Origin of the sequence: Marinilabilia rubra (genome assembly GCF_003121985.1) — a bacterium.
GTDB classification, from domain to species: domain Bacteria; phylum Bacteroidota; class Bacteroidia; order Bacteroidales; family Marinilabiliaceae; genus Marinilabilia; species Marinilabilia rubra.
This window is the reverse complement of the sequence record NZ_QEWP01000004.1, coordinates 1-57,671: the sequence shown is the minus strand read 5'-3', so window position 1 is coordinate 57,671 and position 57,671 is coordinate 1. Positions and strand designations below refer to the sequence as shown.

Annotated in this window: 45 protein-coding genes (1 of these 45 running past the window's edge); 16 read left to right on the top strand and 29 right to left on the bottom strand. The window is 38.0% G+C overall.

Annotated features, from left to right (window positions below):
• The 10 genes from DDZ16_RS06525 to DDZ16_RS06480 form a co-directional block, all read right to left on the bottom strand.
• On the bottom strand, window positions 1-133 hold the 5' end (the start) of the coding sequence (locus DDZ16_RS06525; protein WP_146192202.1) for a hypothetical protein. The gene continues 626 nt to the left of window position 1, outside the view; 133 of the gene's 759 nt are visible here — the first part of the coding sequence; its start codon is at window positions 131-133; the stop codon falls past the left edge of the window.
• A 79-nt stretch (window positions 134-212) separates the two neighbouring features.
• Entirely contained in the window at window positions 213-1,571 is a 1,359-nt protein-coding gene (locus DDZ16_RS06520) for an SIR2 family protein (RefSeq protein ID WP_109263639.1), read from the bottom strand.
• Between the two features lie 12 nt (window positions 1,572-1,583).
• Complete coding sequence (locus tag DDZ16_RS06515) at window positions 1,584-4,796, bottom strand: type I restriction endonuclease subunit R (RefSeq protein WP_109263638.1); 3,213 nt, start codon at window positions 4,794-4,796, stop codon at window positions 1,584-1,586.
• Between the two features lie 16 nt (window positions 4,797-4,812).
• Window positions 4,813-5,163, bottom strand: coding sequence for a hypothetical protein (locus DDZ16_RS06510; RefSeq protein WP_109263637.1), 351 nt, complete (start codon window positions 5,161-5,163; stop codon window positions 4,813-4,815).
• A gap of 2 nt (window positions 5,164-5,165) precedes the next feature.
• Window positions 5,166-7,574 (bottom strand): hypothetical protein, encoded by a 2,409-nt coding sequence (locus tag DDZ16_RS06505; RefSeq protein ID WP_109263636.1) that lies wholly within the window; start codon window positions 7,572-7,574, stop codon window positions 5,166-5,168.
• A gap of 4 nt (window positions 7,575-7,578) precedes the next feature.
• Complete coding sequence (locus DDZ16_RS06500) at window positions 7,579-8,700, bottom strand: restriction endonuclease subunit S (RefSeq protein WP_158275619.1); 1,122 nt, start codon at window positions 8,698-8,700, stop codon at window positions 7,579-7,581.
• 100 nt (window positions 8,701-8,800) lie between these two features.
• Window positions 8,801-10,369, bottom strand: coding sequence for a type I restriction-modification system subunit M (locus DDZ16_RS06495; protein WP_109263634.1), 1,569 nt, complete (start codon window positions 10,367-10,369; stop codon window positions 8,801-8,803).
• Window positions 10,370-10,579: 210 nt separating this feature from the next.
• Window positions 10,580-11,845, bottom strand: coding sequence for a 5-methylcytosine restriction system specificity protein McrC (locus DDZ16_RS06490; protein WP_109263633.1), 1,266 nt, complete (start codon window positions 11,843-11,845; stop codon window positions 10,580-10,582).
• Window positions 11,838-13,562 (bottom strand): AAA family ATPase, encoded by a 1,725-nt coding sequence (locus tag DDZ16_RS06485; protein ID WP_198416682.1) that lies wholly within the window; start codon window positions 13,560-13,562, stop codon window positions 11,838-11,840. Before DDZ16_RS06485 ends, DDZ16_RS06490 begins: the two co-directional genes overlap by 8 nt.
• 89 nt (window positions 13,563-13,651) lie before the next feature.
• Window positions 13,652-14,803 (bottom strand): HEPN-associated N-terminal domain-containing protein, encoded by a 1,152-nt coding sequence (locus DDZ16_RS06480; RefSeq protein ID WP_109263632.1) that lies wholly within the window; start codon window positions 14,801-14,803, stop codon window positions 13,652-13,654.
• A gap of 631 nt (window positions 14,804-15,434) precedes the next feature.
• Here DDZ16_RS06480 and DDZ16_RS06475 point away from each other — a divergent pair.
• From DDZ16_RS06475 to DDZ16_RS06440, 8 genes are all read left to right on the top strand, one after another.
• Window positions 15,435-15,656, top strand: a complete 222-nt coding sequence (locus DDZ16_RS06475; protein ID WP_109263631.1) for a DUF2188 domain-containing protein — start codon at window positions 15,435-15,437, stop codon at window positions 15,654-15,656.
• A gap of 6 nt (window positions 15,657-15,662) precedes the next feature.
• Window positions 15,663-16,334, top strand: a complete 672-nt coding sequence (locus tag DDZ16_RS06470; RefSeq protein WP_109263630.1) for a hypothetical protein — start codon at window positions 15,663-15,665, stop codon at window positions 16,332-16,334.
• Window positions 16,335-16,444: 110 nt separating this feature from the next.
• The gene (locus DDZ16_RS06465; RefSeq protein ID WP_109263629.1) at window positions 16,445-16,651 is read left to right on the top strand and encodes a hypothetical protein; all 207 of its coding nucleotides are present in this window, start codon (window positions 16,445-16,447) and stop codon (window positions 16,649-16,651) included.
• Window positions 16,652-16,751: 100 nt separating this feature from the next.
• Entirely contained in the window at window positions 16,752-17,429 is a 678-nt protein-coding gene (locus DDZ16_RS06460) for a hypothetical protein (RefSeq protein WP_109263628.1), read from the top strand.
• Window positions 17,426-17,965 carry a hypothetical protein gene (locus DDZ16_RS06455; RefSeq protein ID WP_109263627.1) on the top strand — a complete coding sequence of 180 codons (540 nt, stop codon included), beginning with the start codon at window positions 17,426-17,428 and terminating at the stop codon, window positions 17,963-17,965. Before DDZ16_RS06460 ends, DDZ16_RS06455 begins: the two co-directional genes overlap by 4 nt.
• 254 nt (window positions 17,966-18,219) lie before the next feature.
• Window positions 18,220-18,441, top strand: coding sequence for a type II toxin-antitoxin system Y4mF family antitoxin (locus DDZ16_RS06450; RefSeq protein ID WP_109263626.1), 222 nt, complete (start codon window positions 18,220-18,222; stop codon window positions 18,439-18,441).
• Window positions 18,438-18,767, top strand: coding sequence for a HipA N-terminal domain-containing protein (locus tag DDZ16_RS06445; RefSeq protein WP_109263625.1), 330 nt, complete (start codon window positions 18,438-18,440; stop codon window positions 18,765-18,767). The genes DDZ16_RS06450 and DDZ16_RS06445 overlap by 4 nt, the downstream gene beginning before the upstream one ends.
• Window positions 18,764-19,705 (top strand): HipA domain-containing protein, encoded by a 942-nt coding sequence (locus tag DDZ16_RS06440; RefSeq protein WP_109263624.1) that lies wholly within the window; start codon window positions 18,764-18,766, stop codon window positions 19,703-19,705. The genes DDZ16_RS06445 and DDZ16_RS06440 overlap by 4 nt, the downstream gene beginning before the upstream one ends.
• Before the next feature lie 179 nt (window positions 19,706-19,884).
• Here the strand turns inward: DDZ16_RS06440 and DDZ16_RS06435 are convergent, their stop codons facing one another.
• Complete coding sequence (locus DDZ16_RS06435; protein WP_109263623.1) at window positions 19,885-20,844, bottom strand: tRNA dihydrouridine synthase; 960 nt, start codon at window positions 20,842-20,844, stop codon at window positions 19,885-19,887.
• A 292-nt stretch (window positions 20,845-21,136) separates the two neighbouring features.
• On the opposite strand from DDZ16_RS06435, the gene DDZ16_RS06430 reads away from it, so the two are divergent.
• Entirely contained in the window at window positions 21,137-21,589 is a 453-nt protein-coding gene (locus tag DDZ16_RS06430; RefSeq protein ID WP_109263622.1) for a hypothetical protein, read from the top strand.
• A 268-nt stretch (window positions 21,590-21,857) separates the two neighbouring features.
• Here the strand turns inward: DDZ16_RS06430 and DDZ16_RS06425 are convergent, their stop codons facing one another.
• Window positions 21,858-24,257: a glycoside hydrolase family 3 C-terminal domain-containing protein gene (locus DDZ16_RS06425; RefSeq protein ID WP_109263621.1), complete on the bottom strand. Its 2,400-nt coding sequence runs from the start codon at window positions 24,255-24,257 to the stop codon at window positions 21,858-21,860.
• 595 nt (window positions 24,258-24,852) lie between these two features.
• Here DDZ16_RS06425 and DDZ16_RS06420 point away from each other — a divergent pair.
• Both DDZ16_RS06420 and DDZ16_RS06415 read left to right on the top strand, forming a co-directional pair.
• Window positions 24,853-25,542 carry a DUF2293 domain-containing protein gene (locus DDZ16_RS06420; protein ID WP_109263620.1) on the top strand — a complete coding sequence of 230 codons (690 nt, stop codon included), beginning with the start codon at window positions 24,853-24,855 and terminating at the stop codon, window positions 25,540-25,542.
• Between the two features lie 168 nt (window positions 25,543-25,710).
• Entirely contained in the window at window positions 25,711-28,698 is a 2,988-nt protein-coding gene (locus DDZ16_RS06415; RefSeq protein ID WP_109263619.1) for an insulinase family protein, read from the top strand.
• Between the two features lie 203 nt (window positions 28,699-28,901).
• Here the strand turns inward: DDZ16_RS06415 and DDZ16_RS06410 are convergent, their stop codons facing one another.
• Both DDZ16_RS06410 and DDZ16_RS06405 read right to left on the bottom strand, forming a co-directional pair.
• Window positions 28,902-30,365 (bottom strand): DUF1080 domain-containing protein, encoded by a 1,464-nt coding sequence (locus DDZ16_RS06410; RefSeq protein ID WP_109263618.1) that lies wholly within the window; start codon window positions 30,363-30,365, stop codon window positions 28,902-28,904.
• Between the two features lie 123 nt (window positions 30,366-30,488).
• A complete protein-coding gene (locus tag DDZ16_RS06405; RefSeq protein ID WP_109263846.1) occupies window positions 30,489-31,178 on the bottom strand; it encodes a TonB-dependent receptor plug domain-containing protein in 690 nt (229 codons plus the stop codon).
• Window positions 31,179-31,861: 683 nt separating this feature from the next.
• Between DDZ16_RS06405 and DDZ16_RS06400 the strand changes: the two genes are divergently transcribed.
• The gene (locus tag DDZ16_RS06400; RefSeq protein ID WP_109263617.1) at window positions 31,862-32,368 is read left to right on the top strand and encodes a holin family protein; all 507 of its coding nucleotides are present in this window, start codon (window positions 31,862-31,864) and stop codon (window positions 32,366-32,368) included.
• A complete protein-coding gene (locus DDZ16_RS06395) occupies window positions 32,368-33,207 on the top strand; it encodes an N-acetylmuramoyl-L-alanine amidase (protein WP_109263616.1) in 840 nt (279 codons plus the stop codon). Before DDZ16_RS06400 ends, DDZ16_RS06395 begins: the two co-directional genes overlap by 1 nt.
• 112 nt (window positions 33,208-33,319) lie before the next feature.
• Here DDZ16_RS06395 and DDZ16_RS06390 read toward each other — a convergent pair whose 3' ends face one another.
• Both DDZ16_RS06390 and DDZ16_RS06385 read right to left on the bottom strand, forming a co-directional pair.
• Complete coding sequence (locus tag DDZ16_RS06390; protein WP_109263615.1) at window positions 33,320-34,087, bottom strand: type 1 glutamine amidotransferase domain-containing protein; 768 nt, start codon at window positions 34,085-34,087, stop codon at window positions 33,320-33,322.
• Window positions 34,084-35,067 carry an aldo/keto reductase gene (locus DDZ16_RS06385; protein ID WP_109263614.1) on the bottom strand — a complete coding sequence of 328 codons (984 nt, stop codon included), beginning with the start codon at window positions 35,065-35,067 and terminating at the stop codon, window positions 34,084-34,086. The genes DDZ16_RS06390 and DDZ16_RS06385 overlap by 4 nt, the downstream gene beginning before the upstream one ends.
• Window positions 35,068-35,316: 249 nt before the next feature.
• Between DDZ16_RS06385 and DDZ16_RS06380 the strand changes: the two genes are divergently transcribed.
• Window positions 35,317-36,906, top strand: coding sequence for a dipeptidase (locus tag DDZ16_RS06380; RefSeq protein ID WP_109263613.1), 1,590 nt, complete (start codon window positions 35,317-35,319; stop codon window positions 36,904-36,906).
• A 194-nt stretch (window positions 36,907-37,100) separates the two neighbouring features.
• On the opposite strand, the gene DDZ16_RS06375 is transcribed toward DDZ16_RS06380, so the two are convergent.
• Together DDZ16_RS06375 and DDZ16_RS06370 are read right to left on the bottom strand one after the other, a co-directional pair.
• On the bottom strand, window positions 37,101-37,841 hold the full coding sequence (locus DDZ16_RS06375; protein ID WP_109263612.1) for an SDR family NAD(P)-dependent oxidoreductase: 741 nt from the start codon (window positions 37,839-37,841) through the stop codon (window positions 37,101-37,103).
• Window positions 37,842-38,036: 195 nt separating this feature from the next.
• A complete protein-coding gene (locus DDZ16_RS06370) occupies window positions 38,037-38,543 on the bottom strand; it encodes a hypothetical protein (protein WP_146192201.1) in 507 nt (168 codons plus the stop codon).
• A gap of 570 nt (window positions 38,544-39,113) precedes the next feature.
• Here DDZ16_RS06370 and DDZ16_RS06360 point away from each other — a divergent pair.
• Window positions 39,114-39,383 carry a hypothetical protein gene (locus DDZ16_RS06360; RefSeq protein WP_109263609.1) on the top strand — a complete coding sequence of 90 codons (270 nt, stop codon included), beginning with the start codon at window positions 39,114-39,116 and terminating at the stop codon, window positions 39,381-39,383.
• Window positions 39,384-39,797: 414 nt separating this feature from the next.
• Here DDZ16_RS06360 and DDZ16_RS06350 read toward each other — a convergent pair whose 3' ends face one another.
• The 9 genes from DDZ16_RS06350 to DDZ16_RS06310 all read right to left on the bottom strand — a co-directional run bounded on the left by DDZ16_RS06350 (window position 39,798) and on the right by DDZ16_RS06310 (window position 52,605).
• Complete coding sequence (locus DDZ16_RS06350; RefSeq protein WP_109263607.1) at window positions 39,798-41,027, bottom strand: isocitrate dehydrogenase (NADP(+)); 1,230 nt, start codon at window positions 41,025-41,027, stop codon at window positions 39,798-39,800.
• A 73-nt stretch (window positions 41,028-41,100) separates the two neighbouring features.
• The gene (locus DDZ16_RS06345) at window positions 41,101-41,445 is read right to left on the bottom strand and encodes a hypothetical protein (RefSeq protein ID WP_232526572.1); all 345 of its coding nucleotides are present in this window, start codon (window positions 41,443-41,445) and stop codon (window positions 41,101-41,103) included.
• Between the two features lie 284 nt (window positions 41,446-41,729).
• Window positions 41,730-42,833, bottom strand: a complete 1,104-nt coding sequence (locus DDZ16_RS06340) for a DNA polymerase III subunit gamma/tau (protein ID WP_109263606.1) — start codon at window positions 42,831-42,833, stop codon at window positions 41,730-41,732.
• A 60-nt stretch (window positions 42,834-42,893) separates the two neighbouring features.
• Window positions 42,894-43,625, bottom strand: a complete 732-nt coding sequence (rlmB, locus tag DDZ16_RS06335; protein ID WP_109263605.1) for a 23S rRNA (guanosine(2251)-2'-O)-methyltransferase RlmB — start codon at window positions 43,623-43,625, stop codon at window positions 42,894-42,896.
• 63 nt (window positions 43,626-43,688) lie between these two features.
• Window positions 43,689-45,656: an ABC-F family ATP-binding cassette domain-containing protein gene (locus tag DDZ16_RS06330; RefSeq protein ID WP_109263604.1), complete on the bottom strand. Its 1,968-nt coding sequence runs from the start codon at window positions 45,654-45,656 to the stop codon at window positions 43,689-43,691.
• A gap of 27 nt (window positions 45,657-45,683) precedes the next feature.
• A complete protein-coding gene (locus DDZ16_RS06325) occupies window positions 45,684-48,116 on the bottom strand; it encodes a PBP1 and LysM peptidoglycan-binding domain-containing protein (protein WP_109263603.1) in 2,433 nt (810 codons plus the stop codon).
• 272 nt (window positions 48,117-48,388) lie between these two features.
• On the bottom strand, window positions 48,389-49,840 hold the full coding sequence (dnaA, locus tag DDZ16_RS06320) for a chromosomal replication initiator protein DnaA (RefSeq protein ID WP_109263602.1): 1,452 nt from the start codon (window positions 49,838-49,840) through the stop codon (window positions 48,389-48,391).
• Between the two features lie 291 nt (window positions 49,841-50,131).
• The gene (locus tag DDZ16_RS06315; protein WP_109263601.1) at window positions 50,132-51,397 is read right to left on the bottom strand and encodes an MlaD family protein; all 1,266 of its coding nucleotides are present in this window, start codon (window positions 51,395-51,397) and stop codon (window positions 50,132-50,134) included.
• Window positions 51,398-51,561: 164 nt separating this feature from the next.
• Window positions 51,562-52,605, bottom strand: coding sequence for an N-acetylmuramoyl-L-alanine amidase family protein (locus tag DDZ16_RS06310; protein WP_232526571.1), 1,044 nt, complete (start codon window positions 52,603-52,605; stop codon window positions 51,562-51,564).
• Between the two features lie 285 nt (window positions 52,606-52,890).
• Between DDZ16_RS06310 and DDZ16_RS06305 the strand changes: the two genes are divergently transcribed.
• A complete protein-coding gene (locus tag DDZ16_RS06305) occupies window positions 52,891-55,605 on the top strand; it encodes a putative LPS assembly protein LptD (RefSeq protein ID WP_232526570.1) in 2,715 nt (904 codons plus the stop codon).
• Between the two features lie 436 nt (window positions 55,606-56,041).
• Here the strand turns inward: DDZ16_RS06305 and DDZ16_RS06300 are convergent, their stop codons facing one another.
• On the bottom strand, window positions 56,042-56,932 hold the full coding sequence (locus DDZ16_RS06300) for an IS3 family transposase (protein ID WP_232526569.1): 891 nt from the start codon (window positions 56,930-56,932) through the stop codon (window positions 56,042-56,044).
• Window positions 56,929-57,345, bottom strand: coding sequence for a transposase (locus DDZ16_RS06295; RefSeq protein WP_109263599.1), 417 nt, complete (start codon window positions 57,343-57,345; stop codon window positions 56,929-56,931). Before DDZ16_RS06295 ends, DDZ16_RS06300 begins: the two co-directional genes overlap by 4 nt.
• Window positions 57,346-57,671 lie beyond the last annotated feature (326 nt).

Sequence of the window (57,671 nt, the reverse complement as noted above, 5' to 3'; positions counted from 1 at the left end):
CTTCACTTTTATTGCTTGCTTTCCATGCATTTAGCCTTGCTTCAATATCTTTTTGGGATTCTCCTCCAGCTTCTTCTTTCCCGATAAACCAAAAATCACTGCCAAGATTACCATATCCATAGAATTTTTTCAAATACTCTTCGAGGGTATCCTTTTGTATCTTTGTCATAAATAAAGATTTAGATTCTAAACCATTACCGAAGGATTTCTTATTATAAGTCCATTTTTAACCATTCTTCATTTTCCAAAAAGCCATCAAAGCCATCCAAATAAAATCCTCGAATAATTTGCTCGCCTTTAGATAAATGCCAATAAGGATTGTCTTCATTGTTTTGAAAATCAGGTAAGCCCGCCACCGTTACTTCTTTTAAATCGTCTATATTAGAATACTCTCGGCTGCTGAAGAAATCATCCGGGTTTGCATTTTTTGTAATATGATAAAAACTGAATTTTGGTTTATTCAAAATCGTCTTAAGTACCCTATTTATATGTATATCATTGAATGAATAGCCGATGGAAATTAGTAATTCAGAGTCCAGGCAATCCCTCATAAATGCATAATTAAAATAATTAATAGGCTCTAGAGAAACCCTTTGAACTTTATTGTAGCCAGTTATTATATTAGACGAAATAAGTGTCTGACCAGGATTCACTTGTTCAAGCGTAGGCCAACTTATTCCAGGAAAAGTTTGATTTGGATAGCAATAAAAATTATTTCCTCTATTCGGAAGAATCATATCTTTATCCCAACATAATGAGCCATGAAGATTATAATAGGTAATATTATCCGAATCTTCATAAATTCTTTGCGGCTGATAAGAATAATATTCATAATAATCATCTCCTGAATTATCAGAAAAACCGTCAAAAACTTTACATTGGTTTCCTAATGTTTTTTGTAATAATCGATCATAGTTTGTTGTGTAGATTCTTATTTTAGTGTTTTTGCTATTCAAAAAACGAATAAACTGTATTAGTGAATTGTTCAGATTTGAGTTTTCATGAATAGTATAGGAATATTCTTCTATTCTCCTAGCAATTAAACTAAGGAAGTGGTTATATAACTTAAAAAAGAAAATTCTTTGAATGTTGCTTCTTTCTTCTACATCTCCAAATGGAGCTTCTGCTGGAATACGCAATATTACGCGCCCATTTTCTAGTTCCTGAGAAACTTGGAAGTCCATAATCTCTGATATCCATTCTTTTACTTCAAAGCCAGAAGGCATGAAAGAAGTATTGCTGGGACTTCTATATCCTTCATTTGTTTCAGAAAAAACATATTCAACTAATGTTTCTAAAAAACCGAGAAACGTTTCAAAATTAACTTCCTCATTAGAAGTATAAAACTCTCGAAGCTTATCAAAAATAAACCTGCCTACTGGAATATGATCTGTAGTTGTTTTATACTTATTATTCTCTATTATTACAGATTCTAAATCATTAGCCAATGGGCCACCCCATGGTTTAGCCCCTCCTGCACCAAGCAATATTACAATAGTTTTCCTTTTGCGGTCGCGATGGATTCTTTTGATTATCCTTTTTGCTAGCTTCCCATTTCTTGATAATTTCATATTGGTTAATCTTCACTTCTGCCACTTCTTAAAATTCTCAGCCTGTTCAAAAATCTCCTTATAAACCTCGTCCCGGTCAACCGGTGGATAATCATTTTCGGCCAGGAGAATGATTAAACCGACTTTCAGTTCGGCTTTTATGTCATCTCTTTTGCTCCAATCGGTGTATTTGGCTTTGTCGTCAACAACTTTTTTTACCTCCGCAGCTAAATGAATAAGTTTTTCTTCGGGATAGGTAAAATCGTACTTGACGGTCAGAGATTTTAGAATGTCGTAGAAGGCTTTTTCTTCGAAGTCTATTCCCAGTTCATAAAATGACTCCTTTTCCTTTTTAAGGGCATGGAACAGGTCGATTATTTCGTCTGTAAAGTCTTCCAGAACTTCACTCCTCAAAACGTCACTTTCTTTGCGTTCGTTGTATTTTTCAACGAGACGTTGCATCTTTTGGGAAAAATCAATTCCCTGAATCCGGTTAACCTTCTTAAACTCCTCAATAGCCTTGGCCAACAGTTGCTGTAGTAATTTTATTTTGGTATTTGGGAGCTTTATTTTCTCAATTTTTGCCAGATAGTCCTCGTCAAAGATGTCCGTTTCTGCATTTTTGTCTTCATTCAACTTGAATATCTCCTCCACCCCGTCACTGGCAAGCGCATCTTTTATCATTTCACGCACTTTGGTATTCATCTGTGCGGTATCAGGAGCCGTTCCTTTGGTAAGTTTGAAAACTATGGAGCGAACGGCCAGATAAAAATGGACGTAGTCTTTCTCTTCTTGGCTCAGTTTTTCGCTGGCTGAACAAATGTCATAAGCTGCTTTTAAGCGCTTCACCAGGAACATAAACCGCTTTTCCAGCTCATTGGTCATCTGGACAAATTCGGCTGCCATATTCAGCGTATTGAGTTGTTCAACCGGACTGCCGGAAAAGTATTTCGTGCTGTCAAATTTATGGAAAATTCTTCCCAGCAAATCCAGATGGTCTTTGACCACTACGACAGATTGCTCTATATCCTCAAAGTTATGGGTATCGGCCTTGTTGTAATGTGCCAGGGCCAGATTCATCTGTTTTTTAATGCCGATGTAATCTACCACCAGACCTTTTTCCTTGCCTTCAACCTTTCGGTTTACTCTCGATATGGTTTGAATCAGGTTATGGCGTTGAATTGGCTTGTCAATATAAATGGTATCCAGGAATGGCACATCAAAACCGGTCAGCCACATATCCACAACGATGGCAATTTTAAAATTTGACTTTTCATTCTTAAACTGCCTGTCCAGTTCTTTGCGATATTCTTTAGTGCCAAGTATATTGTACAATTCTTCCGGGTCGTCTTTACCACGAGTCATCACCATTTTGATGCGCTCCATGGGTTTAATCTCTCTTTGCTCCTTTTCCGAAAGTTCAACTCCGGGTTCAGCAACCATCACTTCAGCCCATTCGGGACGCAGTTTAATGATGTTTTTATAGAATTCATAAGCAATCGGACGGCTGCTGCAGACAAATATGGCTTTACCCTTAATGGTTGCTCCTTCGGCCACTCTGGTCTCATAGTGCGTAACGAAATCTTCTGCCAATGCTTTCAGCCGGTCGGGATCTCCCAATATCACATTCATATTGGTGACTGCCTTCTTGCTTTCCTCTATCTGATACTCATTGGTTCCCTCCTCCGCACATCTATTGTAATAATCCTCTATCTTTTGGAGTTCACTGTTATTCAACAGAACCTTGGCAGCTCTGCCTTCATAAACAATCCGGACGGTTATTTCATCTTTTACCGATTCGGTCATGGTATAGGCATCCACCACCTCACCAAAAACATCCAGAGTAGCATCAATTGGGGTTCCTGTGAAACCTACATAAGTTGCATTGGGCAATGAATCGTGAAGATATTTTGCAAACCCATAGCTTTTGGTGACTCCGTTTGATGTTACTCTTACTTTTTGATCAAGATTGGTCTGGCTTCGGTGTGCTTCATCCGATATACAGATTACATTGCAGCGATTACTTAGTAAGTCGGTATCCTCGGTAAATTTATGGATGGTCGTCAGGAAAACACCCCCGCTCTGAATGTTTTGTAACCGCTCCTTTAATTCAGCCCTGCTTTCCACACTAATTACGTTATTGTCGCCAATGTATTCTTTAGCATTGGTAAATTGTTCCGACAGCTGATCATCCAGGTCGGTACGGTCGGTAATCAGCACAATAGTGGGACTACTCAGCAGTTCGCTGCGCATCAACAAGCGGGTAAGAAAAAGCATGGTGTAACTCTTGCCACATCCGGTAGCTCCAAAGTAAGTACCTCCTTTCCCATCTCCTTCGGGTTTTTGGTGGCTGATGATATTCTGAAACAACTTTTTAGCACCGTAATATTGTGGGTAGCGACAAAGTATTTTGTCTTCTTTCTTGGAGGAATCCGGCAGAAAAATAAAATTCCGGATAATGTCTCGTAAAGTGGTTGTGTTAAGCATACCACCTATAAGCGTATAAAGCGAACTGATTCCATCCTGCTCCATCTTTTGTCGGTCAGGCTCCGACCGCCAGGCATAGAAAAACTCATAAGGGGCAAAGAACGAACCGGCTTTGTTGTTTACACCATCCGATATAACACAAAAAGCATTGTATTTAAATAGCTCCGGGATGTCTCTTTTGTAACGTGTCGTCAGTTGAACATAGGCATCATGAATGGTGCATTCTTCGCGAATAGCAGTTTTAAATTCAAAAACCACCAGCGGCAAACCATTTATGTAAATGATTCCGTCAGGGATGCGTTTTTCAAAACCAACAATCTCAAACTGATTTGCAAATTTATAAATGTTTTGATCACTATAAGGGTCAGGTGTGGTCTCGGAAATTTGGGGAAGACTCTCAGGCTTCGGTTCACGTAAAGCGGCAAGTCCATTGAAATCAATCAACTGGATATACAGATCTTTTTGTGAGCGGTCTTCACGCTTGAGGATAAAACCTTCCGAAACCAACTTCATGATGGCCTTGTTGCTCTCGTAAAGGTCGGAAGCAGCATAGCTTTTGAGTTGCTGAATGATGCGGGTTACTTCCTGGCCAGTCAGCTTTTCGTTTTCGTATTTAGAAAGAAGAAAATTTCGTAAGTCAGTCTCTATGATTACTTCATCCGGAGATCGTTGAATATCGCCACCAGGTACATATTCAAAACCCTGTTTATAGATGAGTTCTATAAAGGCTTGTTCTAATTTTTCTTCGGTGAATTTCATATCTAAATTGGGTTACTTAAAACGGCAAATCGTCATTATCAGATAAATCTTCCTCATTCTCAAATTCAATGTCAATTTGTTCTTCTTCATCAGGTTCCTCCATGGATTTAACTGTATTGTTGTATTCTTCGACAATGGAATCAATTGTTGCCAATATTAGCTGGGTGGTATTGTCTTCACCTTTATCATTATCCTCTTTAGGACTTAACAAAGATCTACTGTCCATTAATTTCGTCAATGCTGTAACAAGTCTTGTAAAATCAACATCTCCTGAGAAATCAATAGTAACGGGACTGGAGGTTATTCCGGTAATATTAATTAATTTACTTTCACTGTCAATTTTTAGACTATACTCGATTGTATTCATACCTATTGAGTTAAAATGCTTTTAATACCATATTTATCAGAACGTTTCTTGAAAATATATTCACCCCCATCTAGAGTGTCACAAATCTCTTTCTGGGCTGTTTTATCTTCTAATTTAAATTGCTTATAACAAATCTTATTATTGGAGTTCTGAGCCAGGATAATAGTTTCTGCGTCTCCATAAACAACTATTGATGGATTATGTGTTACTAAAAATATTTGCTTCTCATGCTTAATTTGCCTCAAAAGATTAACCAAATCATTTGAAATAAACCTGTTTCCTAGATTATCTTCTGGTTGGTCAATTATGATAATTTTGGTGCTGGCTTGTTTTAAAATAATTTCCAAGTATTTTTCCGAATTAAAACCGGGGCTTTTTTCCTTAGAAGTTTCGTTATCTGGATACTTCAAAAAATCATTAGGAGAAAGCATTAACTTTTTAATTCTATTTAATTGGGATTCAACCTTCTTCCCAAAAGAATCTGGTTTTATATTCTGATAGCTTTTAACTGTTGTTTCTCTATTTAAAAGCCGTAATATATTCTGATAGATACTTATTTCACTGTAGGAATTAAGAATTGAATCAATCAATTCTTCCTTTAGAGCTGCATCTTCACTTACTTCTAGAACCAATTTTATATCCTCATATAGTTCTAATTCTTTGCAAAGAGCATAATCGAAGTTTTCAATTTCATCCGATAAAGATTTTAATTGAGCATATCTTTCAAACTTCGATTTGACAGTTTCTTTCAATTTATTCAATTCTTGTTTCCCTATATGCTTAGCAATGGATTTTATATTTAATTTTTCATTGGCTTTATCAATTAATAGGTTTACTGATTCAATGAATTTAATCTTACTGTTCGTTATTTTTTTCAATTCAGTTATCTCTGAATTTTTCCATTCCAATAATTCTTTAAAATCATCTTTTATTTTATTTTGCTCATCATTAAGGGTTATTAATGTATGGTTTTCAAATTGTGAAATATTTGTTTTAAGTGTTTCTATAATACCTTGTATCTGATTAATCTTTTCTGAAACGTCAATAGCTGATATTAATTCCTGATAATTAAGATTAAATGTAACTTGACGACCAAGTATGCTTTCGATGGTTTTTGCATGTAAAACATGTGTTTTGTTTAATGTTTCGTCATAAGCATTACTATAAGCAGCTACGAGGTTATTCTGTATTTCGTTCAATCTATTATTATGGTGCTTAAATTCATCAAGAACAGATTGATATTCTTCCTTTTTGCCCACTTTGAAAGCTAATTCTTTAAGTACTTTTCTTTCAAAATATCTAACTATTTCACCTTGACTGATCCTAATTATATCTTCCTTGTTAATTGAAGTAATATCTTTAAACCCTCCGTCGTTTATAGTTTTGATTATTGTCCTATAATGAGGCAAATCATAAGCGGCATCAACCTCAAGAGAATCTATGCTCTTACACAGAAGCCATAATAATAAGCTCTTACCGCTTGAACGACCACCGATAATTACATTAAGTGACGGACTAAATTCAATTTCAACTTCGTCAATCAATTCACAATTATCTATCCTGAATCTTTCTATTCTTGAGCCATTTAAACGTATCGATTCATGCTGTTGGCTTGACATTATTCTGGACTCCGGGTCAATAAAAGCAAGCCTTAGAGTTTCATAATTTTTACTCCCTTTAACATAGTAGAAATCATGATTTCCAGAATTACCCTTGTTTTTACATGGATAATTATTGATATTATGATTATCGGAGAAATTAATATAGGCAATATCTTTTTTTGCCCTGTGCTGTGTGGGCTTCTTTCTATCAAATCCTGCTGAATATATTTGTCGCGTTTCTTCCTTTGATACTTTTTCTAATGCACTTTGCATTAGTATCACCATTTTTTGAGCATCTTCTATTTCATTTCTTCCATGAGCGGCAACAATACTCTGTGTGTTTCCTGCATGTGGAATAAAAAAGAAATCTTCACCAAAAAAAATATCAGATATTTCATCAAAAGTAAGTTTTCTTTCAAGAGCACATAATCCTTTCCCGGCATATTTTTCTTCAAGGGCTTTATTTATTTTCCTTACACCTTCAACATCTGAATATTTAAAAATTAAGAGTGAATGATAATTTGTTGTTTCTCCAGTCTCTCTTAACTTTTCTATATCCAATTCAACACCAACAAGCAATAAAGGATCTGTTTCGGAATTATATTTGGAATAATATTCTTCATATGCCTCAACATTGATTATATTGTGGTCGGTCAAGGAAAATACATCAACCTTATTATCAATTAATTTGGAATACAAGACATCTACAGAGAACAAACCTGAGTAATCACCAGATTTGGTTTCTTTGCTTTTATCTGTATGAATGTGTAAATCAATTTTATGCCAATCGGAATAAGGTTTGTTTATCATTGGGTTAGTTTTTTAAACTTGTTAATTTAGAGAGCAATAAAACTTCCAATCTAAAAAGTGAATTGGTTTGTTTTTGAAAATTCAACAAATTTGAATTAATTTTTTGGATTTTATCATTAAATAAAGATACCGTTTGATCATGTAGAAGAATGGGAATTAACTGAATATTATAGATCGGAAGCTTTCCCTGAACTCCCCCCACTGTCAGAGATTTAATAAGTCTTTGACCTTCATCTGAAACCAAGGAATGATATAAAACATCACTATAAGTTTGATTGTAATTGGTCAGCTTCACACAATTCTCTGTTAAATTAGCTTTATGAAGTGTTCGGTCAATTATTTTAACTAACCCAATTGTTCCAACGATAGATATGATTAAATCATTTTCGGAAACGATATATTTTTTAATATTCTCTTGAGTTCTATAATCTACATATTCAAAGGTTTCTTTTAAAATCAGGTGCTTATCATTCACCATATCAGCAACTTTAATATAGGGATTCCCATCTTTATTTTCATTCAATGAACCGCCTTTTGGAAGTCTTTTACCACCTTTAATTTCACAAATATCATTAAGCTTGCTCACTTCCCACCCCTCCGGAATCTCCTTCTCCAGCTCCTCATTAAACACCATCTTCCCACCAGAACTCTTATAGGGATTCCCGTTTTCATCCGGAAATTCAAAATCCACAAACCACTGCTTATAGATAGCCTGTGCGGTTTCTTCAAGTTTTTGGATGAGTTGGTTATTCAGAGCAATCCGGTTTTTAACAGCGTTGTATTCGGCTACAATAGCTCGTTGGGTTTCTATTGATGGAATAGGTAGTTTCATATTACAAAAATCTTCCCACTCCAAACTCCCCCGTACTCCACCAACAGCATAAAAACAAGCTTCCCGATCAAATTCAGGGCGGGAAAACCACATCATCAAATACTCTGGTAATAATATATTTTCATCTTTAACCTCGAAAACAGGATATGCCTGTGAGATAATTGCTTCATCAAATTCTTGCAGCAAAGCAACAGGCATTTTTCCATCCCGACGTACCTGCATAATGCTGCATGCAAACTGGTTTTTGCGAATGATTTTATAATTCCGCATATTAGCTCCTACTATATTGGCCACGGACGGAATAAAAAGCTTGTTGATGGTGAGGCCTAAAAGCAAATCAATTTTCAGGTCTTTGTTTCGCTCATCAACAAGTTGTATGTAATCTCCTATCGGCTTATAATTCGATTGCATACCCTAGCTCCTTAAATACGTTCAACAAATCCTTTTTCGATTTTTCTTCTGCTTTCAATAATTCAGCAAAATCCGTTTGTAAGGCCTTCATTTTATCGTCAAAGTCAATGTTCTCGTCACGGTTCACAAATTCAATATACTTACTGGGAACAAGCGAAAAATCTTTTTTGGCAATTTCATCGAACGTAGCAGAATAGCAATATTCAGGGATATTCTCGTAATCACTGTTTTCCTGTTGCCAGGCATGATAGGTTCCGGTGATTTGAGCAATATGGTCTGTATTGAACTGCGTAAATTTCTTTTCAAACGGTTCTCCCATTTGGCGTAAATCCATGAACAACACTTCGCGATCACGGTCACGTAACTGACGAGTTTCTTCTCCCACCTCTTTGGTTTGCTTTTTCTTGTATTTGTTGAGAATCCAGACGGTAACACTGATATTGGTGGTATAAAACATATTTTGCGGTAATATCAGAATTGCTTCCACCAAATTATTCTCAACAAGCTTACGTCTTATTTTGTATTCATCACCGCCCCCGCTCAATGCACCGTTGGCCAATACAAAACCGGCCACACCATGTTCCGACAGTTTGGAGACCATATTGAGTATCCAGGCATAGTTTGCATTGCTTTTGGGAGGTACTTCATATCCATGCCAACGGGGATCATTAATAAGTTCATTGGCAGCCCGCCAGTCCTTTTGGTTAAAAGGAGGATTGGCCATGATGTAATCGGCTTTCAGATCGGAATGTTGATCGTTGTGAAATGTATCGGCCGGTTTCCCACCAAAATTGGCAGATATTCCCCGGATAGCCAGGTTCATTTTGGCCAGTTTGAAAGTGGTGGCCGTATATTCTTGTCCGTATATGGAAACTTCTTTTTTGCTCCCGTGGTGGTTCTCGATAAATTTAACCGACTGTACAAACATACCTCCCGAACCACAAGCAGGGTCATAGATGATTCCTTTGTAGGGCTCAATCATTTCGGCAATGAGGTTTACAATACTTTTTGGCGTATAAAATTCACCCTTCCCTTTTCCTTCTGCCAGGGCAAATTTTGAAAGGAAATACTCATAAACCCGTCCTACAATATCGGTTTGTTTGTCCCGGAGAGTGTCTATTTGATTTATAGTATCAAGCAGAGCAGATAATTTGCTTGAGTCAAGCCCCAGGCGCGAGAAGTAATTATCCGGTAAAGCACCTTTCAGCGCCGGATTATTCTTTTCGACATTATTTAAGGCGGTATCAATTTTCAGTGCAATATCGGTCTGTTTGGCATTTTTAATGATGAACGACCAACGAGACTCTTCCGGAAGAAAAAACACATTCTTCATGTTGTAGAACTCCTTCATCTCTATGTATTTTTCTTTGCCTTCGCTGATGAGTTCTTTTCTTCGCTCTTCAAATTTGTCACTGGCAAACTTCAGGAAAATCAACCCCAGCACAACGTGCTTATATTCGGAGGATTCTACCGAGCCTCTTAGTTTGTTGGCCGAGTCCCAAAGTGATTCTTCTATAGATTTTTCCTTTTTGTTATTGTTTTTCTTAGCCATTATCTAACCTTACAACTTCATTAAAATCAAATACTAAAAGACCTCTAAAACTTTTGACGAATGTTTTAGAGGCTTCAAAAATCATCTAAAATTAATAATTCAGGGGGAGTAAAAGAAAGAAAGGGAAGGAAAAAGAAATGGGATCATTGAAAATTAAGCAAAAAGATTAATTAGCTTAGCAAAATCCAAATACTTGAACACTTATCGGCCCTATTGAAACTTTTTCGGAAATTCAATAATTGGCAATTTTATTCCCAGCTTATAAACCCCATAATATTCATCAACCGGAACCCAATCATTCTTTAATTTTTCAATTTTATCCTTCCCTTCTTCAATATCAGGATAAATTATCAAACAATCTATACATTCAGGATAAGTCTTCGATAGCTCTTTGTATACACCTTTTAACCGAGCGTAACCACTAACCTGCCTTACATTTTCATGAACAATACAATTCTTCCATTTAGGAATATACTTAGCATCGATGACCATTTCATTATTTTTTGTTTTGAGCAAATAATCAAGTTCATTTCCAGAACCTACCTTAAATTGATACAGAACATCATTTTTAAACTTATTGCGTAGTAAACCCAATACATATAACTCAAACAATTTGCTCATATCTACCCAAAAGGGAGGAGTCTTTATTAATTCATTTTTATTTATACTGTTAATTGTATATCCAAAACGCTTTAAAATCAAATTGCTCAGGCTTAAAGCTTCTTTGTATTCTGTGTAAAAAGCGTTGAAATGGATTTTTTGCAAGGTAGAAATATCTATCTTTTCATCAACTTCTTCGAAGGCAGGCAAACAATAATCCAATAAATGCTTAAGACTGTGATTAAGATATTTATGCATAGCAAGATAACGGCAGACAAACATCAAAGTTTTTTTCAATAGTTGGTTTTCTAATCCGTTATATCCATACTCCTGGTAAGTACAATAGTTTTTCAACGGACGATTATTCAGAACATTCTTTTTTACAGTGTTACCAACCATCAATTTTCCCTTAATTTTTGCATTGAGGTTATGCTCGACCTTATAATAACTCTTTTTTATACCCTTTCTTACAATCTTTTTTAATACCGTTAAAAATTGAATAACTAAAAGGGGAGTTAATAAATCTTCTTTTTGCTTAATATCAATAGGTTCTGCATCGAATTTTATCTCGAACAAATCTTTTGTTTCCTCCAATACGCCTGGTTGTTGCATACATTCCATGAGCATTTTTAAAAAATCAACCTCAATAGCACCATTATTAATCTTTGGCTGAACGAAGACTGCATCCTTCTCTGTTATCCAATCAACCCCAATATAGTAAGATGTGAACAAATAACTTCCATACTCTTCATCATCTATTTTTAAGCACGTTTTTTCAGGATTATTTTTAAAAATGATCCTTTTAAATTTTACATTCCCATATAATTTAAAGGGCTGCCTATTAATGTGCTCAGTTAAGAGAATAAGGTTATACACTTAGAGCCTGTATTTTAGTTTCTGCATCATTTATTAAAATTCCATCTTTCACGTACTCCATTAAAAGCGGAATTATCTCATACACCAATCTCACTTTCAAATTTTCCTCGTCCTGTTCCATAAAATAACTATGACCTAACATTACATTATCGGCTTGAAATTCGGGAGATAATGTGTCAGCTGGCCTTCCATTATCTTTCACAAATAGTTTGGCCACTTCTTTAAATAATTCCTCAGCTTTCTCACATCCGCATGTTTGAATAATTGAAAGTTCCGGTAATATATCTACAAAGGAAAATCGTCTTCTTATGGCATAGTCTATATGCCCAACACTCCGATCTGCTGTATTCATAGTTCCAATTATATATAAATTGGGTGGTAATACAATATTCCTGACACCATCCTTTTCATACATGCTTTCCACAAACTCTCCTCTGTATTCCAATGCATAAATTAGCTCGCCTAAAACGGAAGGCAAATTAGCACGATTGATTTCATCAATTACTAATACATATTTTTGTTTCTTTTTTTCATAATCAATTTCTGTGCTATTATTTAAAAAAAACATAAACTTCTTAGAACAGTCTTCCTCCATATAATATCCACCGCCCAAAGGAGGTTGACAAGAAATTAATTCCCTATAAGTACTTTTTATTGCTTCGAATCGAACCTTCCTAAAATGTTTACCATTGTCATGAACATCAAAAAAATTAGATCCTACTCCTTTTATTGTATACTTGGAATTATTTAACTCATAAGGAATATTTTCCTTTATCATTTTTAAAAATGAAGGGAAAAACTTGTCATAATCATCATAACTATAAATGACCTTTTCTTTGATTGCATCCTGAGCAAACTTAACCAGAACTCTATCTTCAGTATTATATTCAATTGACCCATTGTTTTCTCTTGCACTTATCCCCCGTACAAAATCTTCATATGAATAAGCAGGATGAAACTGAATGAGCTTAAATTGATCAGAATTCTGTAACTCCTCCATTTGCTTCTTTCTTTCCATTGGTTCACCTGATACTTGCCTATCGAATATTATTTCATAAGCAATATCTTTGGCAGTATATGTTTTGCCAGTGCCTGGAGGGCCTTGAAATATTATTTGTTTCTTATACTCAAGAAGCTTCTTTATTGGCTCGTATTTATCGTTCAATTCGATCATTTTATTTCTTAATTCAAAAATTTGTTGATATGGTTCAAATTGTCGTTTACAGTCATTCAATAATTCTTCAAACAATTCATCCTTTATTGTAAAACCCTCGGAAGTCATTTCAATATTTATTATTTTACCAAATAAGCAAAACTTATCAAATTCGGGTTTTTCAAGCAATTGCCTGGAACCAATTATTATTTCATAATCTTTTAACTGATTACGGATTTTATCTTCCAATTGAAGAAACGCCTGCATATATGGCCTTAACTGGACTTCTGGGGCAATGCGGTTTGTAGCAAACGGTACATATTGCGTACTAAAAGCAATACCATACCTTATTGTATTCTTATGAATGTCAATATGATACTGAACCTCCACACCACCTCCTCTATTGATAGCCCATGTCTCTTTTATATTACCAAAGAGTTGAGAATTACCAGTGGTCCTTCGACTTTTTGTTAAATCTTTACGTTTGTATTGAAAGGTTGAACAAAACCCTCCAAGATCCTTATTTATCTGTATTATTAATTCTTCGAAATTTTTAAATTTCATAAAGCGCTATATTCTATACATTATCTATAATTCAGCAATTGCTTATTTCACTACCCATAATTGTCACACTTAATTTTTAGTAAGTTTTATCATGACTCAGAAAGATTAGTTGTTTTAAATTCGATTAGGTTTAAAGATTCCTTACAGGCTTCATCATCCATGAATAAGACACAACACTTTCCATTGGGATTTTTAGAACTTGGGTAAACTATGCCTTTAACAACTCCTACTTCATCTGGCAATCTATAGCGAAAATACTCCGTAACAACCTGGGTCGGGATATATTCGATATGTACATATTTATCCGGAGAAATTACTTTCGATACGTCATCGATGAAATATCTTAAAAACCAGACGGTATGATAAAGTTCTCTATTATTTTCTTTGAAGATTGATGGAGGTTCCGGCAATCTTGTGAGGTCTATCACATGAAGTGGTTCCTTTAGTTGGAAATTCCCCATCGTCAACATTGGTTCATCTTTAATGCTATCATTATTAATGACCTCTACTTTTGCTGTCATTTGGTCAAAAGCACCATAAAACATAGAAATACCTGCAGGACTCATTCTATTCTCAGAGGTACAATATTTTAATGGAGGTGAACCCAGTTCCTTAATTGAATTAGGGGTTTCTCCAGTAGAATGTTGCCTACACCTATAAAAAATAGTTTCTGAGGACAGTTCTGTTATTAATTCAAGTTTATCAACCCCTCTGGCTATTTCAGTTAAAATATCAGAAACTTTTCCTTCAAATGAATCAAAATCGGTAGAGGAATAAGATGAGAAACGTATTTTGTGTTTCACCAACTTACCAAACTGATTCCAGTCCATTATATTTTGGTGATGTTTTTCCGGATAATAAGGATCTTTTCTAACCCACTCTAATTCTGGAATTATTGATTCAACATCAATTAATATTTGTCTATCATCAACATATAACTCACTTTCAAGAACTTCAAGCGTATCAAGAAGTTCTACCTTTATCCAACCACCTTCTTGTTCATCGTAATCTAAACATTCTCCATCAGGAGTTCCATAGTAATTGGTGATACCCTCTTTAACAAATTCTGTAAGTTTCGTTAACGATACAATACTGCCTTCTTGCGCACCAAAATCACAATATGAACAAATAACATTTTCTTTGTTGCTGGTATTCCGTTCAATGAAGTCAATAATGGCATTATCTTCAAAATGGCATGTACATATATATTTTTCACTAATGTTATTACTAGTTCGGTTCATTAAGTTTGCTTGTATTCGAAAGACTGCACGTGGCCTCTAAGTTTGTTGGCCGAGTCCCAAAGTGATTCTTCAATTGATTTTGTCTTTTTGTTATTGTTTTTCTTAGCCATTATCTAACCTTACAACTTCATTAAAATCAAACACTAAAAGACCCCTAAAACTTTTGACGAATGTTTTAGAGGCTTCAAAAATCATTTAAAAATAATAATTCAGGGGGAGTAAAAGAAAGAAAAGGAAGGAAAAAGAAATATAGAATTAAATTTAAGTTTTGATTAAATTCAAAACTGTCGCAACAAGAAATAGTTGAAAGATTATCTGAGAGGTAAATAAACAATACTAACTTTAAGGAAAAAATAGACAGTATGACAGAAAAATCTGTCAATATTTCGTAGAGAAAAAGGAAGTAATAAAAAACAACTGTCAATCTGACACCAAAACACATAAATATCAACTTTGGCAACCTTATTGTTAAATAAAGGACACCAAAGTTGAACCAAAATTTAGATTGTTCTAAATAAACTTTTGTGTTTTAGCGAGTGCAAAAGTAATTATTTTTTTTAAAACAAACAATACAATTTCAAATTGGTTCAGCCTTGTCAATTTTTTTTTTCACTAATTAAAAACAAGTAACATGAGCAGAAACGTGCATGTAGTGCCCAATGAAAAAGGCTGGGCCGTAAAGAAAGAAAAGTCCCAAAGGGCCTCCCGGGTTGTTAAAACCCAGGGAGAAGCAATTGAAATCGGGAAAAACTATGCGAAAGAGCAAAGTTCCGAATTAATTATTCATGGTAAGGATGGTAAAATCAGGGACACTAATTCTTACGGCAATGATCCATTCCCACCTAAAGGTTAATGCTGTATGAAAGAGTGTAAGATTTCAATTAACCAGTTTGCGAATTTCAGTAAATCAACTAAAAAAGGAAAGAAAGGCATTATTACAAGGCAATTAAGTCCAGACCTCTTTAGGGTTCCATGGTACCAGTTAACCAAAGCCAAGGTGAAAAAATCTCTCGAATATAAAGGAGATTTGCAGCCTATCTTTGATGGAATCAATATTCTAAAGAATAGAATTCCTGATACAGATCGCAAGAAAAGGGATAGACAAGTTTCACTTGAAGCTTTAGAACGGTTTGTCGAGTTACAAATCCCTCACTATTTTAAGCAGCTCGATTTTGAAGTAATCAAACCTAAAGAAAAGAACTTGCAATTTGAAAATGTGAATTTTATTATTTCACCCGATCTTGTTATTAAAGGTAACTACAAAGGAAAGACTATTTACGGAGGGGTAAAAATTCATATCTCCAAAAGCAAACCTTTTGACCTGCAACAGTCAAAATTGGTTTCACATTTGATTTATGAATACTTGAAAAATGAAGTGGCAGAGCACCCTTCGCAAGTATTGCCGGAATTTTGTCTTTCGATTGATGTCTTTGGAAATAGAATAGTGTCAGCAGATGAAACAGACAAAACTATTGAAGAAGAAATCAAGGCTCTGTGTTCAGAAATCAAAGATCTTTGGGAGGCGGCATAGGTTTTAAGAGGTTGTTCAGGAAATAGAACAACCTCTTCTCTATGTATTTCTATTTCATTATAACTTTTTTATCACTACTAATTTCATAACATCAATAAAAACTTAACATTATGAAAACTTTCTATGTAAACAAACAAGCTCAGGCCAACGGGGATCATGAAGTCCATCGGGAAGACTGTATTTTCCTCCCATCAATAGAAAACAGGCAATATTTGGGAGTATTTAATTCCTGTTATGAGGCTGTAAAAGAAGCAAGAAAATCTTATCCAAAAGCAAATGGATGTTTCTATTGCTCCAGAGATTGTCATACTAGTTAAAAACAGTCCGTTGTGCGTAAATTGCATAAGGGACTGTTTATTTTTTTCAGTATATAAAAAAACTTTACTTCAATTCATTTTTTAATTTGATCTGGTTTACATGAAAAAAGGCAGCCTTAACGATATCCAAATACTTGTCAATAAATACCCAGATTTATTGAATTCAAAATTAACCAAAAAACTCTCTTCTGTCAGAGATAAGATAAACTGGGTATCCCCTTTAGAAAAGGATAACTATCGAGAATTCAAAGACAAAGAATTTATTGAGAAACTGGAATTGGATTTAAGTTATCCTCTCAATGATTTTTGGCCAAATGGAGGGGCACATTGGGATGCATTGGCCAAATCAAGCTCCGGACAAGTTGTTTTGCTGGAAGCAAAAGCTAATATTCCAGAGATTGTTTCTTCCCCCTGTGCTGCAACAGCAAAGGAATCTATATATAAAATCCGCAAAGCATTAGATGAGACAAGGGATTATCTAAACATAAACAATGAAGCAGACTGGATGGGAAAATTTTATCAATATACGAATAGAATAGCCCACCTTTATTTCCTGAGGGTTAAAAATAATATCCCTGCCTTTTTGATTAATTTATATTTCCTAAATGATCACGAGGTTAATGGGCCAAAAAAGGAAGAGGAATGGAAAGCTGCATTGGAAGTTATGAAGATTTATCTCGGTCTGAAAAAACACAAATTATCCAAATACATGGCTGATGTATTCATAGATGTAAATGATATAAAACCACTCGAACAAATGATCAATAGCAATCAATGACAGCATTCAATCCACAAGAATTTTGGCAATATGCCTATTCCAATTTTCTGGACAACAGAAACAGGGCAGCCTTGGGGGAATATATCGTAGCCAAAGCTGTGGGAGTATCCCGTTCTCCTGAAAGCAGTTGGGAATCTTTCGATATCCTCAGTCCTGAAGGCATTAAAATTGAAGCCAAAACCGCCGGATACATACAAATCTGGAAACAAAAGAAACCCTCTGTCCCATCCTATGATATAAAACAAAAATCCGGTTGGTCAGGTGAAACCAGTGAATATGATGGTATTATTACTCGGCAGGCTGATGTTTATGTCTTTTGCCTGCATCATGAAAAAGATCCCGCCACTTGCAATCCTCTATCTTCAGATGCCTGGTCTTTCTATGTAGTGGCAACGAATGATATTGACCAAAAATTAGGAACCCAGAAAAGTGTGGGAATATCTACTATTGAAAATATTCTCGGGTGCCGACCTGTGTCTTATGATGAACTCAGTAGGAAAATCATAGAAGTGGGGAGCGAAAAGATTAAGGAGTAATCGTAAGTTATAGAAATCGAAAACCTGCAGGAGGCTCTCAATCAAGTTATCCTTATTAAAAACGCACTTTAAGAGTGCATTTTTTGACAATAATCGCACTCTTGCAGTGCAATTATCCAAATAACACTTCTTTTTCCGATAAAAAATAGCACCCATTATATCCAAAAACATATAAAAACGAAATCTAAAGTAAAATTATATCCAAATGAATATAATTTCCCTATATTTGCATAAAATATATCTAAAAGCATATAATGGATCGTTTAGCCGATTTCGTAAAACAGCGCAGAAAGGAAGTCAACCTCACTCAGGAAGAATTTGCCGAAAGAACCGGGGTGGCACTTACCCTTATCCGCAAGATTGAGCAGGGCAAAACCAACCTGAATCTGGAAAAGGTCAATCAGGTGTTGGCAATGTTTGGCCATGAGTTGGGCCCGGTCAGCATTCAGGAATCTTTAAAAAGCGGTGATTCATGAGACAAGCAAAAGTTTATTATCAGGATGATTTGGCCGGAGTACTGATCGAAACGGATGATGGAGAATATGAATTCACCTACGATAAAGAGTATGTGAGGAATTTTCCAGATAGGTTTCTGACTTTTACCATGCCGGTTTCAGAAAAAAAGTATCGATCCAACCGGCTTTTTTCCTTTTTTGAAGGATTGATACCGGAAGGTTGGCTACTGGAGATAGCCTCCAAAAACTGGAAAATAAACCGAAACGACCGGATGGGATTATTATTGGCCTGTTGCAGAAATTGCATCGGCGCTGTAAGTGTGGTACCAATAGAGGAAGAAAGATGAATAGCAACAAGTGTTTATATTGTTACAAGGAAGTCGCTGAAGAAGGTGAATTCCATGCTTCTTGTAGTCAGAAATTCTTTGGTACTAAAATACCTCCTGCTATCCCCTACTCTCTCGATGAAATGACGGAGCTGGCAAAAAATGTTGTTAAAAGAAGTATAACAGTTCCCGGTGTACAGCCCAAGCTTTCCATGAGCTTAATTGAAGAAGCCAGACAAAATTCTGATAAAAGGTTAACCGTTGTGGGTGCACTTGGAGGAAATTACATCTTTAAACCACCCTCCCCCAATTATGAAGAAATGCCGGCCAATGAGCATGCCACAATGCGCATTGCTGAGGCTTTTGGCATCAATGTGGTTCAATCCAGTCTCATCCGGCTTAAGTCCGGCGAGTTGTCATATATTACTAAAAGAATTGACAGGACAGCAGACAATGAGAAGATCCACATGCTGGACATGTTTCAAATTACCGAAGCATTCGATAAATACATCAGCTCTATGGAGAAAGTCGGCAAAGCATTGGGAAGTTACTCTGCCAATCCACTTCTGGACAAGTTATTTCTGTTTGAAATAACCCTTTTCAGCTATCTGACCGGAAATAATGATATGCACTTGAAAAACTTCTCCATGATCCAGAATAAAGGAAAATGGACACTGGCACCATCTTATGATCTCCTGAATGTATCCATCATTCTTCCTGAAGATACCGAAGAGTTTGCCCTCACCCTGGGAGGCAAAAAGCGAAAACTAACCCGAAAAAGTTTCGAAACCTATGGAAAAGATCTGGGGTTAAACGATAAACAAATCGATGGAGCTTTTAAGCGCTTTTTTAAAAACAGATCTAAAGCTTTCCGGCTGATTGAGCAATCCTTCCTTTCAGAAGAAATGCAGAATAAGTATATTGCATTACTGAATAAGCGATATGATGCACTTTATTGATTTCACAGTATTGAAATTTTTTACAACATATTTACAACAAACACTACAAGAACACAACACAAAACACTATTCTTCAAATAATTAAGACGAAACAGCACTTTCTGTATCGGAAAGTAACTACCTTTCAATGAGCCGACTCCCCACAGCCCACTGACTCAAATAAAAAAAACACTGGAGAACTATTGTATTTCATCCCCCTCCCCTTCCAGATTAATCCTTACAGCTTCATGGTAAACCTTTACATTTTTGGCCTTTTTTATTCTCTTATAAGTTTTATGTGGATTTGAAAAAAGAAGGGAGAAGTATTCCCAGAAACTTTGCATTTTTATTAAAATGTGTTTGGGTCCTGATAAAGCCTCATCGTAACCCCGGAAAAGAGTATCATGAAAACGACTGAACTGATCGATCCAATCATTCGGTAATTGGTCGTTGTCAGATTGAATCATTTGGGCTAAAAATGGATTGGCTATTAATCCGCGCCCCAAGGCCCAGCTTTGTATTGTTGGAAAACGATCTTTCAATTCTCTGAATTTGGCAGCCGAATCAATATCTCCGTTGTAGCAGATATTATGACTGGTATTCTCAATGCATTTCTTGAACATTTCCAAATCTGCCTTACCTTTGTAAAGTTGTTTGCCCAGGCGTGGATGGAGAACTATGTTCTTAATTATATGCTTTTCCAGAATAGGCAGCAGGTCTAATATTTCATGGCTATCTTCATACCCAAGTCGCATTTTAAGAGATATAGAGATATCTGATTCGGAAGAAACTCTGGTCAACAAATCATTAATTCTTTCCTTGTTTTTCAATAAGCCTGAGCCCAATCCCCGTTTAGTAACCATAGGATAAGGACATCCCAAATTCAAGTTAAGTTCGGTATATCCTAACCCTTGAACATATCCAGCCACAAAAAGAAACTCCTCAGCGCTATTGGTCATTACCTGAGGAATTAAATGAGGCACGTGATTGTTTTCAGGTAAAAGATCTCTTTGATAAGAATTCTTTATCTCCTGCCGCCCTTGCAATCTTATATAGGGCGCATACCAGGCATTGATTCCACCAAAAAACTCATCAGCTGCGTTTCTGAACCTAAAATCCGTAAAGCCTTGCAAAGGTGACGACAATAAGGTAAAACTCATAAATAACACTTAATAAACTGTCTAAAAATAAAGGTAACCGAGATGGATAAACGAATAATTAAACCACATAAAATCCTGGCAAACCGCTACTTAAAACCAACAAACAATACAAGCATATACCTCATTCAGGTTCTTTTGCATTTTTTTGGCTTGTGCAGATGCTTTAAATAGTAAATTTGCATTTTTTGATGGCCGAAAATACTAAATAATCATCACTTAATGGCCAGGTGAAAAATAAACAATTAAATTGATTTTCGGTAAATCGGTCCATAAAATCATCTAATCATCTAAAATGAAAGCATTACTAATAATACTATCGGCAACCTGGAAATTTGCTGCTACATTCCCTGTTGCTATCTATATTTTTGAGATGACTTTTATTGAGACTTTAGTTTACACCAATATGGGGGGATTAATTGGTATTATTGTTTCCCTCTTTTTCTCAAAAGCTCTCATTCACCTATGGAATAAATTCACTTCCAAAAAATCCGGTAGGCCGAAAAAGAACAAAAAAACATTCACCCAATTCAATAGGCGTGTGGTGCTATTGAAAACCAAATACGGAATGCCAGGCATTGCAATTTTAACTCCGGTTTTATTATCCATTCCCTTGGGAACATTTCTTACTGCAAAGTATTATCGGCATAAAAAAAACAGCTATCTTCTTCTAATTGTTGGGCAAGTTGTCTGGTCATTTATTTATACAATAATACTCACACAATTAAATTTCAACAGTCTAACCTAGTGTCAAGTCAAGTGTAGAATGTCGGGTAAGCCGTCGCAATTTATCACCTTGTGCAAAACAACAAAAAAGTAAGCATAGCCGTGGCTACGTGAGTCTTTTTTTTGAGAAGCACAAGGGAGAAAGAGCAAGGCTTGGGCCGTCAGACTATGCTTGACTTGACACTAGAGCTTTCTATGTGTAAATCACTCATGATTTCTCAATCATAAAAAAATGTCATCAGTAGCTACCAATGACATTTTTACCATTATCAAATAAATTTCACTTAAAATCAAAAACTTACATTCTCAACATCTTTTAATTTAACCACCTCCGGGGTATAAGTCATTCCTTTACATTTATTAATTAACTCTTTTACTTCCTGATGCGTAATTTCATTATTGGTGATGTATGGGAATTTTATAATTGGATGTTCAAGAAAAAACCCCGGGATGTTTGCCTCATCCAACAATTTTCCTTCGGGCGTCCACCCCTTAATCCAATTGGGGAAATATTCTTTCAGCAACTCACGGGTTTCCTCATTTTCCCACAGCTCCTTCACAAAGGTGTACTCATCAACCATCATGGGTATTTGTTGCGTCGAATTAAGGATTATAGATTCTGATTTTCTTATATCGCGCGATGAGGCCGCTGCCAGAATCACAAACTGACCACTCTCAGCTATCCACATGTCTCTTTTAGCATCATAATATGAGAAATCACGGCTGCTTAATTGAAAAGTCACCTCTTTTTCTTCGCCGGGAGCCAGTTCAACTTTAGCAAACTTCTTCAGTTCTTTTTCAGGCCGCTGCAATGTGCATTCCGGATCACTCACATAAATTTGAACGATCTCTTTTCCTTTAACAGATCCTGTATTTTTTACTTTAATAGTCACATCCAGCACATCTTTATCAGTAATCTCTTTTGAAGAAACATTCATATCTGAATATTCAAACTGAGTATAAGACATTCCATGTCCAAAAGGAAACAGCGGTTTGATATTCCTTTCATCATAAAAGCGATACCCCACAAAAATACGTTCGCCATATAACACATTTCCCTGCTCACCGGGGAAATTGAAAAATGCCGGAGTATCCTCAAGTCTAACCGGAAAAGTTTCTGCCAGTTTACCTGAAGGATTCACTTTTCCAAAAATCACATCAGCTGTGCCTCCGGCTCCGGCCTGTCCACCTAACCAGGTTTCTAAAATAGCAGGAACCTGATCAACCCATGGCATGGCAACTGCACTCCCATTGGTTAGTACAACCGTAGTATTTTCCTGAACTTTACTAATTTCCTCGATAAGCTTATTATGGGCTTCAGGCATATCAATATGTTTCCGGTCTATACCCTCGGATTCATAATGCAAAGGTAACCCGGCAAAGACAAGGGCTATATCTGCATTTGCAGCAGCTTGTGTGGCTTCTTCAATTAAAGAAAAATCATTGTCATCCTTTAAGTTGTAGCCTTGTGCATAAGTGATTTTTATTCCTTTTCCGTATTCATCTTTAATAATATCTAAAGCGTTATCTAATTGAGTAGGTTTCACTTCTGAGCTACCATTCCCCTGATATCGTGGTGAACTGGCAAACTCCCCGATAATGGCAACATTTTTATATTTCTCTTTGGTTAAAGGTAAAACATCCTTATCGTTTTTTAATAAAGTGGCGGCTTCCGCTGATACTTTTCGGGCAAGGGCATGGTGTTCTTCAACATTCTGCTTCGCATCTTCTTTCTCAAGTGATTTAGCCTTCAGAACAACAGTCAGGATTTCACTAATGAGATTATCCAGCACAGCCTCATCTAAGTTTCCGTTTTTTAAGGCTTCCAAAACTATTTCATCATTTACCCCGCTCACGTGTGGCATTTCCAGATGGAGACCTGCTTTAAGAGCTTTAACTCTGTCCACAATAGCGAACCAGTCAGAAACTACAATCCCTTCAAATCCCCAGTCATTTTTCAATATTTCAGTAAGAAGATAAGGATTCTGAGTGCCATATTCTCCCTGAACCCGGTTATAGCATGCCATAACCGTCCAGGGCTGTGCTTTTTTTACAGCAATTTCAAAAGGAGTCAGGTATATTTCATGTAGAGTTCTGTCATCCACATCAGAATTCATGAACATGCGCATGGTTTCCACATTGTTGGCAACATAATGCTTTAACGACGTACCAACCCCCCGACTTTGAACACCGTTAATATAGGCAGCCCCCATCTCTCCCGAGAGAACCGGATCTTCAGAAAAATATTCGAAGTTTCTCCCCCCTAAAACGGATCGTTTGATATTTACTCCCGGGCCTAACAAGACATTAACATCTAAGGCCTGAGCTTCTTCGCCTAAAGCCTGCCCAACCTTACTAATCAGATCAAGATCCCAGGTTGCTGCCAAAGCAGATGCTGTGGGAAAACATACAGCTGGCAATTGATCTCCATATCCTGCTTTATTGGTAGCAGGCGCTCTGCGCAAACCATGAGGGCCATCAGACAGCCAGATCCATGGTATATCCAATCTTTCAATTGGTTGAGTGCTCCAATCATCCCGGCCTGAACAAAGTGATACTTTTTCTTCTAAGGTAAGTTGTTTTACAAGTTGCTCTACCTTATGGTTAATCTCTGTTTTGCTATTCGTGTCTTGTGCCATCACAGTTATTCCCCCAATAACTAACACTAAAAGAATTAAATACTTTTTCATAAATTATGATTTAAGAATTATATATGTAAAGTGATTTAAGAGTTCATGATTCTGAATCCAATAAAATTCTGTTTTCCATGACATGATCTTATTCCCTTTGTTTGAAGTGTGATTTTCGCAAGAACCTAAAGCCCTCAAGCTTTAATGAATAACTAAACCCGGTTTTCATTTGTGCCTGCTTCCCAAGACTCCCTTAAAATCCAATTATTTGAAATCAAAGGCACACCCGTGTTTGAGCTCAAATTTTAAGTATTCCAGGATTTATCTTATTTCTAATCTGAAGATTCAGGACTAAAATCTATTGATTTGTATATACTATATCAAATTTAGATAATTTTAATTTCCTGATTGTTTTAAAAGAGAAAATTCTTTTGTCTAAAGACGATGCAGCCATTCGGTTTAGAGATTCCCAGAATAAACTCCTTCTAAAAGCGATGAGTTCCGGAGTTGGCGACACCATTGTTTTTAATGATATTTTTTTGAGTACTGCAATTGCTTTTGGCAAATACAAAAAAAAACTTCTTTTTTGCTAAAAAATTAATTTTTCCGTCAAACCTCAAAAAATGGATAGTTATCCATATAATTATATTTTTTCATGACAGAGAACCAAAATATATTTACCCCAGGCCCGAATAATTCCCTGTTAAACCACTATGGTGAAAAAGTCACTCCTCCCAAAGGATGGACATTTCTTCCTGCCGGTGATGCGGGTTTAACCCGAAAAATTACTTCTCAAGGTACCTTTTGGAGGGTTCAGATAAAAAAAGGGCGTCGTTATATATCAAAAGGCATATGGGCACCATCAGAAATCATAAATATCGCCAGAAGAGAACTGGAAGCCACCAGACAAACTGACGAGTATAAAAAATCTCGGGAATATGCTGCTCAGCGAAGAGAAAAGAAACAACTGGAATATAAAGAATATTTCTTGAAAGCCGTTCTAACCTACCTAAGCTTCCATCCCTCTCATAAAGAGACAGAAAAAACCATTGCAAAAGCTGTCACAAAACATGCTATTCCAATTGGAAGCGGCACAGTTGCCAGAACTTCTATGCTCCCGATTGAAGAAAGAGCTTCACGTGCAGTAATAGCCTGGATGCGGCACAATACCACTGTTTATGACCAGCTTTCTATAAAGCGAATAAAAGGCGAAAGAAGAAGGGTGCGCAGATTATTAGCAGAACAATCTACCAGAATTCTTTCCAAGTACAGGAATGGGCTCCCGCCTGATGTTAACTGTCCTCTCCAAAATGCTTTAAAATCTATCAACAATTCCAATTCTTAATAAGCATATATAACATTAAAGGAGTGTGAGTAACGTTTTATGGAAATAAACGAATTTTTTATTCATTAAAAAGAAAATTCAATTAACTTTAATGGATGATTGGTAAAAACACTCTTTTCCAATCAACTACAAACCTATTTCAATTATTGTTTCGTTAAAGTTAAACCAATGAAAAACAAATTCTTAACACTTACCATGGCCATCGTAGGTCTATTGCTGTGGTCTTGTTCTCAAACCCCAAATTACAAGGAAGGCAAAGTTTACAATGGATTTAAACTGATTGAAAACCGATTTGTCAAGGAAGTTAATGCCAACTGCTTATTTTTTCAACACGAAAAAAGCGGTGCCAGATTAATGAAAATTGCGGCTGATGATGCCAATAAACTTTTTGCCGTATCATTCAAAACAACCCCTGGTCATGATTATGGCACACCCCATATTCTTGAGCATTCAGTTTTAAATGGATCGGAGAACTTCCCCGTAAAAAGTCCTTTTGACTTATTGATGAAAGGCTCTTTAAAGACTTTTCTTAATGCCATGACCGGATCGGATTTCACCACTTATCCGGTAGCCAGCATGAATCAAAAAGATTATTTTAATCTGATGCATGTATACATGGATGCAGTTTTTAAGCCTCTTCTCCATTCTGATCCTAAAATCCTCAAACAAGAAGGCTGGCATTATGAACTGGATAGTTTAGAAGGCGATATTGTTTACAAAGGTGTTGTTTACAATGAAATGAAAGGGGCCTTTTCAAGCCCGGAAAGACAGCTGAATTATCATTCCTATAAAATGCTGTTTCCCAATAACACTTATGGTGTTTCATCAGGAGGACATCCACAGGCTATTCCTCAGCTTACCTACGAATACTTTAAAGAGTTTCACAAACGCTATTATCACCCATCCAACAGTTTTGTTCTGCTTTATGGCAATGCTGACCTGGAAAAAGAATTGAGCTTTTTGGATAAAGAGTATTTCTCCGGGTATGAAGTCTCAGATAAGAAGGTTGAAATTCCCCTCCAAACAGCATTTGAAACCAGAAAATCAGCCGAAAAAGCATATAGTATACCAATAGGCTCTGATACAGAAAATCAAACCTTTTTAAATTACACTTTTGTTGCAGGCCGTAATACAGACCAGGATTTGGTTATGGCCCTTGATGTTTTAAGTGATGCACTGGTTAATCACCAATCCTCACCATTAAGACTTGCATTGCAGGAAGCCAATATTGGAAAAGATGTTTATGCATGGGTGGATGACAGCAAGCAAAACGTTTTTTCAATAACTGTAAAAAATGCCAACCCGGAAGACAAGGAAGAGTTTGAGCAGATTCTGTTTGAAACCATGAATGATGCTGTAAAAACCGGATTTGACAAAGAAACCATAGAAGGCATTGTAAACCGGAAAGAATTCAGACTAAGGGAGGGAAATACCCCTCAAAAAGGGATGATGTATCTTTTCTCACTCAAAAACAGCATCCTTTTTGGAGATGACCCGTACTCCGGACTTGAGTTTGAAAAGCCCCTTGCTCAATTAAAAACCGGCATCGAAAATGGAATGCTTGAGAATACATTACAAAAGTACTTTATCGATAATCCTCACGCACTTCTGATGGTTTTGAAACCTCAACCGGGGTTGGAAAACGAAATTGCCGAAAAAACAAAAGAGAAATTGGCAAAATATAAAGCCAGCCTTAGCAAAGAGGAACTTCAAAAACTCATTGATGAAACTCAGGAGTTAAAAGCACATCAGAAAAAAGAGGATTCGCCTGAAGCAGTAGCTACTGTCCCCATGCTTTCGCTTTCCGATATCAGCCATGACGTTCAATGGTACGAACCTTTAGAAAAAAAGGCAGCTGATATCCCTGTTTTACATTTCAGTGATTTCACCAACAACATTGCCTACAACAGGTTGTTTTTTGATATGTATGCATTGCCAAAAGAGCTTATTCCATACGGAAACCTGTTAGCTGAGGTAATGGGACAAATGAACACTGAGAATTACAATTTCGGGGAACTGGATAATGCGCTGAACATTCATACCGGCGGGTTCAGCACTTACGTAACCTCTTACCTTGAAAATTATTCTGATGATAACCTGATGCCCCAATTTGTTATTACAGCGAAATCGACCATCGCCAAGACCGATAAATTGCTTGAATTGACTTCAGAAATTCTCAATAATTCAAAATTCAATGATCCGGAGCGATTAAAAGACGTTTTGGTACGCCACCAGTCACAAGTTGAATCCAGTGTAAAAAACAATGGTGTTTCATATGCAATAACCCGCTTAAATTCTTACTATACCAACAGGGGTGTATTTAGTGAACTAACAGGTGGATTGAATTATTACAATTTCGTAACTGAATTAACCCGCAATTTTGATTCAAAAAAAGAAGAAATCATTAAGAATCTTCAAACAACTGCTGATTTGTTATTCAATCGTAAGAATTTAACTGCCGGAATTACCTGTTCTGATGAGAATTATACTCAATTCCAGGAAGGATTTACCGGTTTTGCAGAGCAGCTTCCCGATGAAGATATCACTAAAAACCAGTGGGTATTTGATTTAGGTGCGAAAAATGAAGGCTTAATGTCGTCATCAATGGTACAGTATGTTACAAAGGGATATGATTTCAAAAAACTTGGTTACGAATGGGATGGAAAAATGAGAGTTCTAAATCAGATTCTTTCCCGTGATTATCTCCAGAACAAAATTCGGGTAATGGGTGGAGCCTATGGAGGCTGGGCAAGAATTTCCCCCACAGGTGTTACTTATTTTGCTTCATACAGAGATCCTAATCTTACTGAGACCATCGAAAACTATAATGCAGCACCAGAATTTCTGAAAACTTTTGATGCAGATGAAAAAGAGATGACCCGCTTTATTATCGGAACCATCTCCAATATGGACCGACCCACTACAGCCAGTCAAAGAGGGGCCATGGCATTCAATAATTATTTCACAAAACAAACGAAAACCAAAATGGAAGAAGAAAGAAATGCCGTTTTATCAACAACCTCGGAGGACATACAAAACTATGCGGGCATCATTGAGGATGTTATGAATCAGGATATTCTTTGTGCCTATGGAAATGACCAGAAAATTGAAACGAACAAAGAAATTTTCAAGGAAATAAAGCCGGTTACCCGGTAACCAATTAGAATAAACAGCTTAAAAAACCCGGGGTTGATTCCATGTCAACCCCGGGTTTTTTTTATGGTTTCGTTCAGAAAACATTCTCGGTGCTTTTTTTCATCCGAACCTATGATTAAGCAATTGGGCACATATTGGTAAAAATCACAAAACCAGCGGGTTATAAAACATCTACCAAACAGAAATATATTTGAGAAAATCTATCATCCCGTAATCTTTTCAGGAAGCCCTTTTACAACAATGGGTTTGAGAGAATCCGGTTTTATATGAAACATATCTTCAGGTTTCAAATCACACTTCTCTATCATTTCAAGACAGTAGTCAAGGTGTCCCAGTTCCCTGCCGGTATTATTGGTTCCAAAAGTAAACTTTACGCCTGCTTTTTTGGCCTTTTTTATCATCTCGGCTTTTGGCAGCTCGTACCTGGCATTTATTTCAAGGGCTACCCCATTTTCAGCCAGCACATTAATAACCCTTTGCTTACGCTCTTCTGTCCATAACCGGTCATATTCATCGGTTAACTCATCCGGCAAAACAGTCGGGTTCACGTAAATATCCACAGGCTCCCGGGAGAAAATGGCTTCTATTTTCTGCACCATTTGCTCCATAAATGCTTGCTTGTCATCAACCCATACTTCTTCAGGGATCCAAATCCTGTTTCTACGTCCTTTTTCATCCGTAAATGTCATTGCATCAGTAAAAACATAATCAAACTGACGAATGGCCTCAGAGGAAAACAATTTGACCCACTCTCTTCCCTCTGCCTGCATTCCTTTAAAAGCCGGTGCATCATTTACATTTTCAAGATAAGCATAAAGAGAAGAATCATTAGTTATAGGAAAATGCAAGCCACAATTTGGGGCAATTCCATAATTAATGCCCAGTTGGCCGGAGTTTCCAATAACATCATCAAGTGTCAGGCCCCCCTTTAAATGAACATGATAATCAACAAGTGGAAACCCGGCGGACATTAACCGGGTAACTTTTGTGTCCCAGTCCTCTGAAACCTCAGGTAAAAATCGATCTGAATCAGGTAATTCCTTAACCCTAATGCTTTTATAATATGCAGAATTTTCGGATCCACTACTTTGGATGACAAAAGCTCCTTTCCCGGTTCTAACAAACTTTCCTCCTTCCCATCTCCAGGGATTTTCTTGTTCTGTATAATCATTTACTTTTACGTCATTAATAAAAACCTGAATTCTGTTTTCGACTACTTTCAATCTGATTTTAAACCATTGATCATTGTCAACAAACGGATAGTATATGTTTCTCACATTCCGGATACTCCCGGTCATGAGATCTTCATCCACAGAGAAAGTCCCCGGAAAATTGTTATTAATCTGAATCTTATAACCTTCTACGGGCCGGCCTTTATCACCCGGTTTGGCATGAAAGAATAACGCTGATTTTGAAAGATTTTCAGTCTTCACAGAAGCTTCAAATTCAAAATTTCTGATATTACTATCATAATATAAATAAGTCTCAGGTCCTGTACATTTCAAAAGACCATTTTCAATAGAAAAACTCCCGTTATTAACCTCCCCTGCAGTCCATCCTTCCAGGGATTCTCCATTAAAAATAACTTGCCATTCACCCTTTGGGCTCTTTATTTGACAAGATGATACCAAAAAGAATAAGGAAAGAAGATAACCTGCATATTTCATTTTGAAAATCTTTAATTATTTGTTCTTTAACAGCTATGAGTACCAATATCAAGGGGGCCTTTTATCTTCAGAACAATACTGTTTAGTTTTTAAAAAAGAGGGTTTTCTGACAGGTACTACTTATTACTCCCGAGTAGAATCCATACCCTTTATGGTTTCAATAATCACTACTCCATTGGCACCTCTACTACCATAAATTGACGCTGATCCATCCTTAATTACATCAATACTCTTCACATTGCATGGACTTACATGACTTATTGAATTTACCGTAACGCCGTCCAAAACATACAAGGCATCACTTGAAAGGTTTATGGAGCTTTGGCCACGAATTATGACTTCAGCATTAGGACCGCTGCCCCGTACCTGAACACCGGGAAATCGTCCTCTAATCAATTCAAAGATGTCACTGTAATTACAAAAGTCAGCATCCGCTCGTCCCAAGTGGGAAATGGAATTGATCAGATTATCTTCAGAAACATATCCATAACCAATAGCTCTCTTTCTGTTCTCGGGACCGGGGATAAACTCCACTTCAACATGCACAGAATCAGTAATCTTATCTGTGATACGAACCCTCTTGTTTCGAAAAACTTTTCCTTTAAACAGCAAAACATCTTTAGAGCTGGTAACAATACTAAAGCGACCAAGAGAATCTGTTGTAATGGCTGCTCCACTTTTCTTTGCCTTTACTTCAAAGTTGGCTACAGGAAGGTCTTTTAAGGTAGTGACTTTCCCCTCAATTACCCGGGTTTGTCCATGTATAGAGAAAACTGACAAAAAAATTAAAGTGCTTAATAAAAGGGTTTTCATATCTAATGTTTTCATTCTAAGTTATCTAATTTAATACTCTTTTGAACAATTACCGGCACATTAGTTTAACTAGTGTCAAGTCAAGCATAGTCTGACGGCCCAAGCCTTGCTCTTTCTACCTTGTGCTTCTCAAAAAAAAGACTCACGTAGCTACGGCTATGCTTACTTTTTGTTGATTTGCACAAGGTGAAAAATTGCAGCGGCTTACCCGACATTCTACACTTGACTTGACACTATTTGATTATTCGTTTTGGTTTTTTTGCTAAAATAATACATCAAATCATCGTAAGTAGCTTTTCGAAAGTGATGATGCTACAGATTACAAGAATGAAGAATCATTGAATTTCGCTTCAATAGCAGAACACGGCTCAAACAAAACAGTATGTTTTTTCTTTACAATACTCCGTTATCCCGATGGATCGGGATTACAATAGATTCGTAATCAATTGATTATAAGAACACCCTCTTTTTTTTATTAATATTCAGAATTTCAGAATGATACAAATCATCTTACATCTAAAATCTAACGATCTATTGTCTTTAATAACGACTTCGATGGAGATGCAAAAAAAATGCACTGGAAATAATCGATCTAAAAGGTTAAATTTGATTTTTAATTCAATCTTTCGTAAAGATCTAAAAAACATGATAATTCTATATTATTTTCATTAAATCGAAGAGCTATGTCTATCCTATCCAAAATTTTCAGCGGTAGCCTTTCCGGTGTCATTGACAGCGTGAGTGGCGTAATCGACAAATTTTCATTGTCAAAAGAAGAAAAGCAGGAATTTAAACTTGAGATGCAGAGCCGTCTCATGCAAAAGGAAAAAGAACTTGAAGAAACTTATCGCACAGAGCTCGAATCACGGGCCGATATTATTAAATCAGAAATGGCACAGGGCGATAAGTTCACTAAGCGTGCCCGCCCCACCATTATCTATGGTGGTTTAATATTTATCTTCATTGTTCATGTGCTGGTGCCGGTTATCGCATATATGGCCGGAGCCCCGGCAAATGATCTGCCTGAAATAGATCTGCCTGACGAATTTTGGTGGGCATGGGGAACTGTGGTAAGTGTTTACGGTGTCGGTCGTTCGGCAGAGAAAATGGGCATTGCCAACCGCGCTACCCAATTAATGACCGGATCCAACATAAATAAAGTCAATAAAAACCTTAATGCTGAAGGATAATGGAGATTTCAGATCATAAATTGAAATGCAAAAATGGCGACTTCTCTGTTTCCTATGAAGATTCGCCCAATTGCAGCGGCCCTTTTACCAATGAATTGCCAGACACCATTGTAGTTCACTATACGGCAGGAAGTTCATTGTCATCCTCGGTTAATTGGCTGACCAATCCGCAAGCCAAAGCTTCGGCTCATTTAGTTATTGGAAAATCCGGTGAAATTGTTCAGCTCGTTCCATTTAATATTAAAGCCTGGCATGCAGGACGAAGCAATTGGAAAGGCAGGCAGGGACTTAATCACTATAGCATAGGCATCGAGCTGGACAATGCCGGTATGCTGGAGAAAAGAGCAGATGGTTTTTATACCTGTTTCGGGAAAAGGATTGACAACAGTCAGGTTGTTTTAGCCCCTCACAAAAACGGGAAAGAAGAAAAAGCCTGGGAGGCCTTTACTGAAAAACAAATTGAGGCGGTTGAGAAGATATGTCTCATAATGAGGAAAAAATATCCCATTACAGAAATAGTGGGACATGATGATATTGCTCCTAAACGAAAAACAGATCCCGGGCCGGCATTTCCGCTTAACAGCCTTCGAGACAAAGTTTTAATGGGACGAGCTGACAATGATGGTGAAGACGACATACAGGATACTACTGTTTCAGCGGGTCTGGTTTCAGCTGATTATCTTAATATTAGAAGCGAGCCCGACGGGCAATCACCTTTAGTTTCTGATCCATTGCCCAAAGGTACCAGGCTGAAAATAAAGGAAGAAAAAAGCGGATGGTTACGTGTAAATGTAATTTTGGAAGGATGGGTCAGCAAGAATTGGGTCAATAAAGTGTAATTCAATAAAAAAGCTGCCTGGGAATTTCATCCGGATATCCCGGGCAACTTTTTCAGTTCGGGGAAATTATTTTTTTCAAAGTGTTCGTTATAGCCTTTCTCTTAACAGCGAGCTATTGCTTTTCCTTCAATATTTCAAGTACAATTTCTGCCATTTTTTTCGCAGACTGAGGGTTTTGTCCGGTAACCAGGTGTCCATCTTTTACCACATGCTCAGTAAATTTGGGACCTTCACTATAGTCTGCACCTCTCTCTTTTAATTTATTCTCAAGCAGAAAGGGCACCACTTCGGCTAGGCCTGCGGCTTTCTCCTCAGCATTAGAAAATCCGGCTACCCGTCTTCCCTGAATTAGGTACGTATCATCACTCAGCTTTACATTTACCAATCCTGCGGGACCGTGACAAACAGCGCTTACGACACCATTATTCTCATAAATGCGGGCAGCGATCTTTGCCAGTTTTTCGTTTTGTGGGAAATCCCACATGGTTCCATGGCCACCTACATAATGAATTGCCTCATAATCAAGGGGGTCTATCTCGGAAGGTGATTTGGTATTGTTCAGTTTCTTCTGAACCACGGCGTTTTTCCAAAATTCTTTATTTACAGAATCTTCAAGGTCAAAGCCATCCACGGGTACTTTCCCTCCTACCGGGCTCACAAACTCTATGGTAAAGTGATCTTTCAACACCTCCCAGGGATGAGCTGCCTCAGATAAATAAAAACCCGTTTCTTTACCGGTATTCCCTAAATCTGAATGACTTGTGAGTACAAAGAGAATCTTCCTTTTGTTTTGTTTATTCACCTCCTGAGGGTTGTTACTATATCCGATAAAGCCTGATGGCAATAAAGCTAATATTAAGGTCAAAATGACTTCTTTCATAATTTTACAATTTTCTGATTAATAAATTCAAGTTCATCAACGGTAAGATGCACTTCGCCTGCTTTTGCATTTTGTCTGGCCTGATCAGCATTACGTGCACCTGCCAAAGCAATGGTGATGCCTTCTCTTTCAAGGGTCCACCTCAATACCAGTTGAGCAAGCGTAATATTTTTTGCATCTGCTAATGGCATTATGTCCTTAAGAAATGCATTGGTTTTCTTAATGCTTTCATCTTTAAATGAAGGATGAAACTTTCTGTGATCACCTTCAGCAAAGGTTTGTCCCGGTTTCATTTTTCCTGTTAGCAATCCACGTTCAAGCGGACTATAGGCAAGGATGGCTTTATTGTTTTTCAGGCAAAAAGGAAGGGTTTCATCTTCTATCTCACGGTTAACCATACTAAAAGGCACCTGATCGGATATGATATTAACCACCTTGCTGGCTTTTTTTACCTGTTCAGCATTGTAATTACAGACACCTGCATATCTGATTTTACCTTGATCAATCAGCCTTTCCACTGCTTCAAAGGTCTCTTCAATCGGGGTTGTTTCATCCGGCCAGTGAATTTGATATAGGTCGATGTAATCTGTTCCCAATCTTCTGAGACTGTTTTCACACTCTTCAATAACACTCTCTTTTCCGGCGTATTTGTGGATATTTACAAATTGACCTTCGTTATTTTTGCTTTTAAAGTAGAACTTTCCTTTTGGTAAGTCCCATCTCAATCCAAATTTGGTAAGGATCTGAACCTTATCCCTGGGAAAATCGGAGATTGCTTTTCCTACAATGTTTTCACTTGCCCCCATGCCATAAACCGGGGCTGTATCAATAGATGTAACACCTTCTTCATAAGCAGCCCTGATAGCTCCGACGGCGTCTTTCGTTTCTGTATGACCCCACATCCAGCTACCTGCAGCCCATGCACCAAAAGTAATGGCTGATAATTGTAAGTTTGAGTCGGATAAATGTCGATATTCCATAAATTTTCGTTTTCAGATTCCAATTAATTCAACGGGAACTCCCGGTTAATAGTTCAATGATTAGTATTGAAAATGCCAATCGTTAAAAACTTAATGGAACGAATTTTTGTCTTTTAATAACCAGCTATTTGCTGAGCATTTGTATTTACAGGCCATGTGCATCCAACGAATTTGATTATTTTTGTAACTGGTTGAACATATCAGCCTAAAATAACCCACTCCCATTTCATTTTTCAAAACCTTATAATTATGCAATACAATTACAATTCAATAAAGTTGTTTCTGGCTTTAATGGCAATTTCTTTTTCAATTTCGGCCCAGGATAAACCTGATTGGCAAAATGGAGTGCCTGAGGCCTGTACTTCTATTACAGTCGGCAAAATGGCTTCATTTGATGGGTCAGTCATGACTTCTCATACAGATGACAGTCACCGCACCCGTTCCTGGATGAATATTACTCCGGAAGAACGCCATGGTCGTCGGGATAAAGTCAAAATGTATAAAAGGGTGGCAGATGACTCCGGACCTATGCCAGCTTATAAACATAAACCCATAGGTGAAATTCCTCAGGTGAGAGAAACATATGGGTATATCAACACCGCTTATCCCTGCATGAATACCGACCAACTGGCCATTGGAGAATCTACCTTTGGAGGCCGGGAGTCGCTGGTTTCAGACGAAGGATTAATTGACTGTCAGAGGCTCATAAAACTGATGTTACAAAGATGTACAACTGCTCGTGAAGCCATTAAAACCGGAGGGGAATTGCTCAAAAAACATGGTTGGAATGATGCCGGGGAATGTCTGACTATTGCAGACACCAGAGAAGTGTGGCATATGGAAATTGTAGGCCCGGGTAAAGGAGAAGTTGGTGCAATATGGGTAGCTCAAAGGGTGCCCGATGATGAAGTAAGCGTTAATGCCAATGCAGCCCGTATTCAGGAGATTGATCTGGAAAACACCGATTTCTTTATGGCTTCAGATAATATTTTTGAATTGGCACGGGACAGCATGTGGTGGAACCAGGCTACAGGCCCCTTTCGTTTTGCGGATGCTTATGCTCCTGAAAGCCGTGAATCCATGGCAGCCCGAAGACGCGAGTGGCGTGTTTTATCAATGATGAACCCAACGTTGGGACTTGATCCTGAAACACGCGACTATCCTTTCTCTGTAAAACCCTCAGGAAAAGTTTCATTGGAGAAGATGATCGAAATTTTTAAAGATTATTACGAAGGCACTCCCTATGACATGGTCGGTCATATAAAAAAGGTAACAGAAGAAGGCGATACCATCCCCCATCCGATGGCCAGTCCTTTCATGCCCTACGATGCGTACGATTTGTTTAACATTCACGGTGGTTGGGGTGATCTTGGTGAACGTACCATTGCACGCTGGTACACCATGTATGCAACCATCACACAAAGTCGTGACTGGTTGCCTGATGAAATTGGAGGTTTGGTATGGCTGGCGCAGGACAATGTAGCTACTTCGGTTTATATCCCGGTATACTGCAGTGTTAACGATCTGCCTCATTCATATAAAGTACCCGGCAGAAAAGGTTTTAATCGTCAATCCGCATGGTGGGCATTCAACCGCTTAAGTACATTGGCATCGCAAAGGTGGAACGACATGCGCCACGACGTCGATAGTGTTATGGTTCCGCTGCAGCAGGAGATCTTTGAAAGCCAGCGTCACGCTGAAAAGGAAGCAATGAGCATGCGGACCAAGCATACCATTGATCATTTGACCCGTTATACAGCGAAATGGGGAAACCGTGTTGTTAAAGAAGCCTGGGATTTGGGTGATTTTCTTTGGACAAAGTATGAAGAAAAGTTTTAAGAAAATAACTGATAGTTTTTTACAATAACAGGGGCTGTCTCAAAAGTCAAAAACACTAAAAGAGTGTCATGTTGAGCGCAAGCGAAACATCTGTTTGTCAAAAGAAAAGATTCTTCGACAAGCTCAGAATGACATCAAGTAAAGACTTGTGAGACAGCCTCTTTTAAGTTGAATACTTTCATTCAAGGTATAACCTAATGCTTATAAATCATTTTTTTGGTCATTCCCCCGTCAATGTATATATTTTCTCCATTGATAAAGTCATTATCAGGATCGCATAGCCACAAAACCATGGAGGAAATATCAGAGGGTTTCCCCACCCTTCCGCTTGGATGTTGAGCATGATCCATGGATCTTAATTTATCAGGGGCTCCTGTGTGGATCCATCCCGGACTGATGCAATTAACGGTTATGCCAGTTTCTGAAAGGCTATTGGCGAGTGCATGCGTTAAGGAAACAATACCCCCTTTGGAAGCACCATAAGCTTCCCCACCGGGTTCAGACATCAAATGACGGGTTGAAGCAATTTGAATTATGCGGCCATACTGTCCGCGGGCATGCATTTTTGAGAATTCACGGGCACAAATAAAAGAAGCCCTGAGATTACTATTAATGATGTAATCCCATTCTTCGATAGAAAGTTTTTCGAGGGGTTTAAACCGACTGACTCCTGCATTATTGATAAGGATATCGGCAAAACGCCATTCGACCTCTATTTGGCGGTAAAACTTAAGGATTTCGTCGGCATCTGCGAGATCGAGGCGGGTAGTGTGGATCCAGGGATAATGTTCTCTGAGGTTGTCAAGACCTTCTTTGTCTTTGTCAATTACCCAGACTTTGGCACCGGCTTCTTCAAGTGCAATTGCAATGGCTTTTCCAATTCCATTGGCTCCACCGGTTACAATTGCACGTTTTTCTTTAAGCTTATGTTCCATGGTATTTCTGAATATTTTAAGTTTAAGTTAACAACAATATTCAGAAAAATCCAGTTTAGAAAGGTTTTCATTGGGTAAAGGATAACTCTTTTTAAAATAATTGCGGTTATTACCATTTTGTTGAACTTTTCACGTGATCATTATCCAAAAGAATTACCATCGGTTTTTGATAGAAACGTTTGTTTATGCATTCAATTAAAAATTAAACATCCAATCTTCAATCGGCAAAATTTTTTCTTCATAATCTGCTTCATAGTACTCTAAATCATAAGATTCAACTGAAAGCATCCAGGGCTCAACCTGTAAAAGCTCTTCTTCATAGTCTTCAAAAACTGAAGCATCCAATTCAAAAGCAACTCCCTTTACTTCAGGCTTTTCAAAAGCTGTTGGGTCAAGCATCCATTCTTCAATTTCTCTCAATTCATAATTCACTTCAAAAGCTTCTGCATCAGTCATCCATTCAGATACCTCAAGAATTTCTTCTTCTGCTGCTGACACCAATTCTGACAAGTTTACATTCGCTGGTAAAGCATTCTCGTTACGGGGTTCATTCATTGTGTTTGCGGCATTTATATTAGCGGTTAATGCCAATGCGATAATTGAAAATAATACTGAAGTTTTCATTTCTAAGTCCTCCTGTTTAGTTAGTAATTGTGTTGTTGACCAAAGTAAATCAATCGATGTGCCATAATCTTCTTTCAACTGTATTTCGGATTATTGCAGGCTTTTGTTTATTCGACCCGACCCATATAGTTGTTCGCTTATGCAACAAGGATATGTACGATTTCGCACACCTAAAAAAAGGTTTACAAAACTTGATTATGAGCTTTTGCTAGAAGGCTTAAGTTTATAATCGCTTGTTTATTTTTTTGAAAAGAACAGTAAGAGCCTCACTCTTAACTCTAATTAAAATGGATTAAAAATTCATGGTTCAGGAGGTGGATTTCAACTCCGCACCAGCAGCGGCGTTTAATTTAAAAAAGCCCGGCAAGGGTGTTCCTGTTTTTTGGATTCATTGAAATTAACAACACAAAATTAAACCACAGCCAGGACAAATCATACAACACTAATAAACAGGATTTTAAAGTAATAATGTGTGTAATTACAAAGAATGGATTAATAGCTTTCCACAAAAGTTTAACGGAGTATTGTCAAAACTACAAAAACCAAAATGCCATGCAAAGACATCTTATTTTAATGGGATTGCTTCTGTTTGGAACAGGTTGTAACAGCGGAGATCTTAAGCCGTAGCAAGAGAAAGACAGTGCTGAAATGGTTGTAAGAAATTTTCCGGAGGCCATTGCTGACCAGAACCTGGAAGAGATAAACCGGTTGACAACTCAGTCATTTATCCTTTATGAGGACGGCCATATCTGGAACAATGACAGTTTAATGAAGGTTATTGACTGGTACAAAGAAAATTATCCTGACGGAAAAATGTCGTATACATTAGAAAATTTTGAAACAAGTATCTCGGGAAAACTGGCCAACACACATTACAAAAACACCGGCCTGTTTGAATCACCGGATACCACTATTTAGGGAGCGCTGAAAAACGCCTACTTTATTAGCGTTTAAAACTTTAAATCACATCAACAAACGCCTAAGTGCAAGGTTATTCCACATCAAACTCGGATTTCTTTGCACTTAATCATAAAAAAACAGCTAATCAAAAGAACAAAATTTACTGCACCGCCCGAATCTCGAAGTATTTCAATACTCCTTCGATTGGGCGGCTTGTAAATTTTGCCCTTTTGACTTTTTCAGCAGTCCCTATTTATTTCAAATGGCTGGAAAGCGGAACATTAACAAAAGTAGATAATGAATGGAAGATTGACTTCCTGCATTCCACTCCAGGGAAATAAAAAAAGGAGTGCTGAATCACTATTTAGGGTGATTCAGCACTCCTGATATTTTGGTAAGCAACCCGGATGGATTCCGAATTATCTTATATTTTTAATTTCCCAGCTTGACTTTAAGGTTGGCAGCCAGAGTTTCAAGGAATTCTTCTGTATTAAGATAATGCTCTTCCTTCATATCTTTTCCATGAATTGTAAGAGCAAGATCTTTAGTCATTTTACCACTTTCGACTGTTTCGATACAAACATCTTCCAAAGTTAGCGCAAATTTAATTAGTTCCTGATTATCATCCAGTTTTCCGCGGAATTGAAGCCCTCTTGTCCATGCAAAAATAGATGCAATAGGATTGGTGGATGTGGGTTTGCCTTGTTGATGCATGCGGAAATGACGTGTAACAGTTCCGTGAGCTGCTTCAGCTTCCATGGTTTTACCGTCAGGGGTAACCAGAGTGGAAGTCATCAATCCCAGTGAACCGAATCCCTGGGCCAAAGTATCAGACTGAACATCACCATCGTAATTCTTACAAGCCCAAACAAACCGGCCGTTCCACTTAAGAGCTGCAGCAACCATATCATCGATCAAACGGTGCTCATACGTAATGCCTAATTCTTCAAACTTCTCTTTATAATCACTTTCAAAAATTTCCTGAAAAATATCTTTGAAGCGGCCATCGTATTTTTTCAGGATGGTATTCTTGGTAGAAAGGTAAAGTGGCCACTTTTTCATAATAGCCTGATTAAAGCAGCTGTGCGCAAAACCACGGATACTTTCATCCGTATTATACATAGCCATAGCAACTCCATCACCTTCAAAGTCATAAACATTGAATTCCTGGGGTTCAGAACCATCTTCAGGGGTAAAAGTGATGGTTAATTTACCTTTTCCTTTGGTCAGAAAATCAGTTGCACGGTACTGATCACCAAAAGCGTGACGCCCTATACATATTGGATGCTCCCACCCGGGAACCAGACGTGGAACATTGTGTATCAAAATCGGCTCACGAAAAACAGTACCACCAATAATATTACGAATGGTACCATTTGGAGATTTCCACATTTTTTTAAGACCAAACTCCTCTACCCTGTGTTCATCGGGTGTGATGGTAGCACATTTGATACCAACATTGTATTTTTGAATGGCCTTAGCCGCATCTACAGTAATTTGATCATCCGTTTCGTCGCGGCTTTCAATACTTAAATCATAGTATTTTATGTCCAGATCAAGATAAGGAAAGATAAGTTGGTCCTTGATCATTTTCCAGATGACCCTTGTCATCTCATCACCATCCAGTTCTACAACCGGATTCTGAACTTTAATTTTTGTCATAGGTCAATCGTTTGTATATCAATTAGGTATTACTAACATTAATTTTCAAACATAGTTCATTCAAAAACGAGACTCATTCAAGGTCCAGATTTAAAGCATCTTTTAATTTATTAAGGGAAGGATTTTTTTCTGCCAGAACCTTGTATTTGTCTGCTGAGGTAAAAGCTTTTTGCTGAGAACGTTCTTCCCTGATGTATTCTACCTCAAGCTGAAGTTTGGCATTTTTCAGTTCCTTCTTAAGCCTATTAAAAAGAGAACTTTTTTCCTTCATCAGCTCAACTTCCTGAGTTTCGTTGCGCAGGGGAAAAATAACAACATGCGATCCTTTTAATCTTGGAGCATGAGCCGTGAGCATACTAAACAACCGGGGGTTGGATTGCTCAAGCGTACGGGCATAATCGTTCCATACTTGTTGCAAATCTTCCGGGGAAAATGAATTTTCCCACGATGGATCAATTCCGTGATTATCATTTTGATCTCCAACAGCATTCTCCTGCCCTGCATCTTTCTGATTGGCTGCACTTCCCGGCTTAGTAAAAGCTTTTATAGATACACTTTTCAGTGTTTTGGGTGGTGCCGGTTTTGTCGATGAAGTCGATTTTTTGGCAACACTTCCACCTCCAACCGCAGCAGGACGTGTATTGGTTGTTTCACTCTCAATTGGCGCACCATCACTTAATGAGGGAATGCCTTCTTCATCATCTACTTTTTTTTTTGGGAAAGCAAACGAGACAGTTTTATCAAGGCAAACTCAGTATGTAAACGCTTATTTCGTGCATTCCGGAATTGCAGATCGCAGTTGGTAGCAATATCCAACGCCCTGACGAGAAAATCAACCTGGCATTTTTGAGCCTGCTCCAGATATTTCTCCTTAATTGATGCTCCAACTTCCAGCAAACCTACTGTTGCCTGATCTTTGCACATCATTAAATCCCGGAGATGGCCGGAAAGTCCCGAAACAAAATGTCCGGCATCAAAACCATGGTCCAGAATATCATCCAAAATTAAGAGAGATTGTGTTGTATCTTCCTTCAGAAAAGCATCAATCAATTTAAAATAATAATCGTAATCCAATACATTCAGGTTATCAATAACCTGCTGATAAGATATCTCTTTACCTGAAAAAGCGACAATCTGGTCAAAAATGGACAAAGCATCACGCATGGCACCATCTGCTTTCTGGGCAATAACATTCAGCCCTTCGGGCTCTGCATTCACGCCTTCTTTCTCAGCTACATATTTCAGGTGCTCCACACCATCCTCCACAGAAATCCTGTTGAAATCAAATGTTTGACAACGGGAAAGAATGGTAGGAAGAATTTTATGTTTTTCGGTGGTTGCCAAAATAAATATGGCATGTTTGGGCGGTTCCTCCAGAGTTTTCAGAAAGGCGTTAAATGCTGCCTGAGAAAGCATGTGGACCTCGTCGATAATATAGACACTGTAATTGCCTATTTGGGGAGGAATACGTACTTTGTCTATCAATGAGCGAATATCCTCTACAGAGTTATTACTGGCGGCATCCAGCTCATGAATATTATATGAGCGGTTTTCATTAAAAGATTTGCATGAATCGCACTCATTACAAGCTTCAAAATCGGCAGAAATATTCTTGCAATTAATCGTTTTTGCAAAAATCCTTGCACAAGTGGTTTTACCTACACCACGCGGGCCACAAAACAAATAGGCATGTGCCAGTTGCTTGTTTTTTATAGCATTCTTCAGGGTAGTGGTAATATTTTTCTGACCCACTACCGATTCAAATGTATCAGGCCTGTATTTTCGTGCCGAAACAATATATTCCATAATTATTTTCTATGAGCGCAACAAATATAATTAAAAGGACCGGGTCAACCAACATTCTTATTAATCCAGGTTTCGCACCATTTCATAAATAAGAATTCCTGCAGCAACAGAGACATTCAAAGAACCAATTTCTCCCCGAATGGGAATTGAAACATGTGCATCAGCCAGTTTCAGAAGCTGACCGGAAACCCCTTTATCTTCGGCCCCCATAATAAGAGCTTTAGGGCCTTTATATTCAACCTTCCTGTAATCTTTATCACCTTTCTCCGAGGCAGCAGCAATTGTGAAATTGCGATTTTTCAAATGACGGAGAACAAAATAGAGGTTCTTTTCCCGGCACACGGGGACCCTGAATAAAGCACCCGATGATGTTTTTATGGCATCAGAAGTAACTGATACACTCCCTTTATCGGGAATAACAATGGCGTCAACACCGGCGCACTCAGCCGTTCGGGCAATGGCCCCAAAATTCCGCACGTCGGTGATACCATCCAAAATCAACACAAATGGCTCTTTCCCCTTGTCAAAAGAGGCCTCCAATACTTCTTCAAAGTCATGGTAGTCTACTGGTGGAAGGTAAGCCACAACCCCCTGGTGGTTTTTGCGGGTAACCCAGTCAATGCGTTCAGGTTTTACTTTTTTGAAATGAATGTTGTTTTCTTTGATCACATCCATCAGTTCTTTGGCAAGTTTTCCCTGAACATTTTGGCTGATCAATATCCTTTCAATGTTTCTTCCGCCTTGAATGGCTTCAATGACCGCCCGTATTCCAAATATGATGTCTTTTTCCATGATTTTCTGATTATTTTCTGTCTAAAACAGCTTGATTTATAGCATTTAATAACTGAGGGATAATCACTGATTATCCATTGCCGCTCTTTTCCCTTCCAACTCTTCCAATTCAAGATGTGCACTCTCCCACTCTTCCATTTTTTCTTCAAGGTCTTTCTGAGCTTTTTGATAAGCCCCAAAAAACTCAGGATCAGCAGCTTTATCCGGATTTTCCAATTCAACCGAAAGTTTTTCCAGCTCGGATTCCAGGGAAGCAATCTCCTTTTCAGCTGACTGTACAGCGTTTTCAGCTTTTTTGATGCTTTTATTCAGTTCCTTTCTTTCGGCGAAGGCAACCTTGCCGTTTTGGCCTTTGGTCTTCTCTGTAGCATCACCATTTTTCGTTGTTGATTGTGCGACCGGCTTATTTAATTCATGCAGAGTATCCATTCGTTTCTTTTCAAGAAACTCATAAATTCCCCCAAGATGTTCTCTTATATTCTTGTCTTTAAACTCAAGAATTCGCTCAACCAAACCATCCAAAAACTCACGGTCGTGAGAAACAACAAGCACAGTACCTTCAAAGCTGTTGAGAGCTTTTTTCAGAATATCCTTAGAACGCATATCGAGGTGGTTGGTGGGTTCGTCAAGAACCAAAAAATTGACCGGCTCTAAAAGCAAAAGCACCATGGCCAGTCTTGTCCTCTCACCACCGGATAGAACGGATACTTTTTTGTCTACTTCTTCACCTCTAAACAAAAAGGCTCCCAGCAAATCACGAATCTTGGTACGGACATCGCCTGTAGCAACCTTATCAACAGTTTCAAATACAGTAAGTTTATCATCCAGGCGCTCAGCCTGATCCTGTGCAAAATAACCGATCTTTACTTTGTGTCCTAATTTAGCTTCTCCCTGATGTTGCAGTTCTTGCAGAATGATACGGGCAAGTGTTGTTTTTCCTTCTCCGTTTTTCCCTACAAAGGCTACTTTTTCACCTCGTTCTATGTTAAAATCGATTTGATCCAGCACCAGAAGATCGCCATAGGCTTTCGATACATTTTTTCCACTAACCACAATTTTGCCTGAGTGAGGGGCAGGCGGAAATTTGATGTTTAATTTGCTGTTATCAAACTCGTCAACCTCAATGCGATCCAGTTTTTCGAGCTGTTTTATGCGCGACTGCACCTGAACCGCTTTGGTGGCTTTGTACCTGAACCGCTCTATAAACTGCTCCGTATCTTCAATCTTTTTCTGTTGATTACGGTAGGCAGCCATTTGTTGTTCACGTCGCTCCTCCCTTAACTTCACAAACTCTGAATAGGAGGCCTTGTAATCATATATCTTACCAAGAGAAATCTCAATGGTACGATTGGTAACATTATCCAGAAAAGCTTTATCGTGGGAAATTAAAACCACAGCTCCACTGTAACTCTTAAGAAAATCCTCAAGCCATGTTATGGACTCAATATCAAGATGATTGGTAGGCTCATCCAGTAAGAACAAATCCGGTTTCCGCAAAAGAATCTTTGCCAGTTCGATACGCATACGCCATCCACCACTGAACTCAGAAGTGGATCGTTCAAAATCTGAAGGCTTAAAACCAAGCCCCTTCAAAGTGACTTCAATGCGCGATTTATAGTCATGGCCTCCAACCATATTAAATCGTTCATTGGCCTCGGTAAGCTTATCAATGAATGATAAATATTCTTCAGAATGATAATCTTCCCGATGATTGATGGCTTCCGTAAGCTGTTCAATTTCCTTCTCCAATCTTTTGATATCTGAAAAAGCCTGTTCAGTCTCTTCAAACACCGAAAAACGGTCGTCGTGTTTCATGACCTGCGGAAGGTATCCCACCGTAAAATCACGCGGCATCGTCACCTCACCTGCAGTAGGCTCCTGAAGCCCTTTAATCACTTTCAAAAGCGTGGTCTTCCCGGCTCCGTTTTTCCCGACAAGTCCAATACGGTCGCGGGGGTTAATCAAAAAAGAAACATCTTCGAAAAGAAGAAAAGTACCAAAATCGAGTGTCAATTGATTGACAGAAACCATATAGTTATTGTTGAAATATTCTGTTATTTATTCGATCTCCTCAAGCGGCATCAGGGGTTGCATTGAAAAAACCGGCAAGCGCTTAACTTCGTAGCCGGGAAGGAATTTAAGCATAAAAATGCCTTCGTTGTAAAATCCACCCCAGTTTGAAATTCTCTTAAAGCAGAAATTAAATTGTACGGGACTTAAATCCAACGGATCGGGGCAATATTCAAAATTTTCCCCGCGCCTTGCCAGTGCTGCAATGAAATAATAAGAAACATCATATCCCCAGGCGCCATAACGTGAGTAGCCTGATGATGAGGAGGAATTTTGAAAATATGAGGAAACAGCCTGCGGCTCGGTGTGATACCATTTACGGTATTTTTTGATAAAACGATTGGTTTGGGCACTGCTGTAATCAAAAGCAAAAAAAGAAAAAATCTGAGCCTTCAAAGTAAACATATCCTCAGGGTCAACAGATTGTGCTCTAAGCCATTCAGTCATTCCAAAAAGCCGAATATCAGTTCTATCCTGCTCTACAATTCCCGCAAGTGTGGGAACAATCTTGGAAAGGGTTGCTTCCTCATTGGTAGGAACAACCACATAATTTTTCCTTTCAGGATCAAGTAATGCCTCAAGATTATTTTTGTCAGCCTTACCACTCATCCGGTACTCCTTGTAATGGATTTCCTTTTTCATGGCAAACTCGTTGAAAAACACTTTCTTTCTCAATTTCTCAAGAAATGCACCGGCATAAGGATCCTCTGTTTCAGGAACAATCGCAATCAGGTTAAAATCTCCGGCCTGCCTGACAATCTCATTGGCCATCTTGTCAAACACAAGCGTATCAGGCGTATTAATCTGAAATACATACGGATTTCGATCAAGCTCGGGATTTACATTAGACAAAGGGTAAACCAGCTTAATTTTATGCTTAAATGCAAATTCCGATACAATCTCCAAATTCTCTGAACGTGCAGGCCCGATGATCAGATCCATATTTTTGATTTCGGAATTGGTTTTTAAAACCATTTTCAAAGATTCCTTATCCGGAGCAATATCAAAAACTGAAAGATCGACGCTGACATTTTCCTTTTTTAATTGGTCGAGTGACAGAAGTACGCCCTCATAAAACTCAGCAAAAACTTTTGAACGACGGGCAACTATCCGGTTTTTACGAACTGTGCGAATGGTATCCCTGTCTTCAATCTTTTCAAGGATATTTGCTTCTTCAGTCTCATCAAGTGCAAAAGGCAACAATAATGCAACCCTTACAGGCCGCATTCGTCCCAGGCCGCTTTTATTCAGGCACATGCTGTCGGCAGTCTCATAAGCCGCCTGCTCGGTCCGCTCAAAGGCTGTTTTATCTTTCAAATCCTTTTCATCCGGAGAACCGGGATAGTTTTCAACGAACCATTCATCTTTTGGGATTTTTAGTTCAATCCCCTTTCGTAAATCAGAAAAATCAATACCCTGATTGACCTTTCGGATGGTTTCCATATCAACATTGTAACGACGGGAAATAGAAAACAAGGTCTCACGACGTTTTACACGGTGTGTTTGGAATAAATCCTCCCGGGTTCGTTGCTGTTTGGCTGTTTGTTTTCTATTATCAACTTTTGGAATTCGAAGCATATACCCCGGCTTAAGCTCACTGATTGAGATTTCGGGATTAAGTTTTCGTATTTCACTTACCTCAGTCTGATACCTTTTCCCGATAGAATAAAGCGTTTGTCCGGGTTTAATTTCGTGGTAAATAAATTCCTCCCCCTGTATCATGCCCATTTTATCTGAGGTTGGTTCACTGAGTGAAGCCCTGGCCATTTCTTCCTCCTGGGGGATGCGGACCACAGAACCAATTTTTAATACCCCGTTTCTCAATGCCGGGTTGTATTTCACAATTTCGCCCACACTGACATTAAAGCGCCTTGAAAGAGAATAAAGCGTATTGCCGGGTTTGACCGTATAAAGCATGAAATCCTTATCAGTACCGGGGAAATCTGTTTCTATCCGGGGTTTTTTAACGGGAACTTTTATGATACTACCCACGATGAGCTTTTCATCTGATCCCGGATTATTTTTTATAATATTTTCAACATCTACTCCGTATTTTCTGGAGATATACCAGATGGTCTGCCCTTTTTCCACAGTGTGAAGGATGAAGTTCCCTGTCTTATTGATCTCTTCGAAGCTGGTATTTCGTCCTTCAATAACAGGAATCCTGATAACCTGGCCGGATTTCAACTCCTCCCCTATGTCCGGATTTGCTTCCAGAATCTCTTTTTGTGTGACATTGTATTTGCGGCCAATTCCATAAAAACCTTGTCCCGGCTCTACAACATGCAAAAAGTATTCATCCCCGTCAATAACAATGCGGCGACCTAATGGTTCGTCCTGAGCTAAAGATACTGCGACAAACCCAAAAGCAAGAACACCGATTAAAAACAATCTTATTTTTTGAAAGCTATTTTTATGCATGATACTCTGTTCAAAATCCATTTTCTTTTTGCAATCCACAAAAATCGGAAAAATATTGTCAAAAGAAGTACCAAAGATATGTTTTTTAGAAAAAATATATCAGTGGTAAACAGAAAAACTAAAGCCCCCGCCAAATCAATAATTTGACGGGGGCTTTATGTATTTACAAACTGAAAAAAGCATAAATTATTGATTTCATAATCTAACCATTGAGACAGAAAGGCAGGTCAGAAGAATCAAAAATCCGGACGCAACAAGTAATGCATTTAGCATTATTGTCTTATCATGCTTTCAATTTCCTTTAACTGATGCTTAAATTCAGTATTTGTTTCCTGAAGATTCTTCACTGCTTTACATGCATGCAAAACGGTAGCATGATCGCGACGGCCTATTACTGCCCCTATTGCAGACAAAGATGAATTGGTAAGGTTCTTTGAAAAGAACATAGCTACCTGACGGGCCTGTACTATTTCACGTTTACGTGTTTTCGACTGTAAAACATTTATATCAAGACCGTAAAATTCACAAACTTTTTGTTGAATCTGATCGACGGTGATTTCTCTATGCGGCTGGCTAACCAAACGATCAACAACGCTTTTGGCAATATCAAAAGTAATTTCAGCCTTGTTTAATGTGGACATTGCCAACAGGGAAATTAAGGCACCTTCCAGCTCTCTTACATTATCGGTTATATGCGAAGCAATATAACGTACTATTTCATCCGAAACGATAATGCCATCCTTGTATATTTTATTTTTCAGGATTTCCACACGCGTTTCAAAATCCGGTGATTGCAAATCAGCAGGCAATCCCCATTTAAATCTTGAAAGCAATCGTTCTTTCATGCCCTTTAAAGCAACAGGAGGTTTATCTGAAGTCAAAATCAACTGCTTTCCGGATTGATGCAGATGATTAAAGATGTGAAAAAACGTGTTCTGAGTGCCTTCTTTACCAGCAAGTTCCTGAATGTCATCAATAATCAACACATCTATCATTTGATAGAAATGCATGAAATCATTTGCTGAATTCCGGGCAACTGAATCGGTATACTGAGTGGTAAATTTATTGGCACTTACATACAAAACGGTTTTCTCCGGGTATTCTTTCTTTACTTCAATGCCAATGGCCTGTCCTAAATGAGTTTTACCAAGTCCGCTTTTTCCGTACAAAAACAAAGGGTTAAAAGCTGTTTTTCCGGGATTTTTGGCAACTGCCTCACTTGCTGAACGGGCCAAACGATTACAGTCCCCTTCAATAAAGTTGTCGAAAGTATATTCAGGATTTAACTGAGGATCGATATCCAATTTCTTTACCCCGGGTATTATAAAAGGATTACGGATATTTGGGGTTTCCTGTTTATTGTATTTTTTATCAACAGCCCTGTTGCGCAAATCATGCCTTTCAGCAGTGGGATAATTAACGGTATATGAAGATGAAGCAGAAGGAGATTGCTTACGATCCATTACCACACTGTATTCCAATTTAGCGCCGGCACCAATAACGTCACGTAAAGCCCTGCCTACAAGCTTAATGTATTGCTCCTCAATAAACTCATAAAAATAGTAGGTAGGCACTTGGATTGTAAGCACTTTGTTCTCCAATTTAAGAGGAACAATTGGTTCGAACCAGGTATGAAAATCATTCCCGGGGATGGATGTCCGAATATAATTCAGACATTCCGACCATATTTGCTTATGATCCAGTTTTGTTGCTATGCCTTCCATTTTTATACTATGTTAAAGATGCGTTCTTGTCTAAGTACAAAATTTGCTAAAAAAAACTGGAAAAAAAAATGCTTTAAGGGTTGAAATTTCCCAAATTACTTTATCCTATTAATAGTCAAAACATTGAAGTTAACGCCACCTAAGTGTCTGCAAAAGAGTTATTTATTCAAAAAAATTAACTTTCAATTAATACTTGCAAAACATTGACTTAAAGGGATTTGATGAACAATTGATTTTTTTTTCATTCATTCGTCAAATTAAAAAAATCAGACATTTTACTTAACAAAATATTCAATTCTTTCTACCTGTTTGTTTAAGTGCTTTAACTACTTTTATTGGTTTCCCGTTTTTCAGGGCAATTATTGAAGCATCAGGATAAACACCAATTACTTCTTTAAGAATCTTTTCAATTTTCCCGTAAGAAGAAGTGGCTCCCACAGTATAAATGTATTTTTCACCATCGCTGTCTTCAAAAATACGAAATTGGTCTTTTACCATTTGGTTACGGATGGTGAGAGGTTCTTTCGATTCTGCAATTTTCACTTTATAGACAATTCCCTGCTGTTCTGCTTTCTCATCATCTACATTTACATACACATCCCTTCCAAAATCAACAGCAGAAAAACTCAGGTATCGTTTCGGATTGTGTCGAACATCTGCCAGTAAACGATCGAGACTGGCAGAGGCGTCCATTAAATTATAATACAGCCCCTCATCAGACAACAGTAGCCCAAGGCTGCCTTCTCCATCTCTGGTCTGCTTCAACAATGTATTTATAGCAATCAGGCTTGAGTCTATACGCCCTGCTACAGTATCAAGATTCATGGCTTTAAGCTGATGACTAAAATCTGCAACGTTCTCCATCGTTGTTCCAATAGCCTGACGCTGACGGTTTAACTCACCTGAAATGGAATCCAGGTTAGCCAGAGAATTGTGGATGGCCCCTCCCTTTTTCAGGGATGAATTAATCTCGGAAGTGGTTTCATCCAGATTTTGCATCATATCCCTAAAGCTTTCCATACCTTCCTCTAAACTCCGGTTATTTTTATTTGAAAAAACTTTCGAAAGATTGGTCAACGTTGTATCTAACTTCACTATCAGGTTTTCAACTTTATCTTTTACCGGCAGTACTTCAGTTGTAACCTGGTCTTTAAGCCCCCCCATAACATCTGTCCGAAGTGTATCACCATGAGACAGCAGTTGTTGGTTTTCGCCATCCAGAAATTGAACCGCCTTTGTACCCATAAGATCGAGGCTGTAAATCTGAGCCACCATATCTTCATAAACAGGAAAGTCATCATTAAGGGAAAGCGTCACCAGAAAGCGGTCTTCTTTTTGGGGATTGAATTGAATTTCCCGTACAGAGCCAATCTTGTAACCATGATAGTAAACAGGGCTGGCTTCTGTAAGACCGGCAACTTTGTGGTAAACACCATAATAGGCAAATCCTGATTCAAAAAGGTTTTTCCCTTTTAAAAAGTTTACGCCCCACAGAAGCACCAACAAGGCAACCACAACTGTTACGGCTATTTTATACTCTTTCTTTATGTCTATCATATTTTATACTTTTTTGGTCGGGCAAAAGGCAAATTAACAAGTTGTTTTCTTAATAACTAAAATAACCTGTCTTGACCATATCTTCTTCAATATCGGAATAAAAACTGCAGATTCCTGAATATGACAATATGTATTGTTTTTTCAACAATTTAAGAATCTTTTTTTTAAGGAATAACCCGCTCCCCGTTTTTAAACCCAACAATAAAACAATCGGGAACCACCTGCCGAATTTCCGGGAGTTTCTTTAATATTTCCTCATGACTGGAAGTAAAACCGGTTGTATATTTAAAATAGCTTCCTTCCTTATATTCCCATACATTATCGAACTTTTTATAAGGGCCTTCATTTTTTGACAGTGGCTTTTGAGAACTGGCAACCTGAATACGATACTCAATATTTTCACCGATCTGTTTTTCAGATGAATCCCTATTCACCTTTTCTTCAGTATTTCTTGCTCCCCCGGAAACTAATTTTGAATTCACTTCGTCAAATCGCTCTTTATAGTCCCTGATGGCCCGAAAAATGGCAGATGCTAAATAAACCTTCCCATTTTCAGAGGCCATAAACCGCTCTTCATACTTATTGCTCAAAAATCCCAATTCAACCAAAACGCCGGGCATTGATGTTTCACGCAGGACCAGGAACCCGGCTTGTTTTACGCCCCTGTTGTGACGTCCTACTCGCTCCTCGAACTGATTCTGAACAGAAGATGCAAAACCAATACTTTGATCCAGATAAACATTCTGCATCAATTCAAAAATAATGTACGACTCCGTTGAATTTGGATCAAACCCCTCATACTTGGCCCGATAATCATCCTCCAGAACAATCACAGAGTTTTCCTTTTTTGCCACTTCCAGATTCTCTTCCGACCGATGCAATCCTAAAACAAAGGTTTCTGCTCCTGATATTCGGCTATTCTTAATAGAATTGGCATGAATGGAAACAAATAAATCTGCATCATTTTCATTGGCTATCCTTGCTCTTTCATCCAATGGAACAAAAACATCTTTATCTCTGGTCATTATCACATTAACATCGGGAAGATACTGATTCAGGTATTCCCTTACCCTGAGTGAAATTTCAAGAACAATATCTTTTTCCTTGTTATTGCGTCCCAAAGCACCTGAATCTTTACCTCCGTGGCCCGGGTCAATAATAACAGTTTTAAGTTTAATGGCTTCATCACTCTTTTTCTGCGCTAACATAGTTTGAAAGCCAGGGATCAAAAGGATGATAAAAAAAGCAACCCAACATCTCATCTTAAGCGAAAATTTTTCCATCTGTTGCATGTGAAATTTATTGTTGATGCAAATTTGCGGGTTTTAATAACAAATTCCATCCCAAAAATAAAAAATATTACAGGTTGTTTTTAATTAATTGGTCTCAATTTTGCTGGCAAATGCTCTTTAAAGACCGTTTTTTAGCTTATTTTTGTGCTGGATTTTCAGATAAAAACCATTATATAACGTCCGTTTAGAAGTTTATCTATCTTGATACCACAACAATACAAATATTCCAACCGATCTTTCAAAGTCAACTTTCTGTTGACCTTTATTCTTTTTATTCCGGTTATCCTTTCGGCACAGGAAAAGTTAAGCTTAGAAAGAGATTCTCTCAATCTACAGGCCGATTCCACTTTTCAGCAAGCCGATACCACTCAAAGTTCTTCGTCCAGAAAACCGGTTATTGAAGCAGAAGTTGAATACTCAGCTTCTGATTCGGTGAAATTTACCGGCAACAAAGTCTACCTTTATGGCGATGCCAGCGTAAATTATCAGGAAATTCTATTAACAGCCTATCAGATAGAGCTTGATCTGGACAGCAGTCTTGCCTACGCTACCGGCAGAATTGATTCTACAGGCAATGAAGTTGGGCTTCCGGTTTTTAAAGATCCCAGTGGTGAATATACCATGCGCACCATCCGCTACAATTTTGAAACTGAGAAAGCCATTATTGAACATGTAGTAACCGAACAGGGAGAAGGATATGTGGTTAGCAACAGGGCAAAAAAGCTCAAAGACAATGTTTATTGCCTGAGAAACGGCAAATATACCACCTGCAGCAATCATGACCATCCCCACTTTTACTTAAATATGACCAAAGCCAAGGTTATCCCCGGAAAAAAAATTATTACCGGCCCAGCTTATCTGGTTTTAGAGGATGTGACCATGCCACTGGTGGTTCCTTTTGGGTTTGTGCCAAGTTCTACTACATATAGTTCAGGTTTTATCCTCCCCTCCTACGGAGAAGAAAGCAACAGAGGTTTTTTCCTGCGTGATGGTGGATATTACTGGGCTGCCAATGATTATTTTGACCTGTCAATGACCGGTGATATATACTCCAACGGATCATGGGGATCACGACTGGCTTCCAGATATAAGGTCAGATACAAATATTCGGGAAGTTTCAATTTTCAATACATTACCAACATTACCAGTGAAAAGGAGTTACCCGATTACAGCAAAAGCACTGATATGTCAATTAACTGGTCGCACAGCCAGGACTCCAAAGCAAGCCCTTTTAGCCGGTTCTCGGCCAGTGTGAATTTCTCAACCAGTTCATTTGACCGGAATAACGTAGGTAGCATCATCAATCCCAGGCAGTTGGCTACAAACACCAAACGATCAAGCATTTCCTATTCAAGACAATTCCCCAACAGTCCGTTTAATTTCTCGGCCAACCTTCAGCACTCGCAGAATAGTCGTGATACCACGATTGACCTGACAATGCCAAATCTGACATTGACCATGAACCGGATATATCCCTTTAAAAGCAAGAACAAGGTGGGTTCTAAAGAACATTGGTACGAAAAGATCAGTTTGAGCTACACAGGTAATGCCAGCAATAGGATATCAACCAAAGAAAGTGAGCTTATGGAATCAAGCCTCACTAAAGATTGGAAAAACGGGATTCAACATACAATTCCCGTAAGTATGAACTTTAAATTACTACGACACTTCACCCTTTCTCCCAGCTTCAATTACAAAGAGCGGTGGTATTTTAAATCCATTGAGAAGTCATATGACACGGAGCAGGACCAGGTAGTTGTATCTGATACTACCCAGGGATTCAATCGTGTATTTGACTATAATTTCTCAATTGGTACACAAACAAAACTGTATACTTTCTTTCGCCCCAGTCGCTGGCTTTTCGGAGATGGCATTCAGGCCATACGACACATGATGACCCCATCGGTAAGTATGTCGTACCGACCTGATTTTGGTGACCCTAAATACGGCTATTACGATTGGTTTGAATATTATGATCCCAACAGGGATGAAGTTGTCAGAGAAGAGTATTCCATTTACGAGGGGGCTATGTATGGCGTTCCCGGCAGAGGAGAATCAGGTTCCATGAGTTTCGGACTTAACAACAACCTTGAAATGAAGGTTAAAAGTCGAAAAGACAGTACCGGATTTAAGAAAATTCCATTATTGGAGTCCTTAAATTTTTCTACCTCTTACAATTTCCTGGCCGACTCCCTGAACTGGTCAAGAATTAATATGAGTGGCCGAACGAAAGTTTTGGGAACTTCCGTAAATTTCAATGCGACGTTTGATCCATATGCCTATCAATTAAATGAAAATGGCAATCCGGTGCGTGTTGACAAATTGTTGTGGCGTACGCAAAAGAAAATTGCCAGGATGGAGAATGCCAGTCTGAGTTTTGGTTTAAACTTTGGGTCTAAAACTTTTCAAAAAAAGGAACGTGATAAAGGAGAAGAAGGTGCCGATGAATTTCCTGAAGGCGAACAAGGCATGGATATGATGAACGGTCCCGCCGGGGAGTCACAGCAAGCAGCTACTCAAACAACGCCTAAATACGCAGAATTCTCTATTCCCTGGAATATTTCACTTAATTACAACATGCGCATCCTGCAGGATCGGCAAAACTTTGATTATGACAAAATGGATTATAAGAAAAAGTTTACGGCCGATATTAGCATGAACGGCAACCTGGAGTTGACCAGCAAATGGTCGTTTAACTTCACAACCGGCTACAATCTGGAACGTAAAGAGATTTCTCACACAAACATCCGCATCAACCGGGATCTTCACTGCTGGAGCATGAGTTTTAACCTTGTACCAATCGGCACATACAAGTCCTATTTTTTCAGTATTGCCGTTAACAGCAGTATGCTGCGCGATTTGAAATACGAAAAACGAAGTCACGCAAGAGATAATCCCAGCTTTGGGGGATTTTAATATTAAAGACTGACATTGAGAGTGGTAGGTAGTCAGTGGTCGGTGGTCGGTGGTCGGTAATCAGTGATCAGTGGTCGGTGATCAAGTTTATCAAGTAGTCAGTGGTCAGTAAACTAAGGCCCGCTAGGGCTGAAATATCGGTAGAAAAATCAACCGTAAATAGTAAGGGAAGTCCCGTTAGGGATGAGATAAAAGTAGCCCAGCCGCGCGGAAGCCGGAAGCTGGAGGCTGGAAGTTAGAAGTTAGAAGCTGGAAACTTTCGAAGTTAAGAAATTTTGATTCTTTTTGCGGCATATTTAAAAAACTAAGAAAATTATAAAAAACACGTTTTAAATGGTTTATGACTTTACTTAGATAAAAGTCAGTTGTTAGAAGTTAGATGATGAGCCGTCCTAATATAGGTTGACTTTTTGATTTATTATTAACTGCAAAATTGCTAAAAAAAAAGAGTGCCTTGATTGACATTTGATTTTAATTTTCTGTTTTGATCAGAATATATGTTAACTAAGGGTCGTGATGAAAGTGGAATTTCTGACAAATTGTTTTCGAACCCGACAGGTGTTTTGAAATCCAACTTTTCATGAGGCCGACCATTATTATAGGCGTAAACCGCCTTTTTGAGCGTTCTTTGACATTGTGTGAGATTTTTAATGCGGAAATTACAAAGATATTCATTTTTGATTGTGCCGTTAACCCTTTCGATATGAGTATTTTCATACACTGATTCACACATGCTGATTTTTATATTATAGCTCTCGAGCAAATCAGTATATGTTTTTGATGTGTATTGCACCCCTCTGTCGGAATGATGGATTAAGTATTTGTATCTTTCTATTTCCCTGTCTCTTAAGACCATCTTTAATGCTTTAATATTCGACTGCGCACGTAGGTCCGCACTTGCATTAAAGCCAAGAATACGACGTGAATAAACATCTATGATTAGGACTATATAGAGAAATTCCTTTTCCCCGATTTGCAGGTAAGTGATATCACTTGTCCAGACCTGGTTTATATCATTCAATACCATGCCACTTGCAAGATTTGAGTACTTCAGGTGAGGCAGGCTGTGAGTTGTTTTTCTATAATTTCTCTCACTTACCACCTGGAATCCTGCATTAACATAGATGTCAATAAAAGTATCACGCCCTATTCCCTCGGGATCCAAGATACTGTAAATCTTTTTGGCTCCCATTTTTGGATGTATGGATCTAATTTGCATAATGTTCTGAATAAGTATTCTTTTCAGTTCGTTTTGCTGAGTGAATTTTTTCACCATCTTCCAATGAGCTTGCTTTGATATTTCAAGAACAGAATATAACTCATTCATGGTGAAGGGTTGTTCTTTGATGTGTTGCCGGAGCCATTCAACAGTTTGGATGAGAAATTTTTTTTTAAGTCCATGTCTAGTTCCTCTGAAGCTAGCTCAATAAGTTTTTCCATGAAATCAAGCTGAATTTGCTTTTGACCAACCAGCCGTTCAAGTTCAGCTACTTTTTCTTTGTAAAAGAGGGCCTTTTGAGATTCGCTTTCCATTTCTACAACAATTTTGGTCTGTTTGGGATGGTCTGATGAATATTTATGAATCCATCGATAGATTATAGGCGTTCGGATTTCGTAAAGGTTAGAAATCTCTCGCACAGTCGCTTTTTTAGTGACAATTTCATGGACTTTTTGTTTTTTAAAGTCCTCACTAAAATAACGACTTGGTCTGAACTGAAATTGTGAACGTTTCTTTTTCATAATAACCGTCTTTTGAATGGTTTAAAAAAATGTTCAAAAGCGGTCAACCTATTTCAGGACGGGACATGATAGATGTTAGATGCCAGAGAAGAGAAATAAGCAGAGTGCATAAAGTACAGTAAAAGGGCCAACGGCCTGAAAGCATCAGCCCGGGGTAAAGCCCCGGGATTAGATAAACAAACTATTATTCAAGCCCTGAAGGGCATAGCCGTCAGGCTTACAAAGCCTAAGTGCTTGATTTGAAGATTGGTAAGCAGACGCAACTCACCCCTTTCGGGATGATAGTCGAATTTTCTTCATATATTTGCTGTGATTTATTTAACAAT

Coding starts and splice junctions, on each gene's coding strand:
- DDZ16_RS06520 (WP_109263639.1), bottom strand. CDS start 1,571: ATGAAATTATCAAGAAATGGGAAGCTAGCAAAAAGGATAATCAAAAGA.
- DDZ16_RS06515 (WP_109263638.1), bottom strand. CDS start 4,796: ATGAAATTCACCGAAGAAAAATTAGAACAAGCCTTTATAGAACTCATC.
- DDZ16_RS06510 (WP_109263637.1), bottom strand. CDS start 5,163: ATGAATACAATCGAGTATAGTCTAAAAATTGACAGTGAAAGTAAATTA.
- DDZ16_RS06505 (WP_109263636.1), bottom strand. CDS start 7,574: ATGATAAACAAACCTTATTCCGATTGGCATAAAATTGATTTACACATT.
- DDZ16_RS06495 (WP_109263634.1), bottom strand. CDS start 10,369: ATGGCTAAGAAAAACAATAACAAAAAGGAAAAATCTATAGAAGAATCA.
- DDZ16_RS06485 (WP_198416682.1), bottom strand. CDS start 13,562: ATGAAATTTAAAAATTTCGAAGAATTAATAATACAGATAAATAAGGAT.
- DDZ16_RS06480 (WP_109263632.1), bottom strand. CDS start 14,803: ATGAACCGAACTAGTAATAACATTAGTGAAAAATATATATGTACATGC.
- DDZ16_RS06475 (WP_109263631.1), top strand. CDS start 15,435: ATGAGCAGAAACGTGCATGTAGTGCCCAATGAAAAAGGCTGGGCCGTA.
- DDZ16_RS06470 (WP_109263630.1), top strand. CDS start 15,663: ATGAAAGAGTGTAAGATTTCAATTAACCAGTTTGCGAATTTCAGTAAA.
- DDZ16_RS06465 (WP_109263629.1), top strand. CDS start 16,445: ATGAAAACTTTCTATGTAAACAAACAAGCTCAGGCCAACGGGGATCAT.
- DDZ16_RS06460 (WP_109263628.1), top strand. CDS start 16,752: ATGAAAAAAGGCAGCCTTAACGATATCCAAATACTTGTCAATAAATAC.
- DDZ16_RS06455 (WP_109263627.1), top strand. CDS start 17,426: ATGACAGCATTCAATCCACAAGAATTTTGGCAATATGCCTATTCCAAT.
- DDZ16_RS06450 (WP_109263626.1), top strand. CDS start 18,220: ATGGATCGTTTAGCCGATTTCGTAAAACAGCGCAGAAAGGAAGTCAAC.
- DDZ16_RS06445 (WP_109263625.1), top strand. CDS start 18,438: ATGAGACAAGCAAAAGTTTATTATCAGGATGATTTGGCCGGAGTACTG.
- DDZ16_RS06440 (WP_109263624.1), top strand. CDS start 18,764: ATGAATAGCAACAAGTGTTTATATTGTTACAAGGAAGTCGCTGAAGAA.
- DDZ16_RS06435 (WP_109263623.1), bottom strand. CDS start 20,844: ATGAGTTTTACCTTATTGTCGTCACCTTTGCAAGGCTTTACGGATTTT.
- DDZ16_RS06430 (WP_109263622.1), top strand. CDS start 21,137: ATGAAAGCATTACTAATAATACTATCGGCAACCTGGAAATTTGCTGCT.
- DDZ16_RS06425 (WP_109263621.1), bottom strand. CDS start 24,257: ATGAAAAAGTATTTAATTCTTTTAGTGTTAGTTATTGGGGGAATAACT.
- DDZ16_RS06420 (WP_109263620.1), top strand. CDS start 24,853: ATGACAGAGAACCAAAATATATTTACCCCAGGCCCGAATAATTCCCTG.
- DDZ16_RS06415 (WP_109263619.1), top strand. CDS start 25,711: ATGAAAAACAAATTCTTAACACTTACCATGGCCATCGTAGGTCTATTG.
- DDZ16_RS06410 (WP_109263618.1), bottom strand. CDS start 30,365: ATGAAATATGCAGGTTATCTTCTTTCCTTATTCTTTTTGGTATCATCT.
- DDZ16_RS06405 (WP_109263846.1), bottom strand. CDS start 31,178: ATGAAAACCCTTTTATTAAGCACTTTAATTTTTTTGTCAGTTTTCTCT.
- DDZ16_RS06400 (WP_109263617.1), top strand. CDS start 31,862: ATGTCTATCCTATCCAAAATTTTCAGCGGTAGCCTTTCCGGTGTCATT.
- DDZ16_RS06395 (WP_109263616.1), top strand. CDS start 32,368: ATGGAGATTTCAGATCATAAATTGAAATGCAAAAATGGCGACTTCTCT.
- DDZ16_RS06390 (WP_109263615.1), bottom strand. CDS start 34,087: ATGAAAGAAGTCATTTTGACCTTAATATTAGCTTTATTGCCATCAGGC.
- DDZ16_RS06385 (WP_109263614.1), bottom strand. CDS start 35,067: ATGGAATATCGACATTTATCCGACTCAAACTTACAATTATCAGCCATT.
- DDZ16_RS06380 (WP_109263613.1), top strand. CDS start 35,317: ATGCAATACAATTACAATTCAATAAAGTTGTTTCTGGCTTTAATGGCA.
- DDZ16_RS06375 (WP_109263612.1), bottom strand. CDS start 37,841: ATGGAACATAAGCTTAAAGAAAAACGTGCAATTGTAACCGGTGGAGCC.
- DDZ16_RS06360 (WP_109263609.1), top strand. CDS start 39,114: ATGGTTGTAAGAAATTTTCCGGAGGCCATTGCTGACCAGAACCTGGAA.
- DDZ16_RS06350 (WP_109263607.1), bottom strand. CDS start 41,027: ATGACAAAAATTAAAGTTCAGAATCCGGTTGTAGAACTGGATGGTGAT.
- DDZ16_RS06340 (WP_109263606.1), bottom strand. CDS start 42,833: ATGGAATATATTGTTTCGGCACGAAAATACAGGCCTGATACATTTGAA.
- rlmB (WP_109263605.1), bottom strand. CDS start 43,625: ATGGAAAAAGACATCATATTTGGAATACGGGCGGTCATTGAAGCCATT.
- DDZ16_RS06330 (WP_109263604.1), bottom strand. CDS start 45,656: ATGGTTTCTGTCAATCAATTGACACTCGATTTTGGTACTTTTCTTCTT.
- DDZ16_RS06325 (WP_109263603.1), bottom strand. CDS start 48,116: ATGCATAAAAATAGCTTTCAAAAAATAAGATTGTTTTTAATCGGTGTT.
- dnaA (WP_109263602.1), bottom strand. CDS start 49,840: ATGGAAGGCATAGCAACAAAACTGGATCATAAGCAAATATGGTCGGAA.
- DDZ16_RS06315 (WP_109263601.1), bottom strand. CDS start 51,397: ATGATAGACATAAAGAAAGAGTATAAAATAGCCGTAACAGTTGTGGTT.
- DDZ16_RS06310 (WP_232526571.1), bottom strand. CDS start 52,605: ATGTTAGCGCAGAAAAAGAGTGATGAAGCCATTAAACTTAAAACTGTT.
- DDZ16_RS06300 (WP_232526569.1), bottom strand. CDS start 56,932: ATGAATGAGTTATATTCTGTTCTTGAAATATCAAAGCAAGCTCATTGG.
- DDZ16_RS06295 (WP_109263599.1), bottom strand. CDS start 57,345: ATGAAAAAGAAACGTTCACAATTTCAGTTCAGACCAAGTCGTTATTTT.